Raw genomic sequence first — 54,304 nt, forward strand, 5'->3', positions numbered from 1 at the left:
GCGCGCTCAGCGCGCGGAAGAGCAGGAAGGACGCCAGCGCCAAGCCGAGGCACGCCCACCAGGGCAGCAGTGCGACCAGGTCGACCCATTCTTCGGCATTGCTTTTTCTTCCCCGCCTTGCCATCGCTGCTCCTGTCTAAACTGCCGCGACGGTGCGGCACGGAAGCAATGTTACTCAACGGCAGCGGTGAAGCGAGTCAGCGATTCCGCATATTCCGACCGAATAAAAGCACCCTAATGAGCACGCCACCCATAAACCCAAGGAGAGCCCGATGAACACCACCCCGACGATGCGCATCGGTCGATGCACCTTGCGCGCCGCCACCAACGCGGACGCGAAAGCCGCTACCGCGTTGATCGACAGCGTGTACCGCGAATATGGAGACCGCCTGATGCTCGAAGGAGCGGATCCCGATCTCCTCGACATCGAAGCCAAATACTTCCAGGCGGGTGGCAGCTTCATCGTCGTCGAGGACGAGGAACGTCGGATCGTCGCCACCCATGCGGTCCTACCCGCGCCGGGGAGTTCGGGCCTGTGCTCGTTCAAGCGGCTCTACCTGCACCCCACGCACCGCGGTGGCGAGATGGGCAACGTCCTCATGAACTGGGCCATCGTCGAAGCGCGCCGGCTGGGTCTTAAGCGCGTCGAATTCTGGTCCGACAGCCGGTTCAAGCGCGCCCACCAGTTCTTCGGGCGCTTTGGGTATCGGCGTGACGGCAGGGAGCGGCACATGGACGATGGTGCGATGCCGTACTCCGAATATTTCTTCTGCCTTGACCTGCCCGACGCGACGCTCGCGCCGACGACGCTCCGGGTCTGATCGAAAACGGTATGCACACGCCCGCACTCACGTAAGGGCAGCAGGGCATCGTGCTTCAACCGATGCCCATCGCCGCAGCTCCGACAGGAGCCGAATAGGCCTTGCACCGGCTGTGGTGCCGAGGGGCTGGAGAAAAGTAAAAACTGCCGGAATAGACGCCGATTGCAGATTTTCCTGGCTGGCATAAAAGAAATGGCTTCAACTATCGCGCTCCCAAATGGCCGGATCCCGGTGGGGTACGAGTTCGTGCGGCAGAGCCTGAACCTCAGCGCGTTCGAGGTGTCAAGGCCGGCCACCTTGCGCCCTGTCATCCGCCACTGCGCGGCAGCGGCATGATGCCGTCGTCCCACCTCCGAGGAGCGGCACATGGACCATGGACCCGGCGCGTCGCAGGCCGCGCCCCCACCGGACAGCCCGGTCGCGAAGATCCTGCCTTTCATGTCCGTCGCCTCCATGGTGATGACCCTGCCGCAGGTCTGGACCATCTGGGTGGACGGCGAGGTCGCCGGTGTCTCGCTGCTGTCGTGGGGCACCTACCTGCTCGGCGCGTGCCTGTGGTTCGTCCATGGCTTGGCTCTGCGCGACAAGACGATCTATGTGGCCTGCGTCGGCTGGATCCTGCTGAATGCCGCGGTGGTGCTGGGGGTGCTGGTGCAGCGCTGAGGACACGTTGCTGACCAACGCTGCCGGTTCCGGCAAGTAGGCCGGTTGACCCGGTCTTTTCTTTCCGGGCTGCGCCCCCCGGTACCGACGAGTGGCTTTGTGACATTCGCGATGTGAGTTTTGCGAATTGGCGGAAGCGGTCCAGGTGGACGACTCGATGCTCCCTGCCCACAATGTTCCGGCCCGCGACCAGGGCCGCGGGATCGGTCAAGGAGGTGCTAGCCGTGCCTGCCGTTCACCTGCTTTGCTTGTGCATGACCGCGCTGTCCTTTGCCGGCGCAGGCGCGGTGCACTCGGCCCCCGCCGAGCCCGAGCCCGGACAGGGCCCGGCTCCGGCCATGCTCAGCATATCCGGCCTCTACACGGACACCGCCCTGCGCACCCTCGCACCGGGCGTTCGCGAGTTCGAGCCCCGCTTCCCGCTCTGGTCCGATGGCGCGGCCAAGCGCCGCTGGGTGCTGCTTCCACCAAACTCGTCCATCGACGCCTCAGACGCCGATCGCTGGGACTTCCCGCCGGGCACCCGCTTCTGGAAGGAATTCGCGGTCGCGGGGCGACCGGTCGAGACACGGATGATCCAGCGCCTGGCCAGCGGTCAATGGCGGTTCGTCACGTATGTCTGGGACGACGCGGGCCGCGATGCCGCGCTCGCGCCCGAATCGGGATTCAAGTCCCTGCCCGTCGCGGGCGCACCGAACGGCAAGTACCGGATACCGAGCCGGCAGGATTGCCTCGCGTGCCACGAGAGCGCGGCCGTGCCGGTGCTCGGCTTCTCCGCGGTGCAGCTTTCCCGCGCGCCGGCTCCGGGCATGCCCGATCTGCGCGCGCTCGTGCGCGAGGGCTGGCTGCGCGGCCTGCCCGCGGGTGTGCAGGCGAGCGACATCGAGGCGCGCACGCCCGTGGAGCACGCCGCGCTCGGCTACCTGCACGGCAACTGCGCGCATTGCCACAACGGCTCGCCGCAGCGCGTGCCCGTACAGCTGGACCTGCAGCAGCGCTTGCACCCCGGCCGCGAGCAGATGGCCTTGCGCACGCTGCTCGGCGAGAGCCGCTTCCGCGAGGCCGGGCGCGACAGCGCAGCCATCGTCGTGCCCGGGCACGCAGCCGACAGCGTGCTCGTCGACCGGATGCGCTCGACCAATCCGATGACCCGCATGCCGCCCCTCGCCACCATCGTTCCTGACGATGCCGCGCTGGCGGTCATGCGCAGCTGGATCGAGCAGGACCTCGTCAACCCCAAGGAGCGACCACGATGAACCACTGCATTCGCCCCCTTGCCGCCGCGATGCTGGCGGCCGCCACCACCTGCGCATGGGCGGAGCTGCCCGGTCCGGCATCCGCCGATCCCACCGTGGCGCGCGGCCGGTACCTCGTCGGGACGTCGGGCTGCATGGACTGCCACACCCCGATGAAGATGGGCGCCAATGGCCCGGAATGGGACATGTCGCGTCTGCTCGCCGGGCATCCGGAGGGACTCGTGATGCCGCCGGTGCCCAAGCTGCCCGAAGGCCCATGGCAGATGATCGCATCGGGGACGAACACCGCCTGGGCGGGGCCGTGGGGCGTGAGCTTCACCGCCAACCTCACGCCCGACATGGAAACCGGCCTGGGCCGCTGGAGCGAGCGTGATTTCATGATGGCCATCCGCACCGGCAAGCACCAGGGGCGCGGGCGCGACATCCTTCCGCCGATGCCGATCCCCGTCTACAAGAACTACACCGACGACGACCTCAAGGCGGTCTTCGCCTTCCTTCGCACCATCCCGCCGGTGCGCAACCGCGTGCCGGAACCGTGGGCGCCGGGCGCGCAAGGGCCGGCCAAACCGACCAAGTGAATGGGGGCGTCCCCCCCCCGGATTGCCGTTGCTCCGAAGGAGACCTGTCATGAAGCTTTACTGCCATCCCGGTTCAACGACTTCCCGCGCGGTCATGCTGTTCGCGGCGGAAGAGGGCATTGCGCTGGACCAGCAGGTCGTCGATCTCTTCACGGGTGAGCAGTACAAGCCCGAATACGAATCCGTCAATCCCAACCACCTGGTGCCGGTGCTGGAGGACGACGGGTTCCGGCTGACGGAGAGCTCGGCCATCCTCAAGTACCTGGCGGAGAAGACCGGCTCGCGCGCCTACCCCGCCGACCTGAAGCAGCGTGCGCGCGTTAACGAAGTCATGGACTGGGTCAACACGCAACTGAGTCGCGACTATTGCTATGGCTTCGTGTACCCGCAGATCTTCGGTTTCCACAAGCGACGCAGCGACGAGGCGCATCAGGCGCAGCTCGAGTGGGGACGCGAGCGCGCGCAGGGCTGGCTGAAGGTCCTCGACAGCCACTTCCTCGGCCAAGGAAACACCTATCTGTGCGGCGACTCGATCACGCTGGCCGACTACTTCGCCGCACCGTTTGTGCATGTGGGCGAACTCACCGGCAGCGACTTCGCGGCTTATCCGGCGCTGGACGCCTGGCTCCGCCGCATGAAGGCTTTGCGCAGCTGGAACCCGACGTTCGAGACCATCGAGGCCTATGGCGCCTCGCTCCGGGGTCAACCGATGGTTGCGGTGTGATGCCATGGCGCAAGCTGCATCACCGCGCCTACCGCTGCCGCACCCACCCTGCTCCAGGAGGGATGCCGCCTACTGAGGCGACTCGGCGAAATGAGGGATGTCGGGGTCGAGGCATACCCAGGGCTGCGCGCGCGAGGTCCAGATGTCCAGCATGGGGGCGAAGCCTGACGCATGACCTTCGAGCGCAGGGAACCTGATCGACGTGTACTGTGGGTTCACCTCGCTTCGAGTGAATAACGGGGTGCCGCATTCGGCGCAGAAGCTGCGGGTCGTCACCCGGCCACTGCTTCCCGAACCGCATAGGTCTTGGGGGCGCCAGAGACCTCGAGATCCGAACTCGCGACCACGATGCCGGATGCGAACGGATCAGCCTGGGCGCCGAAGCGGCCCCAATGCGGGCTTCCCTGAGCCTCAAGTCCTGCGGGAGAACGCCTCCATGCGTGCTTTCAGCGAAACCAGGAACGGGGCCAACGCCGGCGAGGGTTGTGCGCCCTGCTTGGTGATGCAGAAGAATCCCGTCGAGACGCTGGGCGACACGATGGGACAGACGTCCACGCGGTAGCGCCGGCATCCCTGCGTGACGAAGGACGGCAGCACGGCCACGCCACGGCCCGCCTCCGCCATCGCGATCAGCGTGTACAGGTTGGAGAAGGTCGGCGGGTCCGCTGCGGGTGCGCGGCTGCCCAGGTTCTTGTCGACGAGCTGCTGGATGGCGTTGTCGGTGGGAAGCCGGACCATCGGAAGATTCCTCAGCTGCGCCCAGGTCACGGAGTTGCGCTTGGCCACCCCCGCCAGAGCGCCGGCGGCGCTCACGCAGACCAGCGGCAGTTGCATGAGCAGTTCCTTGGCGAGCGTCGAGCTCGACTTGAACAGGATACCCAGGCCCGCATCGACTTCGCCGGACTCGACCATGGCCTGGATCTGCCGCCGGTCCACATCCTTCACGATCACCCGGATATCCGCACGCGTGGTGGTCAGATCCTGGCACACGGCCGGCAGCACGTCCGCCGCCACCAGCGGCGTCGCCGCGACGGTGAGGGTCCGTGCGGCGTGGTCGGACAGCTTGTTCAAACGGTCCAGCACCTCGGCTGCGTCGCGTAGCGTGCGCTCGGCAAAGGGCAGCAACATCCTGCCGGCTTGCGTGAGCCGCACCGCACGCGTCGTGCGCTCGAACAGGCTGCAGCCGATCTGCACCTCGAACTCCCGGATCATGAGGCTAAGGCCGGCTTGGGTGATGTGCACCTGCTCGGCGGCGCGCGTGAAGCTGCCCGACTGCGCGATGGCGACAAAACCCCGGAGTTGACGCAGCGTGACGTTCATAAGCTAATCAAATCACTCGATAGCTTATACAAAGTTCCCCTATGGGCGGGAATGACGTTGAATGGCCTTGTCGGACCCGTGTCTGTCCTGCGAGAACGTTCCATGCCACACCAGACCCATGTCGCCATCATCGGCGCCGGTATCGGCGGCCTCACTGCCGCCCTGGCACTGCTTCGGGCAGGCGTCGACGTCGATGTCTTCGAAAAAGCGTCCAGCTTCGGGGACGTGGGCGCGGGCCTCCAGCTCAGCCCGAACGGGACCCGTTGCCTTTTCCATCTTGGACTGGAGTCCGAGGTCATGCGACTGGCTGCGCAGCCCTCGGGCAAGGAGATCCGGCTGTGGAGCAATGGCCGGCGCTGGACCTTGTTCGATCTGGGAAAAGATGCTGTTCATCGCTATGGCTTCCCCTACCTGATGATGCATCGGGCGGATCTGCATGCGGTGCTGGTCAAGGCCATCGAGGACATCCGGCCGGGCACGATCCACCTGCAGCGCCGGTACCTGGCGCATCACGAGCATGCGCACGGCGTAACGCTGACGCTGGAAGGTGGCGCGGCGATGTCGTTCGACGCGCTGGTCGCAGCCGACGGCGTCCACTCCGCCTGTCGCAGCTCGCTCTTCGGTGGCGGTGCCGTCCCCTGGTTCACCGGCTGCATGGCGTGGCGGGGCCTGGTGCCCCTGGATGCCCTGCCCGCCCGATTCGCGGAGCCTGTCGGAACGAACTGGGTCGGTCCCGGCGCGCATGTGGTCACCTACCCGGTTCGCGCGGGCCGGCTGATCAACTTCGTCGGTGTGGTCGAGCGTGAAGACTGGCGCACGGAGTCATGGACCACGCGTGGCACGACCGAGGAGTGCCTGCAGGACTTCGCCGGCTGGCACGAGGACGTCCAGCAGTTGATCCGCGGCATCGAGCAACCCTACAAATGGGCGCTGCTGGGGCGCGACCCGATGGACCGCTGGTCATTGGGCCGCGTGACGCTGCTCGGTGATGCCTGCCATCCGATGCTGCCCTTCCTGGCGCAGGGCGCCATGATGGCCATCGAAGACGGTGTCGTGCTGGCCCGGTGCCTCGCCGCGTCGCCGCACGAGCCCGCGGCGGCGCTCCTGCGCTATGAGCAACTGCGCTCGGCCCGCACGGCTCGCGCCGTCCGGGGGTCCGCCGAGAACGCCCGGCGCTTTCACGACCACACGCTGGCCCAGGAGCAAGGCGCGGCCGAATACGTTGACCGCGAATGGACCCCCGACAAGGTCCACGCCCGCTACGACTGGCTCTTCTCGTACGACGCGCTGAGTGTTGCGGTCGAGCCCGTGGCGGACGCCGCCCTGGGCTGACAGGGTTCTCATCGACGTTGTCAAGAGGGAATCCTAGAAGTTGATTGAGCAACGTTGCAACATCAACATGATGGCGACTCGAACCGGAGGCTTTCCATCGAACCCGGCTCCAACTCGACAGCAGGCGATCGGGATTCCGTGCATGCATGCGCGACGAGCGCAACGGTTCACCGAGCTGCATGAGCCCAGCAGGACGCATCGATCCGCGGCTGTACCCGATCCAACTCAACTGAAGGAGACAAGCATGATCCAGAGACGCAGCATCCTCAAGTCCGGCGCAGCCCTGGCGCTGGGGGCACCGGTCCTCGGCAGCCTGGCGCAGCAGCCCGTGACGCTGAAGTTCCATACCTTCATGGCGCCGACGTCCAACGTCTGGACGCTGATGCTCAAGCCCTGGATGGAGAAGGTGGAGAAGGACTCCGGCGGACGCATCAAATTCGAGGCCTACCCCGCCATGCAGCTCGGCGGCACGCCGGTCCAGCTCTACGACCAGGCGCGCGACGGCGTGGTGGACGTGGTCTGGACGCTGCCGGGGTACACCGCGGGCCGGTTCGTTCGTTCCGAAGCGTTCGAGCTTCCGTTCATGATGAACGAGGCCGAGGCGACCTCGCGTGCGTTCTGGGAGTACATCCAGCAGAACGCGCCCGACGAGTTCAAGGACACCAAGGTGCTGGCGCTGCACGTTCACGGCCCGGGCGTGTTCCATTCGACCCGCCAGATCAAGTCGCCGAAGGACTTGAACGGAATGAAGGTTCGTGCACCCACCCGCCAGGTTGCCAAGCTGCTCGGTGCGTACGGCGCGATTCCCGTGGGGATGCCGCTTCCGGCCGTTTCGGACGCACTCGCCAAGGGGACCATCGACGGACTGGCCACGCCCTGGGATGTCGTGCCCTCGGTGAAGGTGCACGAGCTCACCAAGTTCTCGACCGAGTTCCCGCGCGACGCACCCGCCATGTACACCGGCACCTTCGTCATGGCGATGAACCCGGCCAAGTACAACGCGCTGCCGCCCGATCTGAAGAAGGTGATCGACGACAACTCGGGCATGCTCACCTCGGGCCTGTTCGGCAAGATCACGCAGGACAGCGACTCGATCGGCAAGAAGGCCGCCGAGAGCCGCGGCAACACGATCTACACGCTGTCCGATGCAGAGGCGAAGGAGTTCATGAAGCTCTCCTCGAAGATCGACCAGGAGTGGGTCGCCGACATGAACAGCCGTGGCCACGACGGCAAGCGCTTGCTCGAATCCGCCAAGTCACTGATTGCCAAGCACGGCAAGAAGGCGTCCTGAACCATCGCAACGCATAGAGGAGACCCATCATGTTCATCATGAATGCCTGGTACATCGCGGCCTGGGCCAGCGAGATCGGCGAGAAGCCGTTCGCGCGGACGATCTGCAACGAGCCGCTCGTTTTCTTCCGTGACAAGGTCTCCGGCAAGATTGCCGCCCTCGAGGACAAGTGCTGCCACCGTGCAGCGCCCTTGTCGCTCGGCGTGGTGGTCGAGGCCGGCCTGCAATGCGGCTACCACGGCGTGGTGCACGACTGCTCCGGGCGCTGCGTGCACATCCCGGGCCAGGACAAGATTCCGGCGCGGGCCAAGGTTCGCGCCTACCCGGCCGTGGAGAAGAACGAATTTATTTGGGTGTGGATGGGAAATCCGGAGCTGGCCGACGAGTCGAAGATCATCGACTACCCGTTCAATGACGACCACGAGAAGTGGCCGCACCACCAGGGCTTCTATCACATCAAGTCCAACTACGTGCTGATGGTGGACAACCTCATGGACCTGACCCACCTGGGGTACGTGCACGGCTCGACCATCGGCGGAAATCCCCAGACGCACGTGGAAGCCTTGATGGACGTCCACAAGACCGAAACCAGCCTCAGCTACGTGCGCTGGATGCTCAACTCCATCCCGCCGCCCACCTATGTCGCGGCCGTGGGATTCAAGGGCCGCGTGGACCGGTGGCAGGAGTTCGAATTCGCCCCCCCGAGCAATGTCCTGCAATGGAGCGGCGCCGTCGACGCCGGGACCGGTGCGCGTGAAAACGGCAACCGGGAAGGCGGGTTCTCGCTTCGCATCTTCCACGGCCTCACGCCGGAGACGGAGAATTCCTGCTTCTACTTCTATGCCCCGGCGAACGGCTATCGCCAGGACGACCCGACCGCGACCGACGACCTGATGAAGCACATCTCGACGGCGTTCATGGAAGACTTGCTGGTCTGCGAAGGGCAGCAGAAGCGGCTGGAGCGATTCGGCGAGTCGGATCTCGTGGACATCGCCTCCGACGCGAGCCGCATTCACCTGCGCCGCATCATCAACCGGATGGAACAGGAAGACGCCCGGCTTCGGCAACCGGCCGCGCCCCGCTCGCGCGTGCCGGAGGTCGTAGCGCAGTAGAAAGGAAAAGGGGTCGGCGACGAGCCGACCCCTTTTCTTCCACGCCCAGCCTCTCAGCCGACCCGTTGAACAGCCGGACGTTGCGCAACCGCCTTCAACCAGCGATCGATGGACGGCGTATCGCCAAGTTTCCCGTCCGAAAGCTGCTTGACGCGGCCGAGCCAACCCGCGGTGGAACAGAACGATGGGATGTCGGCGATGGAGTACTCGCCGCAGATGAATTCGCGCTGTGAAAGGCGCCGCTCCAGCACGTTGAACAGTCGCACGGCCTCGGTGCCGAAGCGCTCGACGGTGCCGGGAATGCGCTGCGCGAGGTCTGCGTAATGATGCAATTGCGGCAGGGTCGCCCCCAGGGCGCCGGTCCCCCAGAACAGCCATGCCAGGGTGTCGGCACGTGCCGCACCCGACGGCGGCAGCAGCCGGCCCGACTTCTCGGCGAGATAGATCAGGATCGCACCGGTCTCGAACACCGCGACTTTTTCTTGCGGGCCCTCGTCGACGATGGCGGGAATCTTGTTGTTCGGCGAAATCTCGAGGTACTTGGGATCGAACTGCTCGCCCTTGGTGATGTCGATGGTTTGCGTCCGGTACGCCTCGCCGGACTCCTCGAGCATGATCTGCGCCTTGCGGCTGTTCGGACCCGGGTAGGTGAAGAAGGTGATCATCCCGGTCCTTCAGGCAGCGACCGTCTTGGAGTCGATCAGCTCGATCTTGTAGCCATCAGGATCCTGGACAAAGGCCAGGTGCAGCGTGTCGTTCTTCATCGGGCCCGGCGCACGGGTGATGTTCGCGCCCTTGCGCTTCAACTCTTCGCACGTGGCGTAGATGTCGTCCACGGCAATGGCCAGGTGCCCGTAGGCGTTGCCGATGTCGTAGGCCTTGTCCTGGTCCCAGTTATGGGTGAGCTCCACGACGGCGTGGTTGATTTCCGGCCCGTAGCCCACGAAGGCGAGCGAGAAGCGCCCTTCGGGGTAGTCCTTGCGCCGAAGCACCTTCATGCCGAGCAGGCGGGTGTAGAAATCGAGCGAAGCATCCAGGTCGCGAACGCGGATCATGGTGTGCATCACACGGTGGTTCGCCTGGTGCGGCGCTGGGGAATCGGTCGTGCCCATCGGGTCTCCTTCCACGGTTTTGGGTTGCAGAATCAACGTTGATGTTGCAACATTCTGCGCGACGCCAACCAAGTTTTCAAATCCTTTTTCGGGAGACTCCGATGAGCCAGGAGACACGATTCACGCTCCACGCCGAACAGGCGCTACTCGATCGCATCGCGCGGCAGGTTGCCGAGTACGAGTGGCCGAAGACACCGGCTGGCGCCGGCTGGGAAATGGGTGTCGATCCGGCCACGCTGAAGTACGTCGCCGAGCGCTGGACCCACGGGTTCGACTGGCGCGTTCAGGAGGCCCGCCTCAACGAACTGTCCCATTTCAAGGCCCGCGTGGGCGCCGTGGACCTGCACTACGTCCGCATCGACGCGACGGGCCCGCGCACCGGTGTTCCGGTCGTGTTGATGCACGGATGGCCGGGCTGCTTCCTCGAGTACATCGAGGTGGGGCGCGAGCTGGCACGCCGCGGATTCGACGCGGTGCTGGTCTCCCTGCCGGGAGTCGGCTTCTCCAGCGCGCCGGACCAGGTCCTGGGCCCGCGTGGCGTCGCCGCACTGGTGCATGAACTCATGACCCGCGTCCTCGGCCACGAGCGCTATGTTGCGCATGGGGCCGACTGGGGCTCGATCATTGCCGGATGGCTGGGCTTCGATCATGGGCAGCACTGCATCGGCACCCACATGACCATGGCCAGCCCGAAGTTCGTGGCCGGTGCCGCATCCACGGAGCAGGAGCAGCAGTGGCTGGCCGGTTTCCGCGAGCGCTTCGAGGATGACGGCGCCTACTTCCGGCTGCAGACCTCCCGGCCGCTGACCGCCGGCTTCGCGCTGTCGAACAACCCGGTCGGCCTGCTCGCGTGGATGCTGGAGAAGTTCGCGGCCTGGGGCGACCCGGCCGAGGGCCAGAAGTCCGCCGTCTACCAGACGCCCGAGCGCGCCGACCGCGTGCTGCGCAACGTGATGCTGTACCTGGTGACGAACAGCGTGGCCACGTCCATGTGGATCTATCGCGGCATCACGACCGAAGGGCCGCCAGGCTACCCCGGCGGCAAGCGCGTCGAGACGCCGACCGCTTTCGCGGCAACGCGTGACCCGATCTTCGTTCCGCCGCCCCGCAGCCTGGTCGACAAGGTCTACCGGGTGGTGCGCTGGACCGAGTTCTCCGCGGGCGGTCATTTCCCCGGCTACGACGTCCCGGATGCGCTGGCCGCAGACATTGCCGAGTTCTCGGCGAACCTGTGATGCCGGCCCCAAGGCCGACCCGTTAAAGTCGGCGCTGGGATACGCAGACGAATTCACCGATGGCAACAGCCGCAACCCGGGTCACCGCCGCCGCGCCGAGCAAGGCCCGGCGCGAGGTTCTCGACCTCTCGCATTACGCGACCTACTTCTTCACGGTACTGGCCAACAAGCTGTCGAGCGGGGCCTCGCGCCTGTACCTCAGGCGATTCGGAATCGGCATCATCGAATGGCGTGTCATGGCCATGCTGGCGATCGAGCCTCGGATTGCACCGGCGCGGATTTCGCAGGTCATCGGGCTGGACAAGGCCTCGATCAGCCGCGAGTCACGCAAGCTCGAGGAAAAGGGCTACCTGATCGTGTCCAGCGATGAAACGTCCTCGCGTCGCAAGACCCTGGAGCTGTCCCCCAAAGGCTACGAGCTGCACGACCAGGTGATCCAGGTTGCCCTGGAGCGGGAGCGACGACTTCTGTCCGACCTGACCAGCGAGGAAGCCGACCTCTTCCTCGATCTGCTGGCCCGCACGACGGCCAAGATTCCGTACGTGAACGAGTTCGACCCCGGCTCCACCGCCGCGACGCGCACGCCGAACAAGCGGCGCGGCGGTGCACCGACCCGCTTGACCAAAGTCCGTTGAGCGCGCTTGCGCGCGGTTTCGAGGAGCCTTTCGAGTGAACACCGCCACGCTGCGCGCAGACTGGCTGCTGGCCTCGGCGCGCGCTGGCTCGATCGAGCCAGGGGTGGAGGTCCGCTACGACGCGTCCGGCGTCCGCGCCATCGAGCGGGATGTGCAAGGGGGCGGCGCCATGCTGCTCATGCCGCCGCTGGCCAACGCGCACGACCACGGCCGCGGCATCCGCTCGCTGGCCTACGGCGCGCTCGACGCGCCCGTGGAGGCGTGGGTTCCCGCGACCTACACCCTGCCCCCGGTGGACCCTTATCTGGTTGCTGCAGCTGCGTTCTGCCGCATGGCGCGCAGCGGCATCGGCCATGTGGTGCACTGTCATCTGTCGCGCGACCCGCGCACGCTGGTGCGCGAGGCCGAGGCGGTGTGCCGCGCCGCCCGCGACGTGGGCATCCGGCTGGCGTTCGTCGTCCCCATGCGCGACCGGCACCGGCTTGGTTACGGGCCCGACGAATCCATCCTGCAGTGGCTGGACGCTTCGGACGCCGACGCCATCCGCACGCGCTGGTTGCGGCCGATCGCCTCCGTCGAGGAGCAGATGGCCGTGGTCGAAGAGATCGCCGAGGCGTACGAGTCGCCCCGCTTCCAGGTGCAGTACGGGCCCGTCGGCGCCGAATGGTGCTCTGATCCGCTGCTGGAGCGGATTGCCACTGCATCGGCCGCCAGCGGCCGCCGCGTGCACACGCACCTGCTGGAGTCACGCTACCAGCGCGCTTGGGCGGATCGCACGTACCCGCAAGGCATCGTGCGCCACCTCGACCAGATCGGACTGCTGTCGCCGCGGCTCACGGTGGCGCATGGCACCTGGCTGCACCCGGACGAATGCGAGCTCCTCGCCAGCCGCGGCGTGCTCGTCTCGATCAACACGAGTTCCAACCTGCGGCTGCGCTCCGGCATCGCGCCCCTGCGGCACATCCGGGAAGCGGGCCTGAAGTTCGCCGTCGGCCTGGACGCGCTCGCGCTGGACGACGACGACGACCTGCTGCGCGAGATGCGGCTGCTGCGGCTTCTGCATGCCGGCACCGGCTTCGACGCCGGCGTGCCGAGCGACGCCGTGCTGGAGGCAGCCTGCTGCCACGGCGCGGCCGCAGCGGGCATCGACGGGGCGGGCGACATTGCGATCGGCGGACCGGCCGACCTGCTGCTGCTCGATCTGAAGCGCGAAGTCGCCGACTTGTGCGAACCCCTGTCGGACGTAGCGACGCTGTTCCATGCGCGCGCAACCGCGGCGAACGTCCGAACGCTCGTGGTGGCTGGCCAGACCGTCGTGCAGGACGGCGCGGTGCTTGGCGTGGACGAAGCGGCGGTCGTGTCGGAATTGCACGAGCAGCTGCGAGCCCATTCAGGCGCGATGGCGCAGTTCCTGCCGCTGCTGCGCCGCTACCAGGAGGCGCTGGCAAGGTTCTACGAACGAAGGGCCGACTGAGCTGGAGACTCGCGGTGCGCCCTGATTTGTCATGTGCCAAGCCCCCCGACGCGTGCGAGTGGACCCGGCTCAGGCGTCCTCAGGCACCCAGCCCGGCAGGTTCACGTAGTAGCGGGTCGAGCGGCCCGCGCCGACTTGCTTGAGCACGCCCAGCTGGTCGAGCTCGATCAGGTCGCGCGAGGCCGTCGGCTTCGACGCTCCCGTGAGCCCCGCATACTTGCGCGTGTTCAGTCCGCCCTCGAAGCCGCCGGGGCCCAGGTCCAGGACGGCGTTCACCGCCTTGCGCTGGCGCGCATTGAGCTGCAGTGCCGCGTGGCTTGCCCAGAACCGCGCCTTCACCAGCGAAACTTCCACGACCTCTGAAGCCGCTTCCCACGCCAGGCGCACCTGCGCGACGAACCAGACCATCCACTCGGTGATGTCCAGGTCGCCATGCTGTGCGGCGGCCAGCTGCTCGTAGTAGGCCTCGCGCTCAGCGAGCAGGCGCTGCGAGATGCGAACCAGGCGCACGGTCTCCCCGGCGTCGCGCGCCAGGCACTGGTCCACGATGTTGCGACCCACGCGGCCATTGCCGTCGTCGAAGGGGTGGATCGTCTCGAACCAGAGGTGCGCGAGTGCCGACTTCACGATGCTGTCCTGGCCGTCCTCGGCGTTGAACCAGGCGAGGAACTTGTCCATGTCGCCAGGCACCTGCTGCGGCGGTGGCGCCTCGTAGTGCACCTTCTCACGGCCGGCGGGGCCGCTCACGACCTGGATCGGGTCGATGCGGAAGGCACCGGTGCGCACCGGACGGATCCCGGAGAAGCCGGTCGGAAACAGGGCTGCCTGCCAGCTGCATGCCCTCTGGGCAGTGAGCGGATCCTTCGCGCGCACCACGGCGTCATCCATGATGTCCAGCAGGCCGTCGACGCTGCGCGGCACGATCGGCCCCTTGTGCTCACCTGTGCCGAGCCGCCGGGCCACGGAGGAGCGCACCGTCAGCAGGTCAAGGCGTTCGCCCTCGATGGCGGCGGTAGCCACGGCGTCCTGCGCCCATGCCTCGGCAGCGAGCGCCTGCCGCTCCTGGAAGCCGAGGACTGCGAGCTTTCCTTCCACCAGGCCCTGCACCCGCCGGGCGAGCGCAAGCTCCTGCGATACCCGAGCGGTGTCGAAGCGGAAAGCGGGCCAACTCGGCTGCTGCCAGACGTAGTGAGGTGATTGCATGCGCTATTCAAATCGTCTCGTGATGTGATTATCACGTTTATCGCATCATTCGGCGACGCGAATCAGCACCCCAATCGAATCACGCGCACGCGCCCCGTGCACCCGGGTTCAGGTCGGCAGGTCCACAATCCCCCCATGCTGCGCATCCGCGAAATCGACCACCTCGTCCTGCGCGTGCGGGACGTGGACGCGATGGTCTCCTTCTATGGCGAGGTCCTCGGCTGCCCCGTGCACCGCATCGACGAGCAGAACCGTCTCGTGCAACTCCGTGCGGGCCGCAGCCTCATCGATCTCGTCCCGGTGGACAGCGAAATTGGCCGCGCGGGAGGTGCACCACCGGGGCCTGAAGGCCGCAACGTGGACCACTTCTGCCTGCGCGTGGACCCGTGGGATGCAGCCGCGCTGCTCGCCCATCTGCGCGCGCACGGCGTGGAGCCCGGCGCCGTGGCGTCCCGCTTCGGCGCCGAGGGGCGCGGGCCCTCCATCTACCTCCAGGACCCGGAAGGCAACACGGTCGAACTGAAGGGGCCGCCCGACGCGGTGGCCGGCTGAGGCCGGTCTTTACCGTGACTCGCCGCGCTCCGCCTGGGTGCCTGCCTCAGCTGCCGCCCTCACGCCGCACCGCGCAGCCGATCCACCAGCGCCAGCGGATCGCCTGGCAATGCATTGCCACGCCAGGCGACGTGCTGGTCCGGCCGGCACAGCACGAAGTCGTGCTCATAGGCAGGCGGCAAGGTCTCGGGCCGCAGGTCGAGCAGCACCATGGGGACCTTGCGGCTTCGCGCCGCGTCCAGCAGCGCAGACGGGTCGAGCGAACCGCGACACTGCAGCAGCGTGTAGTCGTCCCCGAAGGCGTCGTAGAGCGATCGGCCATCGGACAGCCACAGGTGCGGCGCCCGACAGCCCGGCACGGTGGATGGAATGAAGCCGCCCATGGAATACGCAGGCGCCTGCTGCCCGTCATACGCGATCACGGGCGAGGCGTCGTAGAAGTAACCGAAGTTCAGGCCGGCGCAGCAGAACTGCTGCACGTTCAGCTCGTAGGCTTTCCTGCCGATCTCCTCTCGCACGGCATCGCCCTGCGGGCCCGGCGCTTCGATGTCGGGCGGCACGGCGGCACGCATGCTGGTGAGCGCCAGTGCGTGGTTCATCGCGAAGTGCGACACCTGCGCCGTGATGGGCATGCGCTCACGCTCGTATGCAGCCAGCACGCCTTCGTCCGCCCATCCCCGCAGCCGGGCCGCCAGGTGCCACGAGAGATTCAAGCCGTCCGCGATACCGGCGTTCATTCCATAGCCCGCGTACGGCACCCACAGATGCGCAGCGTCACCGGCGATGAAGGCACGACGGTCACGAAAGCGGTCGCTGACGAGGCGGCGTGCGACCCAGTCCTCCTTGCTGACCACTTCGTACTGGAAATCGGGGCCCACGCCCAGGATGTCGCGGATGCAGCGGTCGCGGTCCACCCCCGCGCCCTCCTCTTCCTGCGGCTGGAGGTGGTTGTGCACCAGCCAGGTCTCACGGCCATCGATGGCATACACCGTGCCGGACCTGCGCGGGTTGATGGCGTACACCCCCCATGCCGTGCGGTGGGGAATCATGTCCAGCAGCTGCGGCGCGCGGATGCAGGTGGACTGGACGTGGTGGATGACGGCCGTCCCCTGCAGCTGTGCGCCCATCGATTTGCGCACGAGCGATCTTCCGCCTTCGCAGCCGATGATGTAGCGGGTGCGGTACGTCCTCGACGTCCCCGCGTCGTCCGTGGCCGTGGTGGTCACGCCTTCCTCGTCCTGTGCGTAGCCGGTCACTTCGGTCCGATTCAGCAGCTGGACGTGGGGCAAGGTGGCCACGTGCTGCTGCAGCAGCGGCTCCAGGTAGGTCTGGTTGATGCGGTGCGGGGGTTCCGGGGTGGGCCAGTTGCCGTCCGGGCCGCTCGTGTCGGTGAAGCGCTCACCGCGCGAGGGGATGAACACGCGCGACAGCTCGGTGCCGGTCACCGTGGTGCGGAACGCCACGCTGTGTTCGTAGTCCACCGGCAGCCCCGCGCCACGCAGCAGGCCAGCCACGCCCAGTCGGCGGAACGACTCCATCGAACGCGCCGACACGTGGTTGCACTTGACGCTGGGCAGTTCGAGGAAGGCCCGGCGCTCAACGACGATGCAGCCGATCCCGCGGCGATTCAGGTCCATCGCGATCGTCATCCCCACGGGACCTGCGCCGACGATCAGCACGTCGGCATCGAAGGTCTCGTTCATCAGTCGGCCTTGAAGCCCGTCGTGCGAACAGCGTCGCCCCAGACCTTCGCGTCACTGGCGATGATGCGCGCGAACTCCTCGCGCGTGGTCCCCGTCGGCGTGAAGCCGGCCGCTTCGATCTTCGCCTGCATCTCGGGCGACTTGATGGCCTTCTGCACATCCGCGCTCAGCTTCCTGATGACGCCGTCGGGCGTTTGCGCGGGGGCAAAGATGCCGAACCAGGAGGTGATCTCCAGGTCCGCTTGTCCCTGCTCCTTCATGGTGGGAACGTCCGGCAAGGCGGGGTTTCGCGCAGGGCCGGTGGCCGCAAGCGCGGCCAGCTTTCCGGCCTTCACCTGGGGGGCGGACACGCCGACGCTGGCGAACATGCCATGGACATCGCCGCTGATCAGCCCCGTGAGCGCGTCACCGGTGTTCTTGTAGTGCACCACCTCCGGCTTGATCTTGACGGCGTCACCGAAGATGTAGGCAGCGAAATGGCCTGGCGTGCCCGCGCCGAAGGTCCCCATGAAGATGGACTTGGGCTGCTTGCTGCTCCAGTCCACGAACTGCGCCAGGTTGCGCGCGGGCACTTTCGCGGGGTTGGTGAGCAGGACGAAATCGTTGCTCACCACCTGGCTGACCGGAACGAAGTCCTTGGCGGGGTCGTAGGGCAACTTCCGGTAGCTCACGGGTGCGATCACCATGTTGCCGGTCAGGCCCAGCAGCAGGGTGTAGCCGTCCGCCGGCGCTCGCGCCGCCTCGCTCGCGGCGATGACGCCGCCCGCGCCGGGCTTGTTGTCCACGATGACGTTGGCATTCCCCCAGGTCTCGGAGAGCTTCTGCGCCAACAGGCGTGCCAGGATGTCCGGGCCCGTGCCGGCGGGGAAGCCGACGAGGAGTCGCACCGGCTTGTCCGGGTAGGACGAAGCGGGCTGGGCACAGACGCCGGCTGCGCCGGTGAGTGCTGCGAGAAGTGCCAAGGCATGACGGCGGGAAAGTGCTGTTGCCACAAGAAAGTCCTCCAGGGAAAACCCGAGCTGGCGCGTCGGTACATCCGTTGTCCCGAGCGTAAACTGCCCCGGCCCGACCGCTGTCCACCATGAAGACGACAGACAAACCCGCGAGCATCCTTTCGCTGCCCACCTAGCAAGGCTCGGCAAATGCGCCACTGGCTCCCCATCGAGACCCCGCCTTCCACGCCGACGGCTGTCCTTCCGGGCCTCATCGCATCGCTGGCGCTGCCGGGCTATGCGTCGACGCTGCTCGCGCAGGTGCGCGAAGTCCTTCCCGCCTGCTCGCTGTCGGTCTACCGCACAGGCCCAGGATCACGGCCTGAGCGCTACCTGTCGGCCAGTCACGCGCGTCCCGACACCACACTGCGTTGCTGGAACGGCTACCTGTCCGGTCCCTGGCGGGGCGATGTCACGCTTCTGTCCGCGGTCGAAGCGGCTCATCCGCAGACCCCGGTGCTGTGCCACATCACGGCCCAGGAGGTCCCGGGCGAACACCGCGTGAAGGTCTACGAGTCCCAGGGCCGCGCGGAGCGCGTATCCGTCGTCGTCCGCGACAGCGACTGCTCCGTCTTCGCGATCAACTTCTACCGGCACGCGGGCCAGCCGCCGTTCCGGGATGCCGAGCTGGCCGGGTTCGGTCAGATCGCGCCGTCCGTGCTGGCGCTGACGCGCAAGCACCTGGCCCTCACCGGCATCCCACTGCACGGCAACCCACTGGCCCACCGCAGCCACGGCCTGGCGACACGCAGTCGCCTCGCGAGCCTCCATCCGCGCCTCACCGAGCGCGAACTCGACGTGTGCGAGAGGCTCCTGGCGGGAATGACGATGGACGGCATCGCCAACGACCTGGACTTGACCTTGGGGACGGTCAAGACCTACCGCAACCGCGCGTTCCACCGCATGGGCCTGCACTTTCGCAGCGAGCTGTTCGCTCTGATTCGTAGAGCCGAAGGGCATTAGCGCTTCCCAGCTAATGCAGCAGAAGCCTGAGCAATCGTGCGATGCAAGCCGCGCCCACGAGCGCCGCGACAACGGTCGGCGACCAGTCGGCCATCTGCGGTGGCTCAGACACGGCCGGCGACTGGTTCGACGCATAGCCGAGTTCGGCAAAAGGACTGAATGCTGCCCCCTGTGGAACTTCGACGCGGTTTCCAGCGTTGACGACCGACAGCGGTGGGCCTGTGCTACTTGACAGCGAGTGGACGGCAGGAATATCGGCTCGGTCGAGATGCGTCGGTTCTTGTGCTGGATCTGCTGGCATCTGAGCCCCCGTTTCGCTGCGGCCCCTGCGGCATACGCTTCCGCAGTTGTGGACCGACAGTCTGTAGCTCGGGGAGATCATGTTCTGTTCGCTACCACACAGAAGTTCTCCGCGGGACGAACCTCCCATTGCTGCTGCAAGGTGCGTTCACCTACAACTGTCAGGCGACATGGGCGAAGTATGTCTGCGCCCGAAACAGGAACGAGACGATGGTCGAGTGCATCGAAGCCTGCAGGAACCGTCTGCTCGCGGCATTGCCGACAGACGTCCTTCGCCGTTGGCTCCCGCAACTCGAGCCCGTCCAATTGAGGCTCGGTGATTCGGTGTACGAGGCTGGCCAGCCTCAACGTCATGTTTATTTTCCAACGACAGCGCTGGTATCGCTGCTACACGTCCTCCACAACGGCGCCTCGGCGGAGATCGCAATTGTCGGCAATGACGGGGCCGTCGGCATCTCGATCTTCCTGGGGGGAGGCAGCACGTCAACCCGCGGGGTGGTCCAGGGTAGCGGGCATGCCATACGCTGCCCTTCGTCGATGCTCCTGGCCGAGTTCGAACGTGACGGCGCGGTCATGCACCTGCTGCTGCGGTACACGCAAGCTTTGATCAGTCAGATGACGCAGACCGCGGCCTGCAATCGACACCACCGCATCGAGCAGCAACTGTGTCGCTGGTTGCTCCTGAGTCTCGACCGAATTGCCACAACCGATCTGAACATGACCCAGGAGCTCATCTCGAACATGCTGGGTGTACGACGCGAAGGAGTGACGCAGGCCGCAGCGAAGCTGCAATGCAAGGGACTGATCCAGTACTCGCGCGGACACATCACAGTCCTGCACCGCAAGGAGCTGGAGTTGCATGCCTGCGAGTGCTACGAGGTGGTCAAGAAGGAATACGACCGGCTGCTTGGCCGCGTTTGTGATCAACAGCTCGAGTTCGCTGGGGGTGTGTGCGAACGAGCCAGAGTGGCCAGGACTTGTGTGCGGTACCGAACGGAACGTGACACCTGATCTGCATAGTCTTGGTGCCCGCACCGAAGTAACCCGGTGCGGCAACAGGAGGTCACCATGAACTCTCGCATCCTTCTCGTTTCCTTGACCGCTGCCGCTGCAACCGTCGCTTTGGCCGGCAATCCCCACTTCATCCGCGCGGACGGCTCCATCAACGCCGATGGCGGATACGTGGCGAACTTCAAGGAGGCCGGCCTCGGAGCCAACCAGAACATCAGCTACGTCTTGAGCGCGGGACCCGGCACTCGATTCACCTATCAGTGCTACACCAGGAGCCACAACACACCCCAGGGCGAGCCCAACCACGTGTTCCCATCGACGCTGCAGACGGGCGGCACCTTCAACTCGGGCAAGAACGGCCAGATCACCGCCTCGCTGACGCTGGTACCCAGCCCCGATGACGACTGCCAGGGCGGGGGACTGAAACTGTGCCTGGTGTCCGTGAGCTACGTGGGCGTCGTTCTGCGCGACACATCCACGCCGACTGAAACGCAGTTGCCTTCGTTGAGCCGAGACTTCCTCGACTCGCAGAATCGTCCGACGAACTGTGAGCCATTCTGATCATCGGCGACGAGGAGCGGGCATGCGGAGCAAGCAGATTAAGCGACCATGCGGTCTAACCCGCAGCCCGCTCGCCGCTGCCCCCGCGCCCCGCCTGCAGCAAGCGCGCAAGCTCCCCCAGATCCGCCGGCTTCACGCGGTAGTGATCGAACCCCGCGTCGTCACCTTTTTTCCGGTCCGCTGCGCTCCCATATCCCGTGAGCGCGATCAAGGTGACGTCGGCGTTGGAAGGCTGGGCCCGCAGGCGCCGGGCCAGCGCGTAACCGTCGAGGCCGGGCAGGCCGATGTCCAGCACGCAGGCGTCGAACGCGTCGTGCCCCACAAGCTCGAGTGCGCGTGCGGAGTCGTGTGCGAGCTGCACCTCGTGGCCGAGGCTTTCCAGCAGCAGGCCCAGGGTGTCGGCCGCGTCCTGGTTGTCGTCGACAACCAGGATCCGAAGCTTGCGCGAGGCAGCCGGCAGGGACATGGGGCCCCCGGAAGAAGGCGTGAGCGCTTCGTCCACCGGCAGCAGCGGCAGCCTGACCGTGAAGGCGGCGCCCTGGCCCTGCCCCGCGCTTTCCACGGACACCTGGCCGGCGTGCAGTTCCACCAGGCTCTTGACCAGTGCGAGTCCCAGGCCCAGGCCCCCCTGCGCCCGGTCCGGCGTCCGCGCGCCCTGCGTGAACAGCTCGAAGACGTGGGGCAGCAGTTCGGGCTCGATGCCTGTTCCGTTGTCCGCGACGCGGATCTCCACGGCTTCATCCACGCTCAGGCTCACGGACAGGGCGCCATTCGGCGGCGTGTATTTCGCGGCGTTGTTCAGCAGGTTGGAGACGACCTGGACCAGGCGGGGCCGGTCGCCCATGACATGAACGCCACCCGGGGGCATGCGCGTGGACAGCACGTGTCCGCGCGATTCGACCAGCGGCCGCACCTGCTCGATGGCGTCCGCCACCACGCCCTTCATCTCCACGGGCGCGCGGTCGAGCTCCACGAGTCCGCGGGTGACGCGCGAGACGTCCAGCAGGTCGTCGACCAGCTCCGTCATGTGCCGCACCTGGCGTTCGATGACCTGCGCCGAATGCTGCACCTTGGCCGGGTCCGACGCCGAGGTTTGCAGAAGGTGCGCGGCGGTGCTGATCGGCGCCAGCGGATTGCGCAGCTCATGGGCCAGCATGGCCAGGAAGTCGTCCTTGCGCCGGTTGCTGGCCAGCAGCTCGTCGCGCATGCGCTTGTGCTCGTGGATGTCGGTGCAGGTGCCCATCCAGCGCACGACATCCCCCGCTTCGTTGCGCACGGGGAGTGCCCGCACCAGCACCCACCGGTACTCGCCCGAGCGGTGCTGCAGCCGGCACTCGGTTTCGTAAGGCTCGCCGGTTTCCAGGCTGTGGCGCCACCGGTCCCAGGTGGCCCGCCGTTCGTCCGGGTGGAGGATCTCGGCCCAGCGCTCGCCATCCAGGGTGGCCGCGGGCATGCCGGTGAACTCGTAGGCCTGCTGGTTGTGATAGTCCGCCTGGCCGTCCGGCAGGGTCGACCACACCATCTGCGGCATGGCGTCGGCGATGGTCCTGAACTGCGCCTCGCTCTCGCGCAGCTGCCGCTCCGCCGTCAGGCGCTCGGTGACGTCCTCGTGGATCAACAGGACCTCGGCCACGCGGCCATCGGGCGTGATGATGGGCCGTGCCGTGGCCTCGACCCAGCGCGCGAGTCCGGGCTTGCCGATCTCGGCCGGGTCGTAGCGGATGGCCGGAATCCGCACCGCCTCGCCCGCGAAGGCGCGCCGCAGGTAAGGCGTGACGCCCTTGGCTTCGAGCTGCGGGTCGGCAAGCATGTCGTAGCCGGACAGCACGAACTCCAGCAGAGGATCGCCCTCGTAGGTGCCCCACAGGTCCTTCCAGGCGCGGTTCACCTGCAGGGTGTGGCCGTCCACGGAGAGCAGCTGGGCGCTGAAGGGCGCCTGCTCGAACAAGGTCTGGAATCGCTGCTCGGTCGGGACGCCGGCGGGCGCCAATGGGGATGAGTTCACCTGCGGATTGTGCCGAGGCCGGCGGTGCCGTGGGCGCGTGCGCCTCGGCCAGGGGCTCATCAGGCCGGCGCGGCCTCGCGCTGCAGCCGATCGATCATGAAATCCGCCGCCTGCTGGATGTGCTCGCGCGCGAGCTTCTCGGCCTTGCGACCGTCGCCTTCCATGAGCGCATGCAGCAGTGCCTCGTGCTGGTCCCAGATGTCGCGCGGGCGCTCGTCGCGCATGAGCACCTCGCCCATCACCCGCTGCGTGTTGGCCCAGTGCGTGTCCATCGCGGGCGCGACGAGCGGATTGCGCGACAGCTCGTACACGAAGGCGTGGAAGGCCATGTCGGCCTGGATCATGCGGGCGACGTCACCCGCGGCGACGGCTTCGCGTCCGGCGGCGATGTAGGCCGGGCCTTCGGCCGCGGCACGCTGCGGATTGCGCTCGGCGGCCTTGCGGAAGGCGAGGCCCTCGATCACCGCCCGCACGTCGTACATATTGCGCACGTGCTCCAGGTCCAGCGGCGCCACCTGCAGGCCGCGGCCGGGCGCCTCGCGCAGCACGCCCAGGTTGCGCAGCAGCAGCAGCGCCTGCTGCACCGGCTGGCGCGAGACGCCCAGCTCCTGCGCGAGCTGCTCCTGGATCACGCGCGCGCCGGGCGGCAGCTTGCCGGAGGCGATCTCTGCCAGGATCGCCTCCTGCACCAGTTCGACCAGCTTGGGCTGCGCGGCGAGGATCTTCATGCCGTCAATGCTACCGGGCGCGCCACTTCCTCTCGGCCTCGTCCCAGGCTTCGAGGGGCTGCAGGTCGGGCACCCAGGCGAGGCCGGACTTGGCGTCCGAGGAGACGGCCTCCGGCGTGACCACCACGTCGAGCAGGGCCGGACGGCTGGCCATCGCACGGGCGATCGCGCCTGGCAGGTCCTCGGCTTTCTCCACGCGCTCGGCGTGCATGCCGAAGGCGCGGGCCATGGCCGCATGGTCGCTGTACTGCAGCCGCGTGCCGACCACCTTGCCGTGCGACTCCTGCTGGTCGCGCACCTCGATGGCCCAGGACCCGTTGTTCGCCACGACGATGAGCACCGGCGCCTGGTGCCGCACGGCCGTGTCGATCTCCATCGCCTGGAAACCGAAGGCGCCATCGCCCGTGGCCACCACCACGGGCCGGTCGGGACAGGCGAGCGCCGCGGCGATGCCGAAGGGCGTGCCCACCCCGATGCAGCCGAGCGGCCCCGGGTCGAGGTACGTGGACGCGGGCAGGCCCACGCGCGCGAAGCTCAGGAAGTCGCCGCCGTCGGCCACGACGATCGCGTCGGCCGGCAGCGCCTCGCGCAGCGCGGCGAGCGCGCGGTTCGGATGCATGCGGCCGTCGCTGCCGGCGGGCGCCTCGCGCATCGTCGCGGCCAGCTTGTCGGAGCGCTCCGCGTGTTTCGCGCGCAGGCCCTGCACCCACGCGCGGTCGGTCGCGGGCTCGCGCTGGCCGGCCGCGGCCAGGATGGCGTCCAGCGCGAGCGCGGGCGTGGCGAACAGCTCGACGGCGCCGCGGCGGTTGTCGCGCAGCTCCGATGCGGCATCGGCAATGCGCAGGAAGCGCGCGTCGCCGAACACGGCCGGTGAACCGTAGGCGAGCTGGAAGTCCAGCCTGCGCCCGATGGTGACCACGAGGTCGGCCTGGCCCATGACCGAGCCGCGCATGGCGGCCACCACGGACGGGTGGTCCTCCGCGACGAGGCCGCGGCTTTCGCCGGTGTCGAGGTAGGCCGCGCCGAGCCGCGTCAGCAGTTGCGTGAGCTGCGGCCCGGCGCCCTGCGCGCCGCGGCCCGAGATCACCAGCGGACGCTTCGCGGACCACAGCAGATCGACGGCGGCATCGATCTGCGCCGGATCGGGCGCGAAGCGCGGCGGGGCCTTGGGCGCGAAGTGTTCGGCCAGCTGCACGGCCGCCGGCACCTCGGCGCGCAGCGTGTCCACGGGAAAGTCGAGGTACACCGGCCCGGGCTCGCCGCCCTCCCCCTGCGCGCGCGACACGGCTTCGTCCAGCTCCTGCAGCACCAGCGCGGGCTCGCGCACGGTGCGCGCATAGCGCGTGACGGACCTCACCAGGTCGGTGTGCACCATGTCCTGCAGGGCGCCGCGGTTCTCCTGCGGACGCGGCGGCGTTCCCGACAGCACCAGCACCGGCGTGCGCGCGACGTGCGCGTTGGCGATGCCGGTCATCGCATTCGTCACGCCGGGGCCGGCCGTGACCAGCACGACGCCGATGGTTCCGGTGAGCTGCGCCTCGGCCGTGGCCATGTGCACGGCGGCGCGCTCGTCGCGGACGTCGACGATGCGGATGCCTTCCGCATCCAGCCGCATCCAGATCGGCATGACGTGGCCGCCGCAGAGCGCATAGACGCGCTGCACGCCCCGCTGCCTGAGAAAGCGGGCGATCAGGGCGGCGGCGCTCTGGTCGGTGACGGGAATGGCGGGCATGGCAGGTCTCCTGGTCGAGGCGGACGGTGGCGCGGGCGGGATGGGCGGCGGCCGTGCTTGCGTTCCGCCGCGGCCGCCGGCATCATAGCCGCATTCTGAATTCAGAGTTCGGAATTCGTCAAGCTCGCCAACACCCTTTGCTCCCGCCACCCGAGGACTTCCATGACCCGCCTGCTCACGATCGCCGACGCCGTCGCCGCCCACGCCAGACTCACGCCGCGCAAGGTCGGCGCCCGGGATTCGCGCCGGGAGCTCGACTACGCGGCGTGGAACGAGCGCGCGCGCCGGCTGGCTGCCGGGCTGCTCGACGGCGGGCTGGTGAAGGGCGACCGCGTGGGCGTGCTGGCCTACAACTGCCTGGAGTGGATGGAGATCTACGTCGGCCTCGCCCGCGCCGGGCTGGTCGCCGTGCCGATCAACTTCCGGCTCACGGCACCGGAGGTCGCCTACATCCTGGAGCACGCCGAAGCGGCGGCGGTGATCGCAGGCCCCGAGTTCACCGCGCTCATCGACGGCATTCGCGGCGAGTTCCCCCTGCCGGCCGGTCGCTGCGTGGTCATCGGGGAGGCGCCGGCCGGCTGGGTCGCGTACGAGGCGCTGATCGCCGGCGGCGACCCGGCACGCAGCTTCGATCCGGTCACGCAGGACGACACGTGCGCGCTGATGTACACCTCGGGCACGACCGGCCGCCCGAAGGGCGCCATCCGCAGCCACGGCGGCAGCAGCCTCATCGCCTACGCGACCGCACTGGAGATGGGCTTCACGCGCGAGGACAAGGGCCTGCTCGTCATGCCGCTGTGCCACGCGAACTCGCTCTACTTCGGCACGACCTTCATCCACCTGGGCGCCACCTGCGTGATCGACGACCGCCGCAGCTTCGACGCCGAGGCGCTGGTCGCCACGCTCGCGCGCGACAAGGTGACCTTCACCTCGCTGGTGCCGACCCACTACATCATGGTGCTGGCCCTGCCGCCGGAGGTGAAGCGCCGCTACGACGTCTCCAGCGTCGGCAAGCTGCTCGTCTCGTCCGCGCCCGTGCGCAAGGACACCAAGCTCGCCATCCTCGAGTACTTCCGCAACGGCAAGCTGTACGAGCTGTACGGCTCCACGGAGCACGGCTGGGTCACGCTGCTGCGGCCGCACGAGCAGATCGACAAGCTCGGCTCGGTCGGGCGCGAATGGGCGGGCAGCGGCGCGATCCGCCTCCTCGACGAGCAAGGTAACGAGGTGCCGGACGGCGAGGTCGGCGAGCTCTACTCGCGCACCGCCTACGTCTTCGACGGCTACTGGAAGAACCCGGAAAAGACCGCCGAAGCCTTCCGCGGCGACTGGTGCAGCGTCGGCGACATGGCCCGGCGCGACGCCGACGGCTACATCTGGCTGGTCGATCGCAAGAGCAACATGATCATCACCGGCGGCGAGAACGTGTACCCCTCGGAGGTGGAAAGCGTCATCGGCGCGCACCCGGCGGTGAAGGACGTCGCCGTCATCGGCGTGCCGCACGCCAAGTGGGGCGAGACCGTGCAGGCCGTCGTCGTCCTGCACGATGGCCAGGCGGCCAGCGCGGACGCGCTGCGCGCCTGGTGCCGCGAGCGGCTGGCGGGCTTCAAGTGCCCGACGGTCGTCACCTTCGTGGCCGACGCCGACATGCCGCGCACCGCCACCGGCAAGATCCTGCACCGGCTGCTGCGCCAGCGGCTCGCGGCCTGAGCCGCGCGCACACCTGGATCGGCCGGACCGCTGCTGCTGTCGCCGGCGCGTCCGGGCCGGGCGCCTGCGCCACTTCGCCCAGGACTGCTATACATTGGCTGGCGGTAACAATTCCAGAGAGAAACCATGTCGATCCGATCCATCCTGAATGGCACCCTGATGGCACTGGCGGCTGCGACCGCTGCGCCGGCATTCGCGCAAGGCACACCCATCGATGCGGCCGCCTTCGACGCGCTGGTGGCGAGCGGCCCCGTGGCCGACGCCAAGACCGTCGTGTCGAACCAATGGGCCAGCAAGGTCAAGGAGTCCGGCACGCTGCGCCTCGGCGGCACGCGCACCTCCAACCTGTTCTCGCTGCTCAACGAGAAGGACGGCAAGGTCCGCGGCTTCGATGCGGGCCTGGCCCAGCTCCTCACGCGCTACATCCTGGGCGACGGGTCCAAGTACCAGCTGACGCAGGTCACCTCCTCCACCCGCGAGCAGGTGCTCATCAACGACCAGGTGGACGCCGTGCTGGCCACCTACTCCATCACCCCGGCCCGCGCGGAGAAGATTGCGTTCGCAGGCCCCTACTACACCTCGCGGGCGGGGGTGCTGGTCAAGTCGAACAACAAGGACATCCAGTCCCACACGGACCTGGCCGGCAAGAAGGTCGCCACCCAGGCCGGATCGACCGGCCCCGCCATCCTCGCGCAGTTCGCGCCCAAGGCCGTCGTGCAGGAGTTCCAGACCCACCAGGAAGCCCTGGACGCCCTGCGCCAGGGACGCGTGGACGCCTACGTGACGGACTACACCCTGCTGCTCAATGCCTTGAGCCTCGGCACCGGCGAGGCGCGCCTGGCGGGTGCCCCCTTCGGCCCGCAGGACCCCTACGGCGTCGGCCTGCCCAAGGGCTCGGACGGCGTGGCCTTCGTCAACGACTTCCTGAAGAAGATCCAGGCCGATGGCACCTGGGCCAAGCTGTGGACGGTGAGCATCGGCCAGCGCACCGGCAACACCAACGTCCCGACGCCGCCCCCCATCCGCTGAGCAATGGACGGTGTCCTTCGGCTGCTGGCCGAGTGGGGGCCTGCCTACGGGCAGGCCCTTTTGTTCACCTGGAAGCTCACGGTCCTGTCCTTCGCGGCCGGCATGGTGCTGGGCATCGTGGTGACGGTGGCACGGCTGCTTCCGCTGCGGCCGCTTCGCTTCGTGCTGACGGCCTACGTGGAGGTCTTTCGCAACATCCCGAGCGTGGCGCTGCTGATCTTCATCGTGTTCGCCCTGCCCGATCTCAACGTCCTGATCGACTATGAACCCAGCGTGATCCTGACCTTGACCCTGGTGTGCTCCGCCTTCACCGCCGACTATGTGCGCACGGGCATCAACACGGTCGCGCGCGGCCAGGTGGAGGCCGCGCGCAGCCTGGGCATGCGGCCGCTGGTCGTCATCTTTTCCATCGTGTTGCCGCAGGCGCTGCGCTCGGTCGTCCAGCCGATGACGTCGCTGCTGATCGCGCTCATGCTGTCCACCTCACTGGCCTCGCAGGTGCCGGTGCCGGGCCGCGAACTCACGGCCCTCGTGGCCAAGATCGCCACCGACTCCGCCGCCGGCATCCCGGCGTTCGCGGTCGCTGCGGCGCTGTACCTGGCGTCGGGCCTCGTCATCGCCTGGGCGGGCGCCACCCTGGACAGGAAGCTGCGGATCCTGCGATGAGCCGTGCAATGGAAGACATCCTCTTCGGCGACCTGGGTCCGAAGGCGCAGGCCCTGGCCCGCGCCGCGAGCGTGACGCTGGCCGTGGCGCTGCTGGCCCTGGGCGCGGCTGTCGTCTGGCGCTTCCATGCCGCCGGCCAGTTCGAAGCCCGGCTGTGGGAATTCTTCGCCTGGCAAACGACCTGGGCCTTCCTGGGCAAGGGCCTGCTGGGCACGCTGGCCTCGGCGGCCATGGCGGCGGCGATCGCGCTGGTCCTCGGCCTGGTGCTGCTCCTGGGGCGCCTGTCGCGCCTGCGGCTCGTGCGCTGGCCGGCCGTCGCCGTCATCGAATTCCTGCGCGGCGTGCCCACCCTGCTCCTCATCTACGTGTGCTTCCTGGTCCTGCCCTCGGTCGGGATCAAGCTGAGTGCCTACTGGATGCTGACCCTGCCCGTGGCCCTGAGCACCGCAGCCGTCGTGGCCGAGGTGTACCGCGCCGGCGTGCTCGCCGTCCCCCGCGGCCAGACGGATGCGGCGCGCGCCCTGGGCCTGACCGAAGCTCGGGTCTTCGCCCACGTCGTCTTTCCCCAGGCGCTGCGCTTCATCGTCCCGGCCCTGGTCGCCGTGCTGGTCATCGTGGTCAAGGACACCACCTTCGGCTACGTCGTCACCTACGGCGAACTGCTGCAGAACGCCCGGGTGCTCATCGCCAACTACCGCTCGCTCGTGCCCGTGTACCTGGTCGTCGCGGTGCTGTATTGCCTGGTGAACTACGCCCTGTCCAGGGCCAGCCGCCGGCTCGCCCGGCCGGTGCATTGACGGGCCGAGAGGCGGCGCGCCGAGCTTTTCCGTGAACCGGAAAACTCATTTCCTGGGCAGCCCATGGGCACCCGGGGCGTGGACTCCTACAGTGCGGACAAAACCACGACAGGAGACAAGCATGCCCATCACGCGCCGCGCCGCCATGGCCTTCTCTGCATCGGCGATCGTTTCCCCGGCCGTCTTCGCGCAGGCCTACCCGAGCAAGCCGGTTCGCATCATCGTCCCGCAGCCGCCCGGAGGCGGCTTCGACTCCGTCGGCCGGCTGATCGCGGACCGCATGGGCAAGCTGAGCGGCCAGAGCTTCGTGGTCGAGAACCGCACCGGCTCGGGCACCCTGGTGGGCACCGACCTGGCCGCGAAGGCGCCGGCCGACGGGTACACGCTGGTGATCGGCTCGATCTCCAACATCGCGCTCAACCCGGGCCTGTACGCCAACCTGCCCTACGACAGCCTGCGCGACTTCGAGCCCATCGGCCTGCTGGTGAGCTACAGCTACACGCTGCTCGGCCGGAAAGACCTGCCCTTCAACAGCCTGCAGGACGTGCTGGCGCATGCCAAGGCCAACCCGGGCAAGCTGAGCTACGCCTCCGCGGGCAATGGCTCCGGCCAGCATGTGCTGGCCGCCGCCCTGTGGCACCTGGCCAAGGTGGACCTGGCCCACGTGCCCTACCGTGGCGCGCAGCCGGCCTACCAGGACCTGCTGGGCGGGCGGGTGGACCTGTTCTTCGACCTCTCCCCCACCGCGCGGCCGCAGGTGGACGCGGGCAACGTGAAGGCCCTGGCCGTCTCCGGCGCCGCGCGCAGTCCGATGCACCCCAACGTGCCCACGGTCAAGGAGACCGGCGCCGCCGACCTGCAGCTCGAATCCTGGTTCGGTCTCTTCGCCCCCACCGGGACACCGCCGGAGGTCCTGCAGAAGCTGCGGGCGGACTTCGCCAAGGTCGCCGCGATGCCGGACGTGCAGGAATCGCTGACCAAGACCGGCGGCAAGCCGATGTCCGCCCTGGGCGACGAGGCGCGCCAGATCGTCAAGCGGGACGTCGATCACTGGTCGCAGCTGGTCCGGCAGCTGGGCATCCGGGCGGGCTAGGCGCCGGAGCAGGTCCGCGGGCGGCGGTCAGGACGGGACCACGCGCTCGCCCGACATGTTGTCCCCGAGGAAGTCCAGCAGCCGGCGCACGGCGGGGACCATGCCGCGGCGTGAGGGGAACACCGCCAGCACCCGGGCGGGTGGAGGCTCCCAGCCGGGCAGCACCGGGACGAGCCGGCCGTCACGCAGTTCGTCGGTGCACAGGTAGTCGGGCAGCACGCTCATTCCGGTCCCCTGCAGCACCGCGAAGCGCAGCGTGAACAGGTCGTCGGCGGTGTAGACGGGGCGGTGCACCAGCTCGAAGGTGGCGCCGCGCGGCCCGGCGAGCGTCCACCGCGCCGCGCCGTCCGCGGCAGCCATCGCCACCGTGGGAAGGCGCGCCAGGTCTTCGGCACGGGCCGGCGTGCCCAGGCGCTGCAGCAGTTGGGGGCTGGCCGCGAGGACGGAGCGCGTGGGGCCGAGGTTCTTCACGACGAGCGAGCCGCTGTCATCGACGGTGCTTCGCACCCGCAGTGCAATGTCGATGCCCTCCTGCACCAGGTCCACCACGCGGTTGCTGACCTGCATCTCCACGCGCACCAGTGGGTAGGTGGCCATGAAGCGGGGCAGCAAGGCGCCGACGGTGGACTGCGCCAGCGTGACGGGGCAGCTGATGCGCACGGTGCCGCTGGGCTCGCTGCGCACGCCCGCCAGCGCCTCCTCGGCCGCCTGGGCCTGCTCGCGCACGACCACGCAGTGCCGGTGGTAGATCTGCCCCGCCTCGGTGAGCGACAGCTTCCGTGTCGTTCGCTGCAGCAGCCGCACGCCCAGGCGCTCCTCCAGCTCGGCGACACGGCGCGACAGGCGCGACTTGGGCACGTGCAGCGCGCGCCCGGCCGCGGCAAAACCGCTGCGGTCCACCACTTCGGCAAAGAAGAACATGTCGTTGAGGTCCTGCACGATTGTCCTTCTGGTGGAACGGTGAAAGCCGATTCTGCCGTCTTATCGCATCGTCGTCCCAGTTTCATACTCGTTCCCAAGCGAGTCGCCCTTGGCTCGCATCGCAAAAGGAACCTGAAATGAAACTGCTGCACATCGATTCCAGCCCCCTGGCGGGCGCCTCCGCATCGCGTGAACTGACGCGCCGCACCGTCGCGCGCTGGACTGCCGCGCATCCGGGCACGCAGGTCGAGGCGCTCGACCTGGTGGCCGAGGCGCCCGCCCACCTCGATGGCGACTCCCTCGGCTTCCGCCTGCAGCCCGATGCGGCCGCGCTGACCGACGCCCAGCGCCGCGAAAACGCGGTGTCCGAGCGTCTGGTGCGCCAGTTCCTGGATGCGGACGTGATCGTCGTGGGCGCGCCGCTCTACAACTTCGGCATCCCGAGCCAGCTGAAGGCCTGGATCGACCGCGTCGCGCAGGCCGGCCGCACCTTCCGCTACACCGCGAGCGGCCCGGAAGGCCTGGCCGGCGGCAAGACCGTCATCGTGGTGTCCACCCGCGGCGGCCAGTACGCCGGAAAGCCCGCCATGGAGGCGATGGAGCACCAGGAGAGCTACCTGCGGACGGTGTTCGGCTTCTTCGGGATCACCGACGTGCGCATCGTCCGCGCCGAAGGTCTCGCGATGGGCGACGAGGCCCGCGCCCGGGCGATGGCCGAGGCCGAGGTGGCCATTGCGGCGCACACGGCCGAGCCCGCGAACCAGGCCCAGGCCGCGCTGCGGGCCTGAGCACTGCAAGCCGTGGCACCCCTTGCTTCGGTTCCGGGAACGTGGGCTTGCTCGTCTCGCCTCGTGCGGTGGCCATCACGGGAACGGAGTACGTGATCGACGGGGGGACGGTGCCGATGGCCTGAGCACGCCAGCTGCCCAGGTGCAGCCGCCCGGCTGCCGTTCGTTACAGCCAGGTGTCGAAACGCCGCCGGCTCGATCGTCGTACTCCCGATGGCGCGCATCCGCGCGCCGCAACCAGGAGAACGCACATGAGTTACGTGGACGGTTTCGTGATCGCCGTGCCCACAGCCAACAAGGAGATGTACCTCCAGCACGCCCGCGTCGCCGCTCAGATCTTCAAGGAGCTCGGCGCCCTGGAGATCGTGGAGTGCTGGGGCGACGACGTGCCGGAAGGCAAGCTCACCTCGTTTCCCATGGCCGTCCAGCGCAAGGAGGACGAGACCGTCGTCTTCTCCTGGATCAGCTGGCCAGACAAGGCCCGGCGCGACGAGGGCATGAAGAAGTTCATGGACGACCCGCGGCTGAAGGACATGAAGGACATGCCCTTCGATGGCCAGCGCATGATCTTCGGCGGCTTCCAGGCCATCCTGGAGGTGAAGTGATGCTGCAGGCGTGCCCGATGTACGCCTACATCCCGGCGAAGGACATCGCCCGCGCACGCCGCTTCTATGAGGACGTGCTCGGGCTGCGCCCGAAGGAAGAGACGAATGGCGGCGTCGTGTACGAGTTCGGCGGCGGCACGGCCGCCTTCCTCTACCCCACGCCGAACGCCGGCACCTCGCAGGCCAGCCAGGCCTTCTGGTCGGTGCCGGACGTGGACGCGCAGATGCAGGCCCTGAAATCGCGGGGCCTGCGGTTCGAGACCTACGAGGACATGCCCGGTGAACGCAGCCCGCAGGGAGCGGTCACCGCCGGCGGCGCCAAGGCCGCCTGGTTCAAGGACAGCGAAGGCAACATCATGGCCTTGATCGAGACCGTGTCGAAGGGCTGAGAAGCGCCTTGCCGGCGTCGCTTTACCGGATGCAACAGGCTTGGACAGGACGCGGTCGCGCGCCCTAGTCTCTGGCTCTTCCTCGTACTCGGGAGAGCTGCCATGGCGCCAGCGTCTTCAAGCGGCGCAAGCGAACGCGACAGGCGCCCGGAACTCATCACGTCCATCAGCGCCGTGACGCTGGCGACCCACGACATGGCCCGGGCGGTCCGCTTCTACACGGCCCTTGGTTTCGTGCTTCGCTACGGCGGCGCCGCCGCCGCCTTCAGCAGCTTCAGCGCGGGCAGCGGCTGCCTGAACGTCACGACCGAGGGCAGCGAGCGCGCGTGGTCCTGGTGGGGACGGATCATCTTCCACGTCGCGGACGTGGACCGCCTGTACGCCCAGGCCGTGGGCGCCGGCCTGCAGCCCCAGGCCCCCCCGCGCGACGCGACCTGGGGCGAGCGCTACTTCCACATCAGCGACCCCGACGGGCACGAGCTGAGCTTCGCGACGCCGCTCGGCCCGCCTCCCCCGACGCCCGCCTAGCCGGAGCGAAGCCGCACCCCTGTGCCTCGGCAGCGCGGGCGATACACGGCCGATACGTGCCGGGCGGCCTTCGACACAGCGCGATTACATGGCTGCGGCAGATTGCCGCCTGGAGCACGCACGCGCGCCGGTTCAGTCCAAGGTCCCACCCGCCACCCCATCGAGGAAGGAGAGCACCATGTCAGATCCCATCGTCTCCACGCTGCAGCAAGCGCTGCGCGGCCGCGTCCTCGGCCCGGAGGCCGACGACTACGATGCCGTGCGGTCCCTCTACAACGGCATGATCGACAAGAAGCCGCGCGTCATCGCCCGTTGCGTCGATGCGGCCGACGTGATGGCCGCGGTGAAGCAGGGTCGCGAGCAGGGCCTGCTGATCGCGATCCGCGGCGGCGGACACAACGGCCCGGGGCTCGGCAGCTGCGATGGCGGCCTGATGATCGACCTGTCCCTGATGAAGGGCGTGCGGGTGGATCCCCAGGGCAAGACGGTGCGCGTCGAACCCGGGTGCACCTCCGGCGACGTGGACCACGCCACGCACGCCTTCGGCCTCGCCGTGCCCTTCGGCATCGTCTCGACCACCGGCGTGGCCGGGCTCACGCTCGGCGGTGGCACGGGCTACCTCACGCGCAGGCACGGCCTGACGATCGACAACCTGCTCGAAGTCGACATGGTGCTGGCCGACGGCAGCCTCGTCACCGCCAGCGAGCGCGAGCATCCCGATCTGTTCTGGGCCGTGCGGGGCGGCGGCGGCAACTTCGGTGTCGTCACCAGCTTCCTGTTCAAGGCGCATCCGGTCCGCATGGTGTATGCGGGGCCGATCTTCTGGGAGGCCACCCATGCCAAGGCGGTGATGAGCGCGTACCGCGACTTCCTGCCCCATGCGCCGGAGGACCTGGGCATCTTCGTCGGCCTCAAGACCGTGCCGCCCATGGACCCCTTCCCCAAGGACTACTGGGGGCGACGGGCCTGCGCCATCATCGGCAGCTACAACGGCAGCGCGGCGGACGGCGAGAAGATCATGGGCCAGCTGCTTCGGGAGCTGCCCGCGCCCATCTTCAACTGGATGGGCGAAATGCCTTTCCCGGCGATCAATTCGCTGTTCGACGCGTTCTTCCCGAAGGGCCTGCAGTGGTACTGGAAGGGTGACTTCGTCAGGTCCTTGCCCGATGCCGCCATCGACGTCCACATCGCCCAGGCCGCCGAGGCCCCGAGCGACCTGTGCCTGATGCACCTGTACCCGATCGACGGCGCCGCGCAGCGCGTCCCGAAGGACGCCACGGCCTGGAGCACGCGCGATGCCCGCTGGTCGATGGTGATCGCGGGCATCGACCCGGAGCCGAAGAAGGCCGAGGCCCTGAAAGCCTGGGGACGCGCCTACTGGAAGGCGGTGCACCCCTACAACCTCGAAGGCGCCTACGTCAACTTCATGATGGACGACGAAGCCGATGGCCGGGTGCAGGCGTCCTACGGCGACAACTACGCCCGCCTCGCAGCCGTCAAGGCGCGATACGACCCGGACAACCTCTTCCGCGTGAACCAGAACATCCGGCCGGCCGGCTGATGCGTGGCCGCCGCGGCGGGGCGCCGGACCGTTCGCGAAGCGGCATGCGTTCGCGCGCCGGCCATCGGGCCGTGCCCCGGTCGCCCGAGCCGGCGCTCGGACGTGGCGGCGAAACGACCGATTCCTCGGGCGCGCTGCGCACGGTCCTGCAGCAACCGTACGGCTGGGTCCTGTTCGCCGTGATCGCGATCGGCCTGGCGGGATATTCCCTCTGGAGGTTCGTGCAAGCCGGCCCAGCCCGACAAGCTGTCGCACCCAGGCCACGACCCGAGCCACCGCAGCCATCAGCGACGTCGTTCGACCGCCCTTGCCACCCGAGCCAAGCCCCCCTCCACCTGCTCGGCCAGCACGCATCGCGAATGCCGCCATGCGTCCAGCACCGCCAGCATGTCGGCCTGTGCGGGCTCGCAGGGCGTGCGCAGCGCCGCAAGCGGCAGGGGCTTGCACTCCCATACCGCCTCGATGAAGACGCGGATGTCCCGCGTGCGTGGCGACGGATCTTCTTCCACGCGCCGCAACAGCGCCGACAGCGCCTCCAGGCCGCGCTCGGTCGCCGCATGGGCGGCGAGTTCGTCGGCCAGCAGGCAGGCGCGCTCGATCAGCGTGGCTTCGGTGTCGACGCGTGCCCGGTCGCCCCGGCCGCAGACCACCTGCGTGGACTGGATCTGGGCCAGGCGGGCGCGGTGGCGTCGCTCGCGCGTCTCGCGCGAGCTGGCGGACGCCTGCCACTTGAGGCCAACATTCGCGGGGGCGATCTGCATGGCGAACCTCCTGAAGGGGAAGCGACGATGGCGTCGCTTCGGCGCGGTCCCTGCATCGCAGCGGCCGCGCCAGGACATCATCCTGCGCATCGCGCGTTCCCGAAACGTTCCGGCGCGCATGACCGTGCCGGCATCAGGAGGAGAAAAGGCTTCTTGAGCTTGCCGTCGCCATGGGGTGGCAGGCCTGCGCCATCTTGGGCGGCTACAACGGCAGCGCGGCCGAAGGCGAGAAGATCATCGGAAACGCCTCAGTGGCTCGCGCGGACCACTTGTGCATCTAACCGCCGCCCGGTTCTGCGTATTGCTCAAAGGTCTGCTTCACCATTGTGCGGAGCCAGACGACTGCAGGATCGTTGTGAAAGCGCGGGTGCCAGTGCTGGTCAAGCGCGAACTGCGGGAGCTCCACAGGCGGTTTCAGGATGCGCACGGTGCCGTACCGTGCGAAGGCATTGGCCAGTTCCATCGGTACGGTCGCAATGAGATCGGGTTGTCGCTCCAGCAGCAACGGGACCACCAGGAAGTGCGGAGTCGTCAGGAACACATTGCGCTCGACGCCCTGTTCCTCGATCAAGTTGTCGTAGGCAGTGCCTGGCTTGCCCTCGAGGGACACCACGACCTGCGGCGTGCGCCGGAACTGCTCCAGCGTCATGTTCTCTCCGATCGACGTGTTGCTCGCACTCACGATGGTGACGAACGTGTTCATGAACAGTCGCTGTCGGTAGAGCCCTTCCGGAGCTGACTTGATCGAGCCGAGAGCAAGGTCAACCTCTCCCGAGGCAAGCAGGCCTTCGATCTGCTCGATGGGAACCTGCACGGTGCGCACCGTGCAGCCGGGGGCGGCCTTGCGCAGCTGAGTGAGAAGTGGCGGAAGGAACACCAGCTCCCCCACGTCGGTCATGGCAAAGACGAAGGCCCGACGCGACCGCGCCGGGTCGAAGCCGGCCTCCGCGAGCACCTCGTTCCGGATCGCAGCCATGATGGCGACGACCGGTTGGCGCAGCAACTCCGCCTTTCGCGTGGGCACCATCCCCTGCGATGCCTTGACGAAAAGGCTGTCGTCAAAGAATGCACGCAGGCGGCCGAGAGAATGGCTGATCGCACTTTGCGTGGTGCCCAGGCTGTCGGCGGCACGCGTGACGCTCTGCTCGCGCAACAGGGCGTCGAGAACCGTCAGGAGGTTCAGGTCCAACTGCTTCAGGCGGGTTTCTGGCGTTAGGGACATGCACCTCATCCTAGCGCGCGGCCGCCCCATGCGCGGCGTTCATTCTGGGGATGAGGCGCATCGCGTTGACCGGCGCAAGGCCGGTCTCTATCGTCCAGCGCTCACAGGAACCGGAAGGTAGCGCGCGATGAGACAAGCCCCCGATCACTCAGCCGAACTAGTGGAAACCCGACTGTGAAGCTGGCGGACTTGCGCAAGCAGCGTGCCGGCGCGCTGAACTACGAGGCGCTCGAGTTCGACTATGAACGCTCGGGTGACCAGGATGCGGCGCACCCCGTGCGGCGGCCGGTGGTCGTCGTCGGCGCCGGGCCAGTCGGACTGAGCCTGGCCATCGACCTTGCGCAACGCGAAGTGCCGGTGCTCGTTCTCGATAACGACAACGCCTTGTCCACCGGCTCCCGGGCGATCTGCTTCGCCAAGCGGACCCTGGAGATCTTCGATCGCCTGGGCTGCGGCGACCTCATGGTTGCCAAAGGAGTTTCCTGGAACGTCGGAAGGGTCTACTTCGGCGACGAGCAGGTCTACCAGTTCGACCTGCAGCCCGAGAGCGGTCACGAGCGGCCTGCCTTCATCAATCTGCAGCAGTTTTACGTCGAGGGCTATCTGGCGACCCGGGCCGCTGAGCTACCCCTGCTCGAAGTCCGTTGGCGCAACAAGGCCGCGGGTGTCGAACAAATGGCGGATCACGTGCTCGTGACGATCGAAACGCCGGAAGGCCAGTACCAGGTGGAGGCCGACTATGTCGTGGCCTGCGACGGTGCGCGGTCCACGGTGCGGCAGTTGCTTGGGCAGGAAAGCAGAGGCCGAGTGTTTCGCGACCGGTTCCTGATCGCGGACGTGAAGATGAAACTCGAACAACCGCCGGAAAGGTGGTTCTGGTTCGATCCCCCGTTCCACCGCAACCAGAGCGTGCTGCTGCACATGCAGCCCGACGGCGTCTGGCGAATCGACTTCCAGCTCGGCTGGGACGCGGATCCAGAGAAGGAAAAGCGACCGGAGAACATCATTCCGCGCGTGCGGCAGATGCTGGCGCACACCTCGATGAAGGATGCGGAGTTCGAGCTCGCATGGGCAAGCGTCTACACATTCGCCTGCTTGCGCATGGACAGCTTCCGCCATGGTCGGATTTTTTTTGCCGGCGATGCGGCGCACGGCGTTTCGCCGTTCGGCGCACGCGGCGCGAACTCCGGCGTCCAGGATGCCGAGAACCTGGCGTGGAAGCTTGCTGCCGTGCTGCAGCAGCGCGCACCCGACGCACTGCTGGATACCTACGCAGCCGAACGCGAACACGCGGCCGACGAGAACATCCGGCAATCGACGCGCTCGACCGACTTCATTACGCCCAAGAGTGCGATCAGCCGCGTGTTCCGCGATGCCGTGCTTGAACTCTCGAAGACGCACGCGTTCGCACGCATGCTGGTGAACAGCGGACGGCTTTCGGTGCCAACGACGCTTCACCAGAGCCCGCTCAACACACCGTCCGCACAAATGCCCGCCAGCGAAGCAATGGTGCCCGGCGCCGCAGCGACCGACGCGCCCGTGCAACTGCGCGACGGACGCTCGGTGTGGCTGCTGCGGCAACTTGGCCAGGGCTTCACGGCGCTGGTCAGCGCTGGAGTCGATTCTGCGGCGGTCGCCGACCAGCTACGTCGCGCTGCCGAGGGGGTTGCGCCGCTCAAGGTGCTGACGGTCGCATCTGCGGGCGATGCAGACGCCGACCTGATCGATGCGCAGGGCCTGCTCGCACAGCGCTACGCGCTCGCGGACAACTCGGTGGTGCTGCTCAGACCGGATCAGCATGTCTGCGCCCGCTGGAGCGGTGCGGACACGGCCGCCTTGCGCGCAGCGCTGCGCAAGGCACTCGCTTTTTCCTGAAAGCTTCCCGCATGTCCCTGATCACCAGCCCGAACCTCAGCGCGCCCGACGACTTCTACGAGGCCCTGATCGACGCGCACAAGGACCTCTCCCCGGAGCAAAGCCAGGCGCTCAATGCCCGACTGATTCTGCTGCTTGCAAACCATGTCGGATCCCAAGACGTGCTGCGCGAAGCGCTGCACGCGGCTCGCGGCTCGCAGGTCCCTGACGCTGAAGCGTTCAAGCCCTGATCCCCTGAACACTGGAACAACGGAGACAAGATGAACGAACACCAATTTCGCCGACGCGCGATCCTGTGCGGCGGCCTGGCAGCAGTCGCGGCACCGGCGGTCGCCTTCGCCCAGGACAACCGTGCGATCGAATGGGTCGTCGGCTATGCAGCCGGGGGCGGATCAGACGTGGTCGCCAGGACGGTCGCTGATGCGATGAGCAAGACGCTGGGCAGGCCCATCATCGTGAGCAACAAGCCGGGGGCCGCGACAAACATCGCAGCCAGTTACGTGGCCCGTTCCAAGGAGCACGGGCACGTCATGCTCACGGCCGATTTCGCGACGCTCGCGGCGAATCCCTGGCTTTTCACCAAGCTGCCTTACAACCCCGAGAAGGATTTCGCCCCGGTTGGCATGCTCGCCCGGTTCCCCATGTTGTTGGTCGTGGGTACCAACGTGCCGGCGAACAGCTTGAATGAGTTCATCACGTGGGCCAAAGCTTCGGATGCAGCCGTTACCTATGCATCCGCCGGCGTTGGCAGCCCGCACCACCTCGCTTCCGAGCTGTTTCGCGAGCGCACGGGGCTGAAGATGCAGCATGCGCCTTATCGCGGCGCTGCCCCCGCGGTACAGGACCTGATCGGGGGCCAGATTCCGTTCGCATTCATGGACACGGCCAGCGTGCAGCAGTACGTCGCCGCCGGCAAGCTGCGCGCCCTGGGGGTCGCCAGTCCTGCGCGGCTGAACCTGCTTCCGAACATTCCGACGCTCTCCGAGCAGGGGATCCAGGACTTCACGGCGTATGCGTGGCAGGGGCTCGTCGTGCCCGAAGGGACGTCGCCGGAGTTCGTCGCACAACTGAGCAAATCCTTGGACGCAGCGCTGGACTCCCCCCAGGTGAAGGCGCGTTTCCAGGCGCTTGCCCTGGAAGCCATGCGGGGAACTCCGCGGCAGATGACCGACTACGTCAAGGCCGAACGTGAACGCTGGGGGCGTCTCATCCAGGCGAACGGCATCAAGCTAGATTGACCAGCAACCATTTCAACCAGGAGACATGCATGATTGATTCATCCCTTTGCACTTCACGGGACGCCCATTTGCGTCCGGCAGTGGTTCTCGCCTGCACAGCCGCAGCTGCGCTCTTGACCGCCTGCGGCGGCAGTGATGGCGCAGCACTCACGGCAGAGCGGGCGCCCGTGAAGGCCTGTGCCTCATTCGCAGGGCAGACCATCGAAAACGTGCAGGTGACCAGCGCCACCGAAGTCGCGGCCACCGATACGCTGCCTGCCTACTGCAAGGTCAACGGAACACAGGTGGGCACGGAGCACGATATCGAGGTGCGCCTGCCAGGCACCTGGCAGCAGCGCTTCGTGCAGCAAGGTGGCGGCGGGTTCGATGGGTCGATACCCGGTGTCGGTTCCACGAACGTTGCCCTCAGCAAGAACGCGGTGCTGACAGCGAACAACGGCGGCCACCGCGATCGCAGCGGCGCGGTGTTCCTGAACAATCCAGCCGTGACGCAGTTGTACGCCCACACCGCGATCGACGTGGCTGCGAAGTTCGGCAAGGCCGTGACGCAGCAGTATTACGGCAGTCGTCCAAACTACTCGTACTACCAGGGCTGCTCCAATGGCGGCCGCGGCGCACTGAATGCAGCCGCCAAGTATGGGGACCACTACGACGCGGTCATTGCCGGTGCGCCCACCCGGAACCTGACCGGGCAGATCGAACAATGGACGCGGGCGTCCGCCTTGGCCATGCCCAATGCCACCAAGCTGACCGCAGTCCACGCCGCAGCCGTGGCCAAGTGCGATGCGCTTGACGGCGTCACGGATGGCATCGCGTCGAACTGGGCCGCGTGCCAGTTCGATCCGACCACCGATGTCCCCGCGTCTGCCGGCCTCACGACCGCTGAAGCGGCCGCGGTGAAGGCACTCATGACGGACCTGAAGTTGTCGAACGGCACGACGATCTATTCCGGATACGGGTTCGGCAGCATGGCGCAATTCGGTCCGGCCTACGCGGCGCTCGGCGTCGGGCACATGAGGAACATCGTTCTCAATGACGCCTCCTGGTCTCCGGCCGGCTTCGATGTCGATGCCTTCTATCCCACCATCAACGACGTGATCGAGGGCAGGTACGGATTCAATGCTTCGGTGAGCGGCCTGTCCAACTTCCTCAGGTCGGGCAAGAAGATCGTCGTGTGGCACGGGTCCGAGGACGGGCTCCTGTCGCACACGGACACGATTCGCACCTGGCGGCCGGTAGCAGCCGACGCCGGGGCGGCTGCTACGGCCAATTCAAGGATGTACATCGCTGCGGGCGTGAACCACTGCGCCGGCGGACCAGGTGCTGATACCTTCGACCTGCTCACTCCCACCATGGCGTGGGTCGAGCAAGGTGCCGATCCGGGCACGCCCATTGCATCGAAGGTGAACGCATCTGGTGCCACGCTGTTCACCCGTCCGCTCTGCCAGTATCCGACCTACCCCAAGTACAACGGCACGGGGGACGTCAACAGCGCCAGCAGCTACCAGTGCAGCGCGAGTTGAGTTTGATCAGACGGGTTCGGCCGGCGCCTGATCGCGTCTGATGCATCGGGTGGGAACGTGGCAGATCACCTCGCCGTGACTGCCACAACCCCCACCAAACTCAAAGGATTGGACATGAAGATCGGCGTGATCGGAATCGGCAACATCGGCGGCACGCTCGCCCGCAAGCTCAGTGCGGCGGGGCACGATGTCCGCGTCGCAAATTCGAAAGGGCCGGAGGGTGTCCGTTCCTTCGCCGAGGAGATCGGCGCAGTGCCAGTCGATGCGGAAAGATGCGTGAGGCCTTGACGCAGGCAGTCCCCGGCAAGGGGCCTGTGATCCGCAACCATCTCTACGAGCGCATGGGAAGCCTGGGTTCCGATCCCAGCCATGCAGAGATCATTGCCATGAACCGCTCGGTGCACCAGGCTCCAGTGGGCACGAAGATGGGCGCCTGAGGATCTCTCATCAGCGCATCGGAGCTTGCGCTGCAGCTGAGGCTGTAGCGTCCGACCCTGATGCAGCGCTCGCTGCCGCGAGTTCGCACGCGGCCTGCCAGAATCCCTCCGCGTGCGCGCTCAGGGCAGCGGTGCGCCGGTACAAGCGGATTTCCAGCGGTACACGCCAATTGGAGGGTCCGTCCGCGTCCTGCAATCGCCCGCTATCCAGGTCATCCTGAACCAGGGAGAGCGGTAGCCATGCGATGCCCTTTGCTTCCAGTGCCATCGATTTGAGCACCGACGCGAGGTGGGCGGTGAAGACTGCCTGCAATGCACTCAGCTCGGCGCCGAGCTCTTGCCGCAAGATCCGCCCCAAGCCCGACTCCTCGCTGAACTGCAGCAGTGCACGCCTCGGCGCGTTCGGCGCGCTCACTGGCAGCAGCATGTCTCGGCCGATGACGAGGGAGGGAACGCCCCGTGTGTCCTGGCCAGCCCTCGCGTGAGCGACCAGGAATTGCACCTGGCCTTGCTCGAGCAGCGTCTCGCATTGGGCAAGGACATCGGATAGCAGCCGGATCGACCCCTGCACCGTGTGAGCCTCCAGCGACTGGAGCCAATGCGGGACGAAAGTGAACGACAGCGCGTGGGTTGCGGCGAGTCGCAGCGTCGTTGCATTGGAGCCCGCCACTGCGCGTGCTTCAGAGGGTAGACGCCTGACGCGCGCCAGCAGATCCTCGGCGATCGGCTGGAACCACTCGCCGGTCGCGGTGAGCCGGGCAGGTTGACTGGTACGGTCGAAAAGATCGGACCCAAGCCATTCTTCCAGGCCGCGGATTCGCCGGCTGAAGGCGGGCTGCGAGGCATGGCGAGCCTCGGCGGCCCGCGAGAAATTTCCGCTGGCTGCGAGTGCCTGGAAATCCTCCAGCCAGACCAGGTTCATCGGTGGTTCGTCCAGTGCATCAAAGTCTAGGAAATGAGCATTGGCGCCCTGGACAGCGTTCTTCGATGATTCACGTCCTCTCCAGACCAAGCTCCAGGACCTGCAATGAAGATTGTCGAGATTCGCGAAAAAACGCTACCCATCAGCTCGCCCATCCGAAACGCGTACATTGACTTTAGCAAAATGACGCTGAGCCTCGTTGCGGTCATTACCGATGTGGTGCGCGACGGCAGGCCCGTGGTGGGCTATGGATTCAATTCCAATGGCCGTTACGGCCAGGGCAAGCTGATGCGTGAACGCTTCATCCCGCGCATTCTGGAAGCCAGCCCGGAGTCGCTCATCGACGGCAGCGGCAAGAACCTCGATCCACACAAGATCTGGGACGCCATGTTCAAGAACGAGAAGCCGGGCGGCCACGGCGAGCGTTCCGTGGCAATCGGCACGATCGACATGGCGGTCTGGGACGCGGTGGCCAAGATCGAAGGCAAGCCGCTGTTCGAGTTGCTGGCAGACCGTTACGGCGACGGCAAGCCGAACCGCAAGGTGTTCGTCTACGCCGCCGGGGGGTACTACTACCCGGGCCAGGACCACAAGAAGCTGCAGGACGAGATGCGCAGCTACATCGACCGTGGCTATACGGTCGTCAAGAAGAAGATCGGCGGCGCTTCCCTCGATGAAGACCTGCGTCGCATCGACTCCATCATGCAAGTGCTGCAGGACGGCCAGAAGCTTTGCGTCGATGCCAACGGGCGCTTCGACCTGGACACGGCCATCGCCTATGCCAAGGCGCTGTCACGGTACGACCTCTTCTGGTACGAAGAGCCGGGCGATCCGCTGGATTTCGAGCTGCAGGCGACTCTGCGCGGCTATTACAAGAACCCCATGGCAACGGGCGAGGACCTGTTCTCGATGCAGGACGCCCGCAACCTGATCCGCTACGGCGGCATGCGGCCGGACCGGGACTGGCTCCAGTTCGATTGCGCCCTCAGCTATGGGCTGGTGGAGTACCTGCGTACGCTGGACATGTTGAAGGAGCACGGATGGTCTGCCAGCCGCTGCATTCCCCATGGCGGCCACCAGATGTCCCTGAACATCGCGGCAGGGCTGGGACTGGGCGGCAACGAGTCGTACCCGGACCTGTTCCAGCCCTTCGGTGGGTTCCCGGATGGCGTCAAGGTCGACAACGGCTACGTGACGCTGCCCGACCTGCCGGGCATCGGCTTCGAAGGCAAAGCCGACCTCTACCGCGAGATGCAGGCCCTGTCTTCCTGATTCAGTTCACCACTCGAGGAGATACGCATGACCGCATCGAGGCGCATCGTCGCCGGCTTCGCCTTGGCCGCCACCGCCACCCTGGCCTGGGCCGACTTCCCGGACAAGCCCGTCACTCTGGTCGTTCCTTTCGCTGCGGGAGGCCCCACAGACAAGATCGCCCGCGATCTGGCAGAAGCCCTGCGCAAGCCGCTGGGACAAACCGTGGTTGTCGAGAACGCAGGTGGCGCCGGCGGCACCATCGGTGCCGCGAAGGTTGCCCGTTCCGCACCAGACGGCTACACGCTGCTGGTCCATCACATCGGCATGGCAACGGCACCGGCCCTGTATCGGAAGCTGCCGTACAAGGTTCCGGAAGACTTCGAGATGCTCGGACTCATCAATGAGGCGCCCTCCGTTCTGATAGGCAACAACAGTCTGCCGCCAAACAACTTCAGCGAATTGCGTCAGTGGATCACTGCCAATGGGTCCAAGGTGAACCTGGCCAACGCGGGGCTGGGGTCTGCTTCTCACCTCTGCGGCTTGATGCTTCAGAGTGCCTTGAAGTCCAGCCTGACGACGATCCCCTACAAGGGGACCGCGCCGGCCATGACGGACCTCATCGGCGGGCAGGTCAACCTCATGTGCGAGCAGGCGACGAACGCTGTACCGCAGATCGAAGGCGGCAAGGTCAAAGTGTTCGGCGTGACGAGTTCGCGCCGCCTCACGATTGCCGCCTTGAAGGACTCGCCGACCTTGGCCGAGGCCGGACTGAAGGACTTCGATGTGCAAGTCTGGCACGGGCTTTACGCCCCGAAGGGAACGTCGGCGCCGGTGCTCGCCAGACTGAACGCTGCACTGCGCGCAGCGTTGAAGGATCCAGACCTCATCAAACGACAGGGGGCCCTGGGCTTGACCGTCATCAGCGACGAGCGCCTGGATCCGGCGGGCCACAGGAGGTTCGTTGAGACGGAGAAGCAACGCTGGGCCAAGGTCATCAAGGAGGCCGGCGAGTACGCCGACTGAATGGGTGACAGGCACCGGCGATGCACTGCGCCGCGTGTTCTCGCAGCTGCCGGTGGCGCCATGGCGCATCGCGCGTTCCCGCTGGCGCGCGCCGCGCTGGCGGCCCAGCCCGTCAATAGTCCACCAGCGAGCCCTCGCGCAGGCAGGGATGGCGCTCGGCCGCCCTCGCCCGCCGCACCAGGTCCCGCCCGATCACGCTCTTGTGCACTTCGCTCGCGCCCTCGCCGATCTGGTTGAGCTTGGCGTCGCGGAAGAAGCGTTCCAGCGGGAAGTCCTGCAGGTAGCCGCGGCCGCCCGTGAGCTGCAGCGCATCGGTCACCACCTTCATGCACAGGTCCGTGGCCTGCAGCTTGGCCATGGACGCGAAGGTCGCCACGTCGGAGTCGCCGCGGTCGTACTTGTCCGCCACCAGCGCCAGCAGCGCGCGCGAGGCTTCGACCTGCGTGACCATGTCGGCCAGCATCCACTGCACGCCCTGGTGCTCGCCCAGCGGCTTGCCGAAGGTGCTGCGCTCGCAGGCGTAGGCGGCGGCGATCTCCACCGCGCCGATGGCCCGGCCGAGCGCCATGGCGGCATGGCCGATGCGCGCGCGCAGCAGCGCGTCCTGCGCCAGGCTGAAGCCCTCGCCCTCCTCGCCGAGCCGGTGCGCGAGCGGCACCGCCACGTCCCGCAGGTCCAGCGAGGCGATCGGCACGCCGAACCAGCCGAGCTTGCCCACGTCGGGGCTGATGGTGAAGCCCGGTGCGTCCCGCGGCACCAGTGCCGCGAGGAAGGTGCCCGGCGTGTCCTCGGCCCGCCCGACGATCACGAACCAGTCGGCCGTGCTCGCGCGGGTGATGAACTTCTTGCGGCCGGTGATGAGGTAGCCCTCGGACGTGCGCCGGAAGGTCGTGGCGAGGCCGCGCACGTCCGAGCCCGCGCCCGGCTCCGTGAGGCCGAAGGCGGCCTGCAGTTCGCCGCTGCACAGGCCGGGCAGCAGCTGCTGCTGAAGCGCCTCGGACGCGCCGGCCACGATGGCGCGCGACGACAGGTCCGTGCCCGTGATGAGGGACGCCGAGGTGCTGCAGACGCGCCCCAGCTCCTCGATGATGCGCACGCGAAGCCGCTGCGGCGCGTCGGTTCCGCCGAAGCGGCGCGGAAAGGCGGTGGCCACGATGCCCTCGCGCGCGAGCAGGCGAAAGGTCTCCCAGGCGAACACGTCCTGCTTGGCCACCTCGGCCGCCTGCGGGCCGAGCGTGCTGGCGCACAGGGCGCGGACGTGCTGGACGGTCATCTGCTCCTCGGCAGGCAGGGCACGCAGGAAATGGTCGCCGAACAGGCGGGCGTCGGTCATGGCGGTCTCCGTGGGTGCGTCGATGATGCGCCCTGGGCGGCCCCTGTCGAGTCGCCGTTTCGATGTGCGAAACGCCGGCTTCACGCGCGCCCCCGCGCATGCTCTGATGCGGCGTCCATCACCGGAGACCGTCCCCATGCCCACTGCGCTCCCCGAGAACTTCCAGGTGCTGCGCACCCACCAGGCCGATGGCGCCGTCCAGTCGCGGCTGGAGCGTGTGCGCATCGACGACCTCTCGCCCGGCGAGGTGCTGGTGCGCGTGCGCTATGCGGGCGTGAACTACAAGGACTGCCTGTCCCTGTACGGGCAGGCCCGCATCATCACGGAGTTCCCGCGCATCGCCGGGATCGAGCTGGTGGGCCAGGTGCTGCAATCGTCCGACCCCTCGTTCACACCGGGCCAGGACGTGCTGGTGCACGGCTTCCAGACCGGCATCGCCTTCGACGGCGGCTTCGCGGAATACGCGCGCGTGCCCGCCGGCCATGTGCACGCGCTGCCGCCAGGGCTTTCGCCGCACGAGGCGGCGGTGCTGGGCGTGCCCGCTTTCACGGTGGCCATGGCGCTTGAGCGCTTCCTCGAACTGGGCGTGACGCCGCAGGCCGGTCCCGTGGCGCTGAGCGGCGCGAGCGGCGCCGTGGGCCTCATGGCCCTGGGCATCCTGCCCCGCGCCGGCTTCGGCGTGGCGGCGATGACGCGCCGCATGGAGCAGGCCGATGCGCTGCGGGCTGCGGGCGCCACCGAAGTGATCGACGCGGCGGTGCTGCAGCAGCCGCAGAGGCCGCTCGAGAAGCCGCGCTTTGCCGCGGCCATCGACAACGTCGGCGGCGCGACGCTGTCCTGGCTGCTGCGGTCCCTGAAGGACGGCAGCTGCCTGGCCAGCGTGGGCAATGCCGGCGGCAACGAATTCCCGGGCAGCGTGCTGCCCTTCATCATGCGGCGCGTGCAGATGTTCGGCATCGTGGCCAACGCGCCCTGGGATCAGCGCCGGCGGCTGTGGGCGCGCCTGGCGAGCGACTGGAAGCCGGACATGGAATGCCTGATGCCGCAGGTCAGGCACATCGCTCTCGACGAACTCCTGGGCCACGCGCAGCAGCAACTGCAGGGCGCGGTGTCGGGGCGGACGCTGGTGGAGTTTCCGCAGTGATGGATGGATGAGGCGCTCCTGCCGACCGGCAGGAACGTTTCATCCGTTCACTCGCCGCCGCGCCGTCGCATGGCCCAGGCATGCGTGTGGCGATCGACCACCATGGTGTCCAGCAGCATGTCGTGCAAGGTCTGCCGCCGCCGCGAGAACAGCGCCGTGAGATAGCCCAGCATGAAGAAGGACGAGGACAGCATGCTGACCACGTAGCGGCCGAGCGCCGTGCTGGCGTCCAGCATTCCCTCCGAGAGGTGGTAGTTGCGCAGGCCGACGGCGCGCTGGCCCCAGGTGGACTGCGCCGGACCGGCCATGGTCCAGACCGAGTACACCCCCCCGACCAGCACCCCGACGAGCGAGCCCCAGAAGGTGACGGCGGGCGAGTCCGGCTGGCCGCCGGCCAGGACGACCCCGAAGCCGACCGCCATGCCCGCGGGCAGCACGAGGACGAAGAGGATGGCGGTGTCGAGCACCGCCGCGAGGACGCGGCGCTTGAGGCTGGCCGGCTTCAGGTTCATGGCATGGCTCCTTCAGGCGGTCACGGCATCAGGGCCGCATGCGCGGTGCCGTGGCGTCCGAGTTCGCCGCCGTGCGCGCCGCACCCGGTGGTCGCGTCCAGTGGACATCGCCGTCCGCGGGCTGCCGCACGTCGCGCCAGGCCGGCTCGAAGGCGCCTTCCTGCAGTTGCGTGAGCTTCTCGAAGATGCAGGACTGCAGCGCCTGCACCGCCCTGCCCTTGGGACCGTCGGCCGTGAAGGGCCGCGCGACCAGGGCGTTCTCGGCGGCCAGGAAGTCCACGTTCCAGGCGTCCAGGTTGTCGTAGTTCTTGCGCAGCTTCTGGTAGGGCTGCTGGATCGGCAGGTCGTAGCGCACCAGCTTCAGGCCGTCCGTGCGCTTGAGGCGCTGCAGGGGGCCGCTCGGCCAGCCGCTGGTGGTGAGCATGGCCGCCACGTCGCCGTTCCTGACCATGGCGATGGCCGCCTCGTCGGTCTCCACGTCCACGAAGCGGATGTCCAGGCCGTGCTCCTGGTTCAGCGTGCGACCCAGCTTGCGGGCCGAGCCCACGACCGCCACCGCCAGGCCATCCAGGTCCGAGTAGCTGTCGATGCCCTGGTTGAACCAGCGGTGGTTCAGGGGCCCGACCAGGGGCACGATGCCCCAGCGCGGATAGCCGTCCTTGCGCGCCACCACGTGCAGGAGGTTGGCGTGCATCGGAACGACGGTCTGCAGGCGCTTGATGGAGTCGTCCGAGCCTTTCATCTCGGCCAGCGTGTCCACCTGCACGAAGCCCAGGTCCGCCCTGTTCGCCACCAGCACGGTGAGGTTCTGCAGGCCGCCTTCGGTGGGCACCTCGCTCAGGGCGACCTGCTGGCCGCACACGGCCTGCAGGTCGGCGAACACGCGCGAGAAGCCCTTGCCCTGGGCACCGGTGGCGATGCGAAGCACGTGGTGCGCGTCGGGGCCTACGGCCGCGGGCTTGGCGGCCTGGGCGCCGGCAAGGGTGGACGCCAGCATCAGGGCCGCGGCGGCCAGGGCGATCTTGGAACGGGAAGGCATGGTGGAGCTCCTTGGGGGTGAAGTGAAGGGTTGGGGACAAGGGGAATCACAGGCCCGTGGTGTCGCGGCTGCCGGCGGGCACGTGGCCCGCTGAGAACAGGGCGACCAGGCACACCAGCAGCAGGGCCAGCAGCAGCCAGCGGGCGATGCGGCGATAGCGGGTCCAGAAGTTCATCGCACGCTCCCCGCGCCGGCATCGGCGTGCAGTTCCAGCGGCGCGAAGGGGGTCCTGCCGGTCGGCTCCAGCAGCTGCCGGGTGGGCGCGTCCAGGCTGCTCATTTGGACGTCCAGCTCCGCGAACACGCTGTTGAAGCGCTCCTGCACCGTGCGCAGCGCCGTGTCGGTCAGCAGGTCCTGCAGCAGTGCGTCGGCGGAACGCGGATCGAGCAGCGAGCTCGCGTCGTCGATGGCCAGGGCGATGCGCCACTCGCTTTCCTTGCGCTCGATGAGCATGCGGAAGTCGTCCAGGGCGGCCTGGGCCTGCTGCAGCCGCGCGATGTTGAGGCGGTGGAACTGCTGCAGCCGGTCCAGCGCACGCTGGTGCCGCTCCATGACATGGGCCGGGTCGCGTTCGCGGCGCTCCGAGAGCATCTGCGCGATCGACTCCACCTGGCCGCCGACGGTGACCAGCGCCTCGCGGAAGGCCACCAGGCGCTCGGCCCGCCGCAGCAGCTCGTTCTGCAGCTGCTCGATCGGATTGCGCCGGGCCTCGGCCTTGCGCCGCGAGAGCAGCGCGTTCTCCAGCCGCTGCCCGAGCCAGGGCAAGGCCTGCACCACGGCCGCGGCCAGCCCCAGCAGCAAGACCAGCACCAGCAGGCCCGCGCCCGCCAGGACCGCGGTCCACACCAGCGGCAGCATGAGACCGAGGGTCGCGACGCCGGCGGCAATGGCGGCCCAGCGCAGCCAGCCGATCGCGGAATCACCGGGGATGGAAGGGTTCATGGTCGATCTCCTGTTGTTCATGGGACGAAGTGAAGGCGTGCGACTCCCCCCGACGCGCCGCGGCGCGTCGTCGAGCGTCTGCAGGACGGTGAAGGGGCGGCCGGACCGCCGGCGCTCAGCCGGGTGCCGCGCCGGCGCGCTGCATCGCGTCGATCAGCGCGGGATCGATCCAGGCCTGCGCCTTGGCGTGCAAGGGCAGCATGGCGCGCCGCCAGCGGGCCTGTTCGGCCGGCCCCGGCTCCACGACCTGCACCCGGCCGCTGGCGGCGATGCGCGCCAGGGCCTGTGCATTGAGTTGCTCCGCGATGCGGTTGGCATGCGCCGTCGCGTCCTGCAGCGCGGACAGCAGCAGCGCCCGCAGGGACGCGTCCAGCCCGCGCCAGAAGGCCTGGTTCACGATCACCGCATAGGCCAGGTAGCCGTGCCGCGTGACCGCGAGGTGGCTTTGCGCCTCGTGCAGGCGCTGCGTGTCGATGTTGCTCGGCACGTTCTCCTGGCCGTCGAGGCGGCCGCTGCGCAGGGCCTCGTGGACGTCCGCCAGCGGCGACACCGAGACCTCGGCGCCCAGCAGGCGCATCTGCTCGACCAGGGTGCGCGAGGCCTGCACGCGCACCTTCAGCCCGCGCACGTCGTCGGGCGAACGCAGGGCGCGGTTGGCGGTGAACACCTTGAAGCCGTTGTCCCAGTAGGCCAGGCCCTCGACACCCAGGGGTTCGAGCCGGCGCAGCAGGCCGGCGCCGATCCGGCCGGACGTCACGGCGCGGAAGGCGGCGTGGTCGCGAAAGAGATAGGGCAGGTCGAAGGCCTCGAACTCCGGCACCCCGAGCGCCGAGAGCTTGGACAGGGACGGCGCCAGCATCTGCACCGCGCCGAGCCGCAGCGCCTCCAGTTCCTCCCGGTCCTTGTAGAGGGTGCTGTCCGGATGGACCTCCACCCGCACCCGGCCGCCGCTTCGCGCCTGGGCCAGCTCCTTGAAGCGCAGCGCCGCCTGGCCCTTGGCCGTGTCCTCCGCCACCACGTGGCTGAACTGGATCAGCACCGGCCGCTGCGCGAAGGCCCGGCCGGCGCCGAGCGCCGCCGCCAAGCCGGCGGCTCGCAGGACCGTGCGCCGCGAAAGGCGGGCGGGAAGCGGGCTGGGCGTGATGGGCATGGTGTGTCTCCAGGCGGCAGGTTCGATGCGTCGCAGTCTAGGAAGCGCCGCGCCGGCGGCACAGTGTGGCGGTCCACAGGTGTGGGTTTCCACACCCGTCGGCCTCGCGGCCCGATTTCGGGCGCTTCGGTTTCTAGAATGATTGCATGCCGATGGCCTCGCCCCCCGCGCCTTTCCAGCCGCTCGCGCCCGAAGCGGCCTGGCGGCGCCAGCTGTGGCTCTTTCCCGCCGCGCTCGCCCTCGCCTTCTGCGCGCTGGTGGTCGCGTGGGTCCACGGCATCGACACCAACGAGCGCAACGCCTTCCGGCGCCTGCTGGAGGCCGATGCGGCCAGCGTGGAGGCGCAGTTGCTCGCCCGCCTGGACGCCGAACGCGCGAGCCTGCGCGAGATCGCCGCGCAGCTCCCGGCGGCGGGCGCGGCCGGGGACACGGCGCTGCAGGCCCTGCCGCCGGTGCGCGCCGGGCTGGATCGCCTGTGGAACCGCCTCGTGTGGCTGGACGCGAGCCACCAGGTGGTCGGCCGCGCGGCACGCACGCCGAGCCGGGCGGCCACGGCGGGCGGCGACCTGCAGATCCGCGCGCGGGGGCTGGCGCAGCACCTGCAGGCGCCGGTGCCGGGCGGCGGGCAGCTGCTGGCCCGCTACGAGATCACCGACCTCCTGGGCAGCACGGACCTGGTGTGGCTGAACCAGCGCTACGAGGTCTCCTTCCTCTCGGCCCTGGGCGAGGTCATCGCCACCACCGCGAGCTTCGCGCGCCCGCCCGGCGGCATGGCGCACGAACGGGCGCTCGCCGCCTCGCCCGAGTTGCGGGTGGTGCTGCGGCCTTTCGCGCAGCCGCCGGCCTGGTGGCGCAGCCCGCACACGCTGGCCCTGCTCGCGGGCCTGCTGATGCTGGGGACGGCCGGCTCGCTGCTGCTGCGCCGGCAGATGCGGCAAGTGGCGCGGGCCATGGCCGAAGCGCATCGCGAAGCCGCCTGGCGCCAGGCCATGGAGGACTCCGCCCTGGTCGGCCTGCGGGCGCGCGACCTGCAGGGCCGCATCCTGTACGTCAACCGCACCCTGTGCGACATGGTCGGCTGGCAGGCCGGCGAGCTGGTCGGCCTGGCCCCACCCCTTCCCTTCTGGCCGCCCGACGCGGTGGACGCCATGCTCGCGCGCAACCTGGACACGCTCGCGGGCGGCGCACCGCGCACCGGCTACGAGACGCACTGGCTGCACCGGGACGGGCACGGCATCGACGTCATGATCTTCGAGTCGCCGCTGCTGGACCCGCAGGGCCGGCATGTGGGGTGGATGGGGTCCATCGTGGACATCAGCGTGCGCAAGCAGCTGGAGGAACGCGAGCAGCGCCACGGCGAGCTGCTCGCCCAGCACGCGCGCCTGCACGACCTGGGGCTGCTCGCCTCGGAGCTCGCGCACGAGTTGAACCAGCCCCTGAGCGCGGTGATGGGCTACGGCGCGGGGCTGGCCAAGGCCATGCGTTCGCAGCCCTCGCCCGACCCCGTGCTGATGGACGCCGCCGAGCAGGTGCATCGCCATGCGCGCAAGGCCGGTGACATCGTCAACTGGATCCGCCGGCAGGCGCAGCGCGGCGAGCCGCAGCGGCAGGCCGAGGACCTCGGGGCGCTGGTCGAGGCCGTCTGCGCCTTGCGCAGCCGCTCGCTGGAGCGCAGGGGCATCCGCCTGGACAAGCAGGTTCCGCCGCAGCTGCCGGCCGTGCCGCTGGACCGGATCGGCATCGAACAGGTCCTCACCAACCTCCTGCGCAACGCGAGCGACGCCCTGTCGGCCCGCACCGGCCCGCGCCTGATCCGCGTGCGCGCCGGCGCGTCCGACACCGAGGTCTGGGTCGAAGTCCACGACAACGGGCCCGGGCTCGGCGGCCGCACCCTCGACGAGCTGGCCGCGCCCTTTCGCACCACCAAGCAGGCCGGCGCATCGCTCGGCCTGGGCCTGGGCATCTGCCGCAGCATCGTGGAAGCGCATGGCGGCCTGCTCGAGGCCAGCGACCCGCCCGAAGGCGGCGCGTGCCTGCGCTTGCGCCTGCCCCGGCTCGCCTTGCCGGACCTGCCGACCCCCACCGCCCACGAGGTGCTTCCATGAGCACGGTGTTCCTGTGCGACGACGACCCGGGCGTGCGCGGCGCGCTCGCCTTCCTTTTGCGCCAGCACGGCTTCCAGGTGCAGGCGCATGCGAGCGGCCCCGAGCTGCTGGCCGCCATCGACACATTGGCCGCGCCGGTGCGCGGCGTGTTCCTGCTGGACGTGCGCATGGAGCCCATGTCCGGGCCCGAGCTGCACGAACAGCTCATCGCGCGCGGGCTGAAGGAGCGCAACCCGGTGATCTTCCTGAGCGGGCATGCCGACGTGCCCCTGGTGGTGGCGGCGATGCGTCGCGGCGCCGTCACCTTCCTGGAAAAGCCCTATGCCGACGAGGCGCTGGTCGCCCAGCTCCACGAGGCCCTGGCGCGCGAAGCCGACTGGCAGGCCGAGGGGCGGCGCGCCGACTTCCTCGCCGGCCTGTGGCAGGACCTCACG

At 68.0% G+C, this 54,304-nt stretch carries 55 protein-coding genes and 2 pseudogenes (2 of these 57 running past the window's edge); 36 read left to right on the top strand and 21 right to left on the bottom strand.

Annotated features, from left to right (window positions below; translation table 11 throughout):
• A pseudogene (locus EZ242_RS22650) lies at positions 1 to 124 on the bottom strand (restriction endonuclease) (it extends 737 nt beyond the left edge of the window).
• A 148-nt stretch (positions 125 to 272) separates the two neighbouring features.
• Between EZ242_RS22650 and EZ242_RS06010 the strand changes: the two are divergent.
• The 5 genes from EZ242_RS06010 to EZ242_RS06030 all read left to right on the top strand — a co-directional run bounded on the left by EZ242_RS06010 (position 273) and on the right by EZ242_RS06030 (position 4,042).
• Positions 273 to 821 carry a GNAT family N-acetyltransferase gene (locus tag EZ242_RS06010; protein WP_135284229.1) on the top strand — a complete coding sequence of 183 codons (549 nt, stop codon included), beginning with the start codon at positions 273 to 275 and terminating at the stop codon, positions 819 to 821.
• Positions 822 to 1,187: 366 nt separating this feature from the next.
• Positions 1,188 to 1,484 carry a PQ-loop repeat-containing protein gene (locus tag EZ242_RS06015; protein ID WP_135284230.1) on the top strand — a complete coding sequence of 99 codons (297 nt, stop codon included), beginning with the start codon at positions 1,188 to 1,190 and terminating at the stop codon, positions 1,482 to 1,484.
• 254 nt (positions 1,485 to 1,738) lie between these two features.
• Complete coding sequence (locus EZ242_RS06020; protein WP_167784665.1) at positions 1,739 to 2,740, top strand: c-type cytochrome domain-containing protein; 1,002 nt, start codon at positions 1,739 to 1,741, stop codon at positions 2,738 to 2,740.
• The gene (locus EZ242_RS06025) at positions 2,737 to 3,318 is read left to right on the top strand and encodes a c-type cytochrome (RefSeq protein ID WP_205960603.1); all 582 of its coding nucleotides are present in this window, start codon (positions 2,737 to 2,739) and stop codon (positions 3,316 to 3,318) included. The genes EZ242_RS06020 and EZ242_RS06025 overlap by 4 nt, the downstream gene beginning before the upstream one ends.
• A gap of 49 nt (positions 3,319 to 3,367) precedes the next feature.
• Entirely contained in the window at positions 3,368 to 4,042 is a 675-nt protein-coding gene (locus tag EZ242_RS06030) for a glutathione S-transferase family protein (protein WP_135284232.1), read from the top strand.
• Between the two features lie 69 nt (positions 4,043 to 4,111).
• Here EZ242_RS06030 and EZ242_RS22655 read toward each other — a convergent pair whose 3' ends face one another.
• Together EZ242_RS22655 and EZ242_RS06040 are read right to left on the bottom strand one after the other, a co-directional pair.
• Complete coding sequence (locus tag EZ242_RS22655) at positions 4,112 to 4,399, bottom strand: GFA family protein (protein WP_420821237.1); 288 nt, start codon at positions 4,397 to 4,399, stop codon at positions 4,112 to 4,114.
• A 54-nt stretch (positions 4,400 to 4,453) separates the two neighbouring features.
• Positions 4,454 to 5,362 (bottom strand): LysR family transcriptional regulator, encoded by a 909-nt coding sequence (locus EZ242_RS06040; protein ID WP_135284233.1) that lies wholly within the window; start codon positions 5,360 to 5,362, stop codon positions 4,454 to 4,456.
• A 102-nt stretch (positions 5,363 to 5,464) separates the two neighbouring features.
• Between EZ242_RS06040 and EZ242_RS06045 the strand changes: the two genes are divergently transcribed.
• The 3 genes from EZ242_RS06045 to EZ242_RS06055 all read left to right on the top strand — a co-directional run bounded on the left by EZ242_RS06045 (position 5,465) and on the right by EZ242_RS06055 (position 9,097).
• The gene (locus EZ242_RS06045) at positions 5,465 to 6,694 is read left to right on the top strand and encodes an FAD-dependent monooxygenase (RefSeq protein ID WP_135284234.1); all 1,230 of its coding nucleotides are present in this window, start codon (positions 5,465 to 5,467) and stop codon (positions 6,692 to 6,694) included.
• Between the two features lie 244 nt (positions 6,695 to 6,938).
• A complete protein-coding gene (locus EZ242_RS06050) occupies positions 6,939 to 7,985 on the top strand; it encodes a TRAP transporter substrate-binding protein (RefSeq protein ID WP_135284235.1) in 1,047 nt (348 codons plus the stop codon).
• 29 nt (positions 7,986 to 8,014) lie between these two features.
• On the top strand, positions 8,015 to 9,097 hold the full coding sequence (locus EZ242_RS06055) for an aromatic ring-hydroxylating dioxygenase subunit alpha (protein ID WP_135284236.1): 1,083 nt from the start codon (positions 8,015 to 8,017) through the stop codon (positions 9,095 to 9,097).
• 53 nt (positions 9,098 to 9,150) lie between these two features.
• Here EZ242_RS06055 and EZ242_RS06060 read toward each other — a convergent pair whose 3' ends face one another.
• A complete protein-coding gene (locus tag EZ242_RS06060; protein ID WP_135284237.1) occupies positions 9,151 to 9,762 on the bottom strand; it encodes a glutathione S-transferase family protein in 612 nt (203 codons plus the stop codon).
• Positions 9,763 to 9,771: 9 nt separating this feature from the next.
• Complete coding sequence (gloA, locus tag EZ242_RS06065) at positions 9,772 to 10,209, bottom strand: lactoylglutathione lyase (RefSeq protein ID WP_135284238.1); 438 nt, start codon at positions 10,207 to 10,209, stop codon at positions 9,772 to 9,774.
• A gap of 101 nt (positions 10,210 to 10,310) precedes the next feature.
• Between gloA and EZ242_RS06070 the strand changes: the two genes are divergently transcribed.
• From EZ242_RS06070 to EZ242_RS06080, 3 genes are read left to right on the top strand one after another with little or no spacing between them, the layout of a single operon-like run.
• Entirely contained in the window at positions 10,311 to 11,444 is a 1,134-nt protein-coding gene (locus tag EZ242_RS06070) for an epoxide hydrolase family protein (protein ID WP_167784666.1), read from the top strand.
• Positions 11,445 to 11,503: 59 nt separating this feature from the next.
• On the top strand, positions 11,504 to 12,079 hold the full coding sequence (locus tag EZ242_RS06075; RefSeq protein WP_135284240.1) for a MarR family winged helix-turn-helix transcriptional regulator: 576 nt from the start codon (positions 11,504 to 11,506) through the stop codon (positions 12,077 to 12,079).
• Positions 12,080 to 12,113: 34 nt separating this feature from the next.
• On the top strand, positions 12,114 to 13,553 hold the full coding sequence (locus tag EZ242_RS06080; RefSeq protein ID WP_135284241.1) for an amidohydrolase family protein: 1,440 nt from the start codon (positions 12,114 to 12,116) through the stop codon (positions 13,551 to 13,553).
• 69 nt (positions 13,554 to 13,622) lie between these two features.
• Here EZ242_RS06080 and EZ242_RS06085 read toward each other — a convergent pair whose 3' ends face one another.
• Entirely contained in the window at positions 13,623 to 14,756 is a 1,134-nt protein-coding gene (locus EZ242_RS06085) for a Fic family protein (protein ID WP_135284242.1), read from the bottom strand.
• Between the two features lie 135 nt (positions 14,757 to 14,891).
• On the opposite strand from EZ242_RS06085, the gene EZ242_RS06090 reads away from it, so the two are divergent.
• Positions 14,892 to 15,308: a VOC family protein gene (locus EZ242_RS06090; RefSeq protein ID WP_135284243.1), complete on the top strand. Its 417-nt coding sequence runs from the start codon at positions 14,892 to 14,894 to the stop codon at positions 15,306 to 15,308.
• 59 nt (positions 15,309 to 15,367) lie between these two features.
• Here EZ242_RS06090 and EZ242_RS06095 read toward each other — a convergent pair whose 3' ends face one another.
• Both EZ242_RS06095 and EZ242_RS06100 read right to left on the bottom strand, forming a co-directional pair.
• Entirely contained in the window at positions 15,368 to 17,011 is a 1,644-nt protein-coding gene (locus tag EZ242_RS06095) for an FAD-dependent oxidoreductase (RefSeq protein ID WP_135284244.1), read from the bottom strand.
• A complete protein-coding gene (locus EZ242_RS06100) occupies positions 17,011 to 17,973 on the bottom strand; it encodes a Bug family tripartite tricarboxylate transporter substrate binding protein (RefSeq protein WP_240787004.1) in 963 nt (320 codons plus the stop codon). Before EZ242_RS06100 ends, EZ242_RS06095 begins: the two co-directional genes overlap by 1 nt.
• A gap of 180 nt (positions 17,974 to 18,153) precedes the next feature.
• On the opposite strand from EZ242_RS06100, the gene EZ242_RS06105 reads away from it, so the two are divergent.
• The 3 genes from EZ242_RS06105 (at position 18,154) to EZ242_RS06115 (ending at position 20,838) form a co-directional block, all read left to right on the top strand.
• Positions 18,154 to 18,966 carry a helix-turn-helix transcriptional regulator gene (locus tag EZ242_RS06105; protein ID WP_135284245.1) on the top strand — a complete coding sequence of 271 codons (813 nt, stop codon included), beginning with the start codon at positions 18,154 to 18,156 and terminating at the stop codon, positions 18,964 to 18,966.
• A 510-nt stretch (positions 18,967 to 19,476) separates the two neighbouring features.
• Positions 19,477 to 20,277, top strand: coding sequence for a Crp/Fnr family transcriptional regulator (locus tag EZ242_RS06110; protein WP_135284317.1), 801 nt, complete (start codon positions 19,477 to 19,479; stop codon positions 20,275 to 20,277).
• Between the two features lie 57 nt (positions 20,278 to 20,334).
• A complete protein-coding gene (locus EZ242_RS06115; RefSeq protein ID WP_135284246.1) occupies positions 20,335 to 20,838 on the top strand; it encodes a hypothetical protein in 504 nt (167 codons plus the stop codon).
• Positions 20,839 to 20,893: 55 nt separating this feature from the next.
• Here the strand turns inward: EZ242_RS06115 and EZ242_RS06120 are convergent, their stop codons facing one another.
• From EZ242_RS06120 to EZ242_RS06130, 3 genes are read right to left on the bottom strand one after another with little or no spacing between them, the layout of a single operon-like run.
• Positions 20,894 to 22,843: a PAS domain-containing hybrid sensor histidine kinase/response regulator gene (locus EZ242_RS06120; RefSeq protein ID WP_240787005.1), complete on the bottom strand. Its 1,950-nt coding sequence runs from the start codon at positions 22,841 to 22,843 to the stop codon at positions 20,894 to 20,896.
• Positions 22,844 to 22,902: 59 nt separating this feature from the next.
• On the bottom strand, positions 22,903 to 23,571 hold the full coding sequence (locus EZ242_RS06125; protein WP_135284248.1) for a GntR family transcriptional regulator: 669 nt from the start codon (positions 23,569 to 23,571) through the stop codon (positions 22,903 to 22,905).
• A gap of 10 nt (positions 23,572 to 23,581) precedes the next feature.
• Complete coding sequence (locus tag EZ242_RS06130) at positions 23,582 to 25,303, bottom strand: thiamine pyrophosphate-binding protein (protein WP_205960606.1); 1,722 nt, start codon at positions 25,301 to 25,303, stop codon at positions 23,582 to 23,584.
• Between the two features lie 162 nt (positions 25,304 to 25,465).
• On the opposite strand from EZ242_RS06130, the gene EZ242_RS06135 reads away from it, so the two are divergent.
• The 5 genes from EZ242_RS06135 (at position 25,466) to EZ242_RS06155 (ending at position 30,598) form a co-directional block, all read left to right on the top strand.
• Entirely contained in the window at positions 25,466 to 27,013 is a 1,548-nt protein-coding gene (locus EZ242_RS06135) for a class I adenylate-forming enzyme family protein (protein ID WP_135284249.1), read from the top strand.
• Positions 27,014 to 27,139: 126 nt separating this feature from the next.
• Positions 27,140 to 28,042 carry a glutamate ABC transporter substrate-binding protein gene (locus tag EZ242_RS06140; RefSeq protein WP_135284250.1) on the top strand — a complete coding sequence of 301 codons (903 nt, stop codon included), beginning with the start codon at positions 27,140 to 27,142 and terminating at the stop codon, positions 28,040 to 28,042.
• A 3-nt stretch (positions 28,043 to 28,045) separates the two neighbouring features.
• Positions 28,046 to 28,708, top strand: a complete 663-nt coding sequence (locus tag EZ242_RS06145) for an amino acid ABC transporter permease (protein ID WP_135284251.1) — start codon at positions 28,046 to 28,048, stop codon at positions 28,706 to 28,708.
• Positions 28,705 to 29,505: an amino acid ABC transporter permease gene (locus EZ242_RS06150; RefSeq protein ID WP_135284252.1), complete on the top strand. Its 801-nt coding sequence runs from the start codon at positions 28,705 to 28,707 to the stop codon at positions 29,503 to 29,505. The genes EZ242_RS06145 and EZ242_RS06150 overlap by 4 nt, the downstream gene beginning before the upstream one ends.
• A 121-nt stretch (positions 29,506 to 29,626) precedes the next feature.
• Complete coding sequence (locus tag EZ242_RS06155; RefSeq protein ID WP_135284253.1) at positions 29,627 to 30,598, top strand: Bug family tripartite tricarboxylate transporter substrate binding protein; 972 nt, start codon at positions 29,627 to 29,629, stop codon at positions 30,596 to 30,598.
• A gap of 27 nt (positions 30,599 to 30,625) precedes the next feature.
• On the opposite strand, the gene EZ242_RS06160 is transcribed toward EZ242_RS06155, so the two are convergent.
• Positions 30,626 to 31,537 carry a LysR family transcriptional regulator gene (locus EZ242_RS06160; RefSeq protein WP_135284254.1) on the bottom strand — a complete coding sequence of 304 codons (912 nt, stop codon included), beginning with the start codon at positions 31,535 to 31,537 and terminating at the stop codon, positions 30,626 to 30,628.
• 119 nt (positions 31,538 to 31,656) lie between these two features.
• On the opposite strand from EZ242_RS06160, the gene EZ242_RS06165 reads away from it, so the two are divergent.
• The 6 genes and pseudogenes from EZ242_RS06165 to EZ242_RS22660 all read left to right on the top strand — a co-directional run.
• A complete protein-coding gene (locus EZ242_RS06165; RefSeq protein WP_135284255.1) occupies positions 31,657 to 32,307 on the top strand; it encodes an FMN-dependent NADH-azoreductase in 651 nt (216 codons plus the stop codon).
• Positions 32,308 to 32,558: 251 nt separating this feature from the next.
• The gene (locus EZ242_RS06170) at positions 32,559 to 32,912 is read left to right on the top strand and encodes a DUF1428 domain-containing protein (RefSeq protein ID WP_135284256.1); all 354 of its coding nucleotides are present in this window, start codon (positions 32,559 to 32,561) and stop codon (positions 32,910 to 32,912) included.
• Entirely contained in the window at positions 32,912 to 33,301 is a 390-nt protein-coding gene (locus tag EZ242_RS06175) for a VOC family protein (RefSeq protein ID WP_135284257.1), read from the top strand. Before EZ242_RS06170 ends, EZ242_RS06175 begins: the two co-directional genes overlap by 1 nt.
• A gap of 102 nt (positions 33,302 to 33,403) precedes the next feature.
• Complete coding sequence (locus EZ242_RS06180; protein ID WP_135284258.1) at positions 33,404 to 33,829, top strand: VOC family protein; 426 nt, start codon at positions 33,404 to 33,406, stop codon at positions 33,827 to 33,829.
• A 178-nt stretch (positions 33,830 to 34,007) separates the two neighbouring features.
• The gene (locus EZ242_RS06185) at positions 34,008 to 35,390 is read left to right on the top strand and encodes an FAD-binding oxidoreductase (protein ID WP_135284259.1); all 1,383 of its coding nucleotides are present in this window, start codon (positions 34,008 to 34,010) and stop codon (positions 35,388 to 35,390) included.
• Positions 35,391 to 35,434: 44 nt separating this feature from the next.
• Positions 35,435 to 35,608: pseudogene (locus EZ242_RS22660) on the top strand (DUF1206 domain-containing protein); the annotation flags it as partial.
• Between the two features lie 66 nt (positions 35,609 to 35,674).
• Here the strand turns inward: EZ242_RS22660 and EZ242_RS06195 are convergent.
• Together EZ242_RS06195 and EZ242_RS06200 are read right to left on the bottom strand one after the other, a co-directional pair.
• Entirely contained in the window at positions 35,675 to 36,151 is a 477-nt protein-coding gene (locus EZ242_RS06195) for a DUF7673 family protein (protein WP_135284260.1), read from the bottom strand.
• 277 nt (positions 36,152 to 36,428) lie between these two features.
• Positions 36,429 to 37,373: a LysR family transcriptional regulator gene (locus tag EZ242_RS06200; protein ID WP_135284261.1), complete on the bottom strand. Its 945-nt coding sequence runs from the start codon at positions 37,371 to 37,373 to the stop codon at positions 36,429 to 36,431.
• A 174-nt stretch (positions 37,374 to 37,547) separates the two neighbouring features.
• Between EZ242_RS06200 and EZ242_RS06205 the strand changes: the two genes are divergently transcribed.
• From EZ242_RS06205 to EZ242_RS06225, 5 genes are all read left to right on the top strand, one after another.
• Entirely contained in the window at positions 37,548 to 39,248 is a 1,701-nt protein-coding gene (locus EZ242_RS06205; RefSeq protein WP_135284262.1) for an FAD-dependent oxidoreductase, read from the top strand.
• Between the two features lie 11 nt (positions 39,249 to 39,259).
• A complete protein-coding gene (locus EZ242_RS06210; RefSeq protein WP_135284263.1) occupies positions 39,260 to 39,478 on the top strand; it encodes a DUF2783 domain-containing protein in 219 nt (72 codons plus the stop codon).
• 30 nt (positions 39,479 to 39,508) lie between these two features.
• Positions 39,509 to 40,486 carry a Bug family tripartite tricarboxylate transporter substrate binding protein gene (locus EZ242_RS06215; RefSeq protein ID WP_135284264.1) on the top strand — a complete coding sequence of 326 codons (978 nt, stop codon included), beginning with the start codon at positions 39,509 to 39,511 and terminating at the stop codon, positions 40,484 to 40,486.
• Between the two features lie 29 nt (positions 40,487 to 40,515).
• Complete coding sequence (locus EZ242_RS06220; RefSeq protein WP_135284265.1) at positions 40,516 to 42,009, top strand: tannase/feruloyl esterase family alpha/beta hydrolase; 1,494 nt, start codon at positions 40,516 to 40,518, stop codon at positions 42,007 to 42,009.
• 114 nt (positions 42,010 to 42,123) lie between these two features.
• On the top strand, positions 42,124 to 42,297 hold the full coding sequence (locus EZ242_RS06225; RefSeq protein ID WP_205960607.1) for an NAD(P)-binding domain-containing protein: 174 nt from the start codon (positions 42,124 to 42,126) through the stop codon (positions 42,295 to 42,297).
• A 159-nt stretch (positions 42,298 to 42,456) separates the two neighbouring features.
• On the opposite strand, the gene EZ242_RS06230 is transcribed toward EZ242_RS06225, so the two are convergent.
• Entirely contained in the window at positions 42,457 to 43,368 is a 912-nt protein-coding gene (locus EZ242_RS06230) for a LysR family transcriptional regulator (RefSeq protein ID WP_135284266.1), read from the bottom strand.
• Between the two features lie 105 nt (positions 43,369 to 43,473).
• Between EZ242_RS06230 and EZ242_RS06235 the strand changes: the two genes are divergently transcribed.
• Both EZ242_RS06235 and EZ242_RS06240 read left to right on the top strand, forming a co-directional pair.
• On the top strand, positions 43,474 to 44,640 hold the full coding sequence (locus tag EZ242_RS06235) for a mandelate racemase/muconate lactonizing enzyme family protein (RefSeq protein ID WP_135284267.1): 1,167 nt from the start codon (positions 43,474 to 43,476) through the stop codon (positions 44,638 to 44,640).
• Between the two features lie 27 nt (positions 44,641 to 44,667).
• Complete coding sequence (locus tag EZ242_RS06240) at positions 44,668 to 45,645, top strand: tripartite tricarboxylate transporter substrate-binding protein (RefSeq protein WP_135284268.1); 978 nt, start codon at positions 44,668 to 44,670, stop codon at positions 45,643 to 45,645.
• Between the two features lie 112 nt (positions 45,646 to 45,757).
• On the opposite strand, the gene EZ242_RS06245 is transcribed toward EZ242_RS06240, so the two are convergent.
• Positions 45,758 to 46,978, bottom strand: coding sequence for an acyl-CoA dehydrogenase family protein (locus tag EZ242_RS06245; protein WP_135284269.1), 1,221 nt, complete (start codon positions 46,976 to 46,978; stop codon positions 45,758 to 45,760).
• 136 nt (positions 46,979 to 47,114) lie between these two features.
• On the opposite strand from EZ242_RS06245, the gene EZ242_RS06250 reads away from it, so the two are divergent.
• Complete coding sequence (locus EZ242_RS06250) at positions 47,115 to 48,122, top strand: YhdH/YhfP family quinone oxidoreductase (RefSeq protein WP_135284270.1); 1,008 nt, start codon at positions 47,115 to 47,117, stop codon at positions 48,120 to 48,122.
• A gap of 47 nt (positions 48,123 to 48,169) precedes the next feature.
• Here the strand turns inward: EZ242_RS06250 and EZ242_RS06255 are convergent, their stop codons facing one another.
• From EZ242_RS06255 to EZ242_RS06270, 5 genes are all read right to left on the bottom strand, one after another.
• Complete coding sequence (locus EZ242_RS06255) at positions 48,170 to 48,634, bottom strand: RDD family protein (protein WP_135284271.1); 465 nt, start codon at positions 48,632 to 48,634, stop codon at positions 48,170 to 48,172.
• Positions 48,635 to 48,662: 28 nt separating this feature from the next.
• Positions 48,663 to 49,673 carry a TAXI family TRAP transporter solute-binding subunit gene (locus EZ242_RS06260; protein WP_135284272.1) on the bottom strand — a complete coding sequence of 337 codons (1,011 nt, stop codon included), beginning with the start codon at positions 49,671 to 49,673 and terminating at the stop codon, positions 48,663 to 48,665.
• Positions 49,674 to 49,719: 46 nt separating this feature from the next.
• Positions 49,720 to 49,848, bottom strand: coding sequence for a hypothetical protein (locus tag EZ242_RS22515; protein WP_276606531.1), 129 nt, complete (start codon positions 49,846 to 49,848; stop codon positions 49,720 to 49,722).
• A complete protein-coding gene (locus EZ242_RS06265; RefSeq protein WP_135284273.1) occupies positions 49,845 to 50,615 on the bottom strand; it encodes a hypothetical protein in 771 nt (256 codons plus the stop codon). Before EZ242_RS06265 ends, EZ242_RS22515 begins: the two co-directional genes overlap by 4 nt.
• A gap of 115 nt (positions 50,616 to 50,730) precedes the next feature.
• Positions 50,731 to 51,765, bottom strand: a complete 1,035-nt coding sequence (locus EZ242_RS06270; RefSeq protein WP_135284274.1) for a DctP family TRAP transporter solute-binding subunit — start codon at positions 51,763 to 51,765, stop codon at positions 50,731 to 50,733.
• 152 nt (positions 51,766 to 51,917) lie between these two features.
• Between EZ242_RS06270 and EZ242_RS06275 the strand changes: the two genes are divergently transcribed.
• Positions 51,918 to 53,870 carry a PAS domain S-box protein gene (locus EZ242_RS06275; protein WP_135284275.1) on the top strand — a complete coding sequence of 651 codons (1,953 nt, stop codon included), beginning with the start codon at positions 51,918 to 51,920 and terminating at the stop codon, positions 53,868 to 53,870.
• Positions 53,867 to 54,304, top strand: partial view of a response regulator transcription factor gene (locus tag EZ242_RS06280; protein ID WP_135284276.1) — the 5' portion only. It continues 210 nt past the right edge of the window; the window shows 438 of its 648 coding nt (coding positions 1-438); the start codon lies at positions 53,867 to 53,869; its stop codon lies beyond the right edge, outside the window. Before EZ242_RS06275 ends, EZ242_RS06280 begins: the two co-directional genes overlap by 4 nt.

Source organism: Ramlibacter rhizophilus (assembly GCF_004681965.1).
Lineage (GTDB): Bacteria > Pseudomonadota > Gammaproteobacteria > Burkholderiales > Burkholderiaceae_C > Ramlibacter > Ramlibacter rhizophilus.

Excerpts from the sequence above, each read along its gene's own strand:
- EZ242_RS06110 (WP_135284317.1), top strand. The coding sequence starts at position 19,477 with ATGGTCGAGTGCATCGAAGCCTGCAGGAACCGTCTGCTCGCGGCATTG.
- EZ242_RS06060 (WP_135284237.1), bottom strand. The coding sequence starts at position 9,762 with ATGATCACCTTCTTCACCTACCCGGGTCCGAACAGCCGCAAGGCGCAG.
- EZ242_RS06140 (WP_135284250.1), top strand. The coding sequence starts at position 27,140 with ATGTCGATCCGATCCATCCTGAATGGCACCCTGATGGCACTGGCGGCT.
- EZ242_RS06085 (WP_135284242.1), bottom strand. The coding sequence starts at position 14,756 with ATGCAATCACCTCACTACGTCTGGCAGCAGCCGAGTTGGCCCGCTTTC.
- EZ242_RS06075 (WP_135284240.1), top strand. The coding sequence starts at position 11,504 with ATGGCAACAGCCGCAACCCGGGTCACCGCCGCCGCGCCGAGCAAGGCC.
- EZ242_RS06220 (WP_135284265.1), top strand. The coding sequence starts at position 40,516 with ATGATTGATTCATCCCTTTGCACTTCACGGGACGCCCATTTGCGTCCG.
- EZ242_RS06055 (WP_135284236.1), top strand. The coding sequence starts at position 8,015 with ATGTTCATCATGAATGCCTGGTACATCGCGGCCTGGGCCAGCGAGATC.
- EZ242_RS06125 (WP_135284248.1), bottom strand. The coding sequence starts at position 23,571 with ATGAAGATCCTCGCCGCGCAGCCCAAGCTGGTCGAACTGGTGCAGGAG.
- EZ242_RS06010 (WP_135284229.1), top strand. The coding sequence starts at position 273 with ATGAACACCACCCCGACGATGCGCATCGGTCGATGCACCTTGCGCGCC.
- EZ242_RS06265 (WP_135284273.1), bottom strand. The coding sequence starts at position 50,615 with ATGAACCCTTCCATCCCCGGTGATTCCGCGATCGGCTGGCTGCGCTGG.
- EZ242_RS06135 (WP_135284249.1), top strand. The coding sequence starts at position 25,466 with ATGACCCGCCTGCTCACGATCGCCGACGCCGTCGCCGCCCACGCCAGA.
- EZ242_RS06180 (WP_135284258.1), top strand. The coding sequence starts at position 33,404 with ATGGCGCCAGCGTCTTCAAGCGGCGCAAGCGAACGCGACAGGCGCCCG.
- EZ242_RS06130 (WP_205960606.1), bottom strand. The coding sequence starts at position 25,303 with ATGCCCGCCATTCCCGTCACCGACCAGAGCGCCGCCGCCCTGATCGCC.
- EZ242_RS06210 (WP_135284263.1), top strand. The coding sequence starts at position 39,260 with ATGTCCCTGATCACCAGCCCGAACCTCAGCGCGCCCGACGACTTCTAC.
- gloA (WP_135284238.1), bottom strand. The coding sequence starts at position 10,209 with ATGGGCACGACCGATTCCCCAGCGCCGCACCAGGCGAACCACCGTGTG.
- EZ242_RS06255 (WP_135284271.1), bottom strand. The coding sequence starts at position 48,634 with ATGAACCTGAAGCCGGCCAGCCTCAAGCGCCGCGTCCTCGCGGCGGTG.
- EZ242_RS06225 (WP_205960607.1), top strand. The coding sequence starts at position 42,124 with ATGAAGATCGGCGTGATCGGAATCGGCAACATCGGCGGCACGCTCGCC.
- EZ242_RS06115 (WP_135284246.1), top strand. The coding sequence starts at position 20,335 with ATGAACTCTCGCATCCTTCTCGTTTCCTTGACCGCTGCCGCTGCAACC.
- EZ242_RS06105 (WP_135284245.1), top strand. The coding sequence starts at position 18,154 with ATGCGCCACTGGCTCCCCATCGAGACCCCGCCTTCCACGCCGACGGCT.
- EZ242_RS06150 (WP_135284252.1), top strand. The coding sequence starts at position 28,705 with ATGAGCCGTGCAATGGAAGACATCCTCTTCGGCGACCTGGGTCCGAAG.
- EZ242_RS06020 (WP_167784665.1), top strand. The coding sequence starts at position 1,739 with ATGACCGCGCTGTCCTTTGCCGGCGCAGGCGCGGTGCACTCGGCCCCC.
- EZ242_RS06195 (WP_135284260.1), bottom strand. The coding sequence starts at position 36,151 with ATGCAGATCGCCCCCGCGAATGTTGGCCTCAAGTGGCAGGCGTCCGCC.
- EZ242_RS06270 (WP_135284274.1), bottom strand. The coding sequence starts at position 51,765 with ATGCCCATCACGCCCAGCCCGCTTCCCGCCCGCCTTTCGCGGCGCACG.
- EZ242_RS06025 (WP_205960603.1), top strand. The coding sequence starts at position 2,737 with ATGAACCACTGCATTCGCCCCCTTGCCGCCGCGATGCTGGCGGCCGCC.
- EZ242_RS06095 (WP_135284244.1), bottom strand. The coding sequence starts at position 17,011 with ATGAACGAGACCTTCGATGCCGACGTGCTGATCGTCGGCGCAGGTCCC.
- EZ242_RS06090 (WP_135284243.1), top strand. The coding sequence starts at position 14,892 with ATGCTGCGCATCCGCGAAATCGACCACCTCGTCCTGCGCGTGCGGGAC.
- EZ242_RS06070 (WP_167784666.1), top strand. The coding sequence starts at position 10,311 with ATGAGCCAGGAGACACGATTCACGCTCCACGCCGAACAGGCGCTACTC.
- EZ242_RS06215 (WP_135284264.1), top strand. The coding sequence starts at position 39,509 with ATGAACGAACACCAATTTCGCCGACGCGCGATCCTGTGCGGCGGCCTG.
- EZ242_RS06235 (WP_135284267.1), top strand. The coding sequence starts at position 43,474 with ATGAAGATTGTCGAGATTCGCGAAAAAACGCTACCCATCAGCTCGCCC.
- EZ242_RS06015 (WP_135284230.1), top strand. The coding sequence starts at position 1,188 with ATGGACCATGGACCCGGCGCGTCGCAGGCCGCGCCCCCACCGGACAGC.
- EZ242_RS06200 (WP_135284261.1), bottom strand. The coding sequence starts at position 37,373 with ATGTCCCTAACGCCAGAAACCCGCCTGAAGCAGTTGGACCTGAACCTC.
- EZ242_RS06045 (WP_135284234.1), top strand. The coding sequence starts at position 5,465 with ATGCCACACCAGACCCATGTCGCCATCATCGGCGCCGGTATCGGCGGC.
- EZ242_RS06050 (WP_135284235.1), top strand. The coding sequence starts at position 6,939 with ATGATCCAGAGACGCAGCATCCTCAAGTCCGGCGCAGCCCTGGCGCTG.
- EZ242_RS06230 (WP_135284266.1), bottom strand. The coding sequence starts at position 43,368 with ATGAACCTGGTCTGGCTGGAGGATTTCCAGGCACTCGCAGCCAGCGGA.
- EZ242_RS06245 (WP_135284269.1), bottom strand. The coding sequence starts at position 46,978 with ATGACCGACGCCCGCCTGTTCGGCGACCATTTCCTGCGTGCCCTGCCT.
- EZ242_RS06155 (WP_135284253.1), top strand. The coding sequence starts at position 29,627 with ATGCCCATCACGCGCCGCGCCGCCATGGCCTTCTCTGCATCGGCGATC.
- EZ242_RS06185 (WP_135284259.1), top strand. The coding sequence starts at position 34,008 with ATGTCAGATCCCATCGTCTCCACGCTGCAGCAAGCGCTGCGCGGCCGC.
- EZ242_RS06250 (WP_135284270.1), top strand. The coding sequence starts at position 47,115 with ATGCCCACTGCGCTCCCCGAGAACTTCCAGGTGCTGCGCACCCACCAG.
- EZ242_RS06040 (WP_135284233.1), bottom strand. The coding sequence starts at position 5,362 with ATGAACGTCACGCTGCGTCAACTCCGGGGTTTTGTCGCCATCGCGCAG.
- EZ242_RS06260 (WP_135284272.1), bottom strand. The coding sequence starts at position 49,673 with ATGCCTTCCCGTTCCAAGATCGCCCTGGCCGCCGCGGCCCTGATGCTG.
- EZ242_RS06145 (WP_135284251.1), top strand. The coding sequence starts at position 28,046 with ATGGACGGTGTCCTTCGGCTGCTGGCCGAGTGGGGGCCTGCCTACGGG.
- EZ242_RS06175 (WP_135284257.1), top strand. The coding sequence starts at position 32,912 with ATGCTGCAGGCGTGCCCGATGTACGCCTACATCCCGGCGAAGGACATC.
- EZ242_RS06240 (WP_135284268.1), top strand. The coding sequence starts at position 44,668 with ATGACCGCATCGAGGCGCATCGTCGCCGGCTTCGCCTTGGCCGCCACC.
- EZ242_RS06170 (WP_135284256.1), top strand. The coding sequence starts at position 32,559 with ATGAGTTACGTGGACGGTTTCGTGATCGCCGTGCCCACAGCCAACAAG.
- EZ242_RS22515 (WP_276606531.1), bottom strand. The coding sequence starts at position 49,848 with ATGAACTTCTGGACCCGCTATCGCCGCATCGCCCGCTGGCTGCTGCTG.
- EZ242_RS06165 (WP_135284255.1), top strand. The coding sequence starts at position 31,657 with ATGAAACTGCTGCACATCGATTCCAGCCCCCTGGCGGGCGCCTCCGCA.
- EZ242_RS06030 (WP_135284232.1), top strand. The coding sequence starts at position 3,368 with ATGAAGCTTTACTGCCATCCCGGTTCAACGACTTCCCGCGCGGTCATG.
- EZ242_RS06275 (WP_135284275.1), top strand. The coding sequence starts at position 51,918 with ATGGCCTCGCCCCCCGCGCCTTTCCAGCCGCTCGCGCCCGAAGCGGCC.